Genomic DNA, 55,253 nt, shown 5'->3' on the forward strand with positions numbered 1-55,253 from the left:
GTCACAGCCCGCGAGCGGCGCGGGCTGTGACACACGGCTCAGTCCTCTGACGCGGGCTTCGCGGGCGCTGTCGTCGGCGCGACGGGAGTCCCCGTCAGCGCAGCCGTCGTGACACGACGGCGTGACCGTCCCTGTCCCGGAGCCTTGGGCTCGGGAAGCGCACTCAGAACCGAATCGAGAAGAAGGTCCTTCTCGGTCTTGGACGCGTTGGCGTTCTTTGCGGGGCCCGCGTTCTTGGCGGCGGAGTCCTGCCGCTTCTTGCGCTGCTTCTTCGGCCGCTCGACGGGAGCCTCCACGATCGGCGCCTGTTCGGCCGGCTCGTCGGGGTGATGGATCGTCGACGCCGCGATCTGCGCGAGCGCGGACTTCGCGCCTTCCGTGATGACATGCGTGCCGTTCGAACCGGCCGGCGGGTTCGAGCCGCCGCGCGAGCGACGTCCGCCCGATGCGCCGCCTGTCGTGCCGCGGTGCTTGACGACGGGGTCGTGGTGCACGATGACGCCGCGACCGGCGCACACATCGCACGCCTCGCTGAAAGTCTCCAGCAGTCCGAGGCCCAGCTTCTTGCGCGTCATCTGCACGAGGCCGAGCGACGTGACCTCGGCCACCTGGTGCTTCGTGCGGTCGCGACTCAGGCACTCGACGAGACGGCGCAGGACGAGGTCGCGGTTGGATTCGAGCACCATGTCGATGAAGTCGATCACGATGATGCCGCCGATGTCGCGCAAGCGCAGCTGACGGACGATCTCTTCGGCGGCTTCGAGGTTGTTCTTCGTGACGGTCTCTTCGAGGTTGCCGCCCGAGCCGACGAACTTTCCGGTGTTGACGTCGACGACCGTCATCGCCTCGGTGCGGTCGATGACGAGAGATCCGCCCGACGGCAGCCACACCTTGCGATCGAGAGCCTTCTCGATCTGCTCGGTGATGCGGTGCGCGTCGAACGGATCGACATCGTCTTCGTACGCCTCGACACGGTCGAGCAGGTCGGGTGCGACCGACTCGAGGTACTTCGTGATCGTCGCGTACGCCTCATCGCCCTGGATGAGCATGCGCGTGAAGTCCTCGTTGAAGACGTCGCGGACGATCTTCACCAGCAGATCGGGCTCCGAATGCAGCAGGGCCGGCGCCTGGATCGAATCGATCTGCCGTGAGACGTGCTCCCACTGGTTCGTGAGGCGCTGCACGTCGCGGGTGAGCTGCTCTTCGGTCGCTCCCTCGGCCGCCGTGCGCACGATCACGCCCGAGGACTCCGGCAGGACTTCCTTGAGGATCTTCTTCAGGCGGGCCCGCTCGGTGTCGGGCAGCTTGCGCGAGATGCCGTTCATCGCGCCGCCGGGAACGTACACGAGGTAGCGGCCGGGCAGCGAGATCTGGCTCGTGAGGCGTGCGCCCTTGTGGCCCACGGGGTCCTTCGTGACCTGCACGAGAACCTTGTCGCCGCTCTTGAGCGCGAGCTCGATACGGCGCGGCTGGTTGCCGGTCTCGACGGCATCCCAGTCGACCTCGCCCGAGTACAGCACGGCGTTGCGTCCGCGACCGATGTCGACGAATGCCGCTTCCATGCTCGGCAGCACGTTCTGCACGCGACCGAGGTAGACGTTGCCGATGAGGGATGCGTCCTGGTTGCGCGCGACATAGTGCTCGACGAGCACGTTGTCCTCGAGCACCGCGATCTGCACGCGGCCGTTCTTCGATCGCACGATCATCTCGCGGTCGACCGCCTCGCGGCGGGCGAGGAACTCGGCCTCGGTCACGACCGCGCGGCGGCGACCCGCTTCGCGGCCGTCACGACGACGCTGCTTCTTCGCTTCGAGACGGGTGGAACCCTTGATGCGCTGAGGCTCGGTGATGAGCTCGACGGCACGCTGACGGTGCGGCGCGGGGTGTTCGGCCTGCTCGTCGTCGCGCGGGTCTCCCCCGCGGCGACGCCCACGCCGACGGGAGCTCGACGACGACTGGTCGTCGTGGTGCGGACGCTCGTCCGGCAGGGCCGGCAGAGGCACGATCTCGGGCGCGTAGAAGTGCAGCGCCGTCGACACCGCGGAGACGAAGGTCTCGGGCAGCAGGCCGAGCGAGACGGCCGTGACGGGGCCGGACTGCTCCGGCTCGTCCGCGACCGCGCCGCCGGTCTCCGGCGAATCCGACCCGTCGTCGGACTCGTCCGACGCGGGTGCGCCGGCGTCGCCGGTGGGCGCCTCGCTGGCGGGGTCCGCGTCGTCACCGGCCGCAACGACGGCGGGCGGCGGCTCGGCATCGGTCGGCACGTCGATGTCGGGCCCCTCGAGTGCGACCGGAAGGCCGGTCACGTCAGGCGGAGCGGTCTCCGTCGTCGTCGGGGCGCTCGATTCGTCGCCGTCGGGGTGTTCTGAGGTGCTGTCATCAGCCATCACTGGCGTACTCCCTGCGGGGCGACACCGCGCGTCGCCCGGCGAAATCTCGTGCGGTGCCGCACCTGCGGTGCCGCGAACTCACTCGGTCTGCAGCCGGCTGTGCGCCCAGGCTGCGAAGGGCTGTCATCGCCCTGAAGTCTTCGATGATGCGGTGGCGGCGCGGCCGCGGCGCATCCGCATCATTATCGCACTTTCCCGGACCGAATGCTCACACATCGACGTGTGAAGACTTTCATGGCCCGCCCACGCCTCACCCATAGGCCATCTTTGCGATAATCCGAGGCATGCCCCCGTCTCAGACCCACACGCGCCCGACCGTCCTCGCGGTGTGGCTCATCATCGCCGGCGCGATCGGGTGGTGGGCAGCCTTTTCGCTCACCCTCGCGAAGCTCGACGGCCTCGCCAATCCCGGTGCAGCCGCCGCCTGCGACATCTCGGTGCTCGTGCAGTGCAGCGCCAACCTCGACGCGTGGCAGGGCAGGATCTTCGGCTTTCCGAACCCGTTGCTGGGGCTCGCCTGCTGGGTGGCACCGATCGCCGTCGGCGTCGCGATCCTCGCCCGCGCACGCTTCGCGCGATGGTTCTGGCTGCTGTTCTGGGCCGGCACCGCGTTCGCCTTCGGCTTCGTCATCTGGCTCATCGGCCAGAGCATCTACGCGCCGAACCTGCACACCCTGTGCCCGTGGTGCATGGTCACGTGGGCCGTCACGATCCCGACGTTCTATGTTGTGACGCTGCATGTGCTGCGCTCGGGAGTGCTCGCCGTGCCGGCCGGCGTGCGCCGGACTGCGGACAAGCTCATGGCGTGGGTGCCGCTGGCGACGATCCTCAGCTATGCGCTCGTGCTTCTGCTCGCGCAGATCGAGATGAATGCCGTCGTGAGCATTGTGAACTCGCTGTTCTGATCCGCGAAACCCCGCTCATCGAGTAGCGCGAAGCCCCCGACCGGTCATCGAGTAGCGCGGACCGCAAACCCCCGGTCATCGAGTAGCGCGAAGCGCGTATCGAGATGCGCGCTGCTACTCGATCTTGATACGAGCCGCATCAACGCTGCTGCGCAGCATTGATCCCGGGACGCGAGATCTCGATACGCTGCGCTCCGCGCTGCTACTCGATCTTGATACGAGCCGCATCAACGCTGCTGCGCAGCATTGATCCCGGGACGCGAGATCTCGATACGCTGCGCTTCGCGCTGCTACTCGATCTTGATACGAGCCGCATCAACGCTGCTGCGCAGCATTGATCCCGGGACGCGAGATCTCGATACGCTGCGCTTCGCGCTGCTACTCGATCTTGATACGAGCCGCATCAACGCTGCTGCGCAGCATTGATCCGTCTCGTATCAAAACCAGATGCTGAGTTCCCTCGCGGCGGAGTCGGGGCTGTCCGAGCCGTGCACGAGGTTCTGCTGCACCTTGAGGCCCCAGTCGCGGCCGAAGTCGCCGCGGACGGTTCCCGGGGCTGCCGTCGTCGGGTCGGTCGTGCCGGCGAGCGAGCGGAAGCCCTCGATGACGCGGTTGCCGGCGACACGGATCGCGACCGACGGACCCGACATCATGAAGTCCAGGAGCGGCTCGTAGAAGGGCTTGCCCTCGTGCTCGGCGTAGTGCCGCTCGAGACGGGCGCGGTCGGGCTCGACGAGGCGGATGTCGACGAGGGCGTAGCCCTTCGCCTCGATGCGGGCGAGGATCGCCCCGGTGAGCCCGCGGGCAACGCCGTCCGGCTTGATGAGGACGAGGGTCTCTTCCGTGGTCATGCGTGTTTCCATTCCGTTTGTCAGGCCTGGTCGGGCTGCTGCGCCTCGATCGCGGCGTTGCGCCGGTCGAGAGCCGCTCCCTTGATGGTGGCATAGCCGTACATGCCGCCGAAAATGAGCGCGACGATGATGAGCACGGGCTCGAGGAGCGCCCCGAGGGCGACGACGAGCTGCAGCAGCCAGCCGATCGCGATCCCCCACCGGTAGCGCACGAGACGACCCGTCAGGATCATGAGAACGGCCAGGGTCGTTCCCGCCACGACGCCCCACCACCGTTCGATGCCGTCGGGCAGCGTGTCCAGCCCGAAGATGACGAGCCCTCCCAGGAAGGCGATGACCGACTCGAAGGCGAGCACGATCGACGCGAGAGATTCCGCGGCGCCGCGGCGGCGGCGCGGCTGGGGTGTCTGCGTTCCCGTCATGATGTCCAACCCGACTTCCAGTCCTCGATCTCGGCGAGCGTGAGCGCTTCGCCGGCCAGCACGACCGAGCCCGTCACGACGACGGCACGACGATCGGATGCTGCGGCCCACTCTCGTGCCGCCTCCACTGCCGCGCTGAGGTCGTCATGGACCGTCACAGACAGGCCCGCCGCCTCGGCGACGTCGGCGATCGCGTCGGGTTCGGACGCACGTTCCGAGGCCGGCGCGGTCGCGAAGACATGGGTCGCGACATCCGAGAGCGCGGTGACGATTCCGCCCGCGTCCTTGTCGTCGAGCACGCCCAGCACGACGCCCCAGTCGTCGAAGTCGAACGATTCGCGCAGAGCCGTCGCGAGGGCCTGTGCACCGTGCGGATTGTGCGCCGCGTCGACCAGGACCGTCGGATGCGTGCCGGCGAGGTGCAGGCGTCCGGGTGAGGTCGTCTGGCCGAAGGCCTCGGCGAGCACGTCGCTCGAGATCGCACGGGTGGCACCGCCCAGGAGCGACTCGACAGCGGCGATCGCGAGAGATGCGTTGAAGCCCTGGTGCGAGCCGTACAGCGGCAGGTACTCGTCTTCGTAGACGCCCGCGAGGCCGCGTACCGAGATGAGCTGCCCGCCCACCGCGAGACGCTGCGAAACGAGCGCGAAGTCGTCTCCCTCGAACGAGATCGTGGCGCCCCGTGCCTCGGCCACGGCCTTGAGCACGGCTTCGACGGCGGGCTGCTGGCGTGCCGAGACGACCGCCGCGCTGTCCTTGATGATCCCGGCCTTGACGGTCGCGATCTCGGTGATGGTCTCGCCCAGACGATCGGCGTGATCGATGGCGATCGGGGTGAACACGGCGACGTCGCCGTCGGCCGTGTTGGTCGAGTCCCACGCGCCGCCCATGCCCACTTCGAGCACGAGCACGTCGATCGGCGCGTCCGAGAAGGCGACGAAGGCGAGCACGGTGAGCAGTTCGAAGAAGGTCAGCGCCGCGTCGCCGGCGGCGGCGAGTTCGGCGTCGACGATATCCACGAACGGCTCGATCTCGTCCCACGCGTCGGCGATCGCGGCATCCGAGATCGGCTCGCCGTCGATCGTGATCCGCTCGGTGAACCGCTCGAGGTGCGGACTCGTGAACAGGCCGGTGCGCAGGCCGTGCGCGCGCAGCAGGCTCTCGATGACGCGCGCCGTCGAGGTCTTTCCGTTCGTGCCGCTGATGTGCACGACGCGGTAGGTCTTCTGCGGATCGTCGAGCAGCTCGAGGACGCGAGCCGTGCGCTCGACCCGCGGCTGCACCCACTGCTCCCCCTGTCGCTGCAGCAGCGACTCGTAGACGGCGTCGGCGCGGTTACGGTCGTTCACTCGGCTGCCTCGATCCTCGTCACGGCGACCCAGAAGCCGCCTGCGTTCGCGTACTGACCGGTGCGCACGTATGCGACATGCTCCGGCGCGGCGCCGAACGCGCCCGCCTGCCATACCTCGATCGCGGCATCGGCCGGCACGTGCGCGTCCTCGCCCTCGAGCAGTAGCGCGTGGTCGAGGGCGAGCGTCTCCCCCGCGATGTCGGCGACGTCGAACGCTCCCGCGACGGCGTCTGCGTCTGCGGCGTCCTGGAAGAGCATCTGTAGACGGATGCGATCGCTGACATCGAATCCGGCGGCCTTGCGTGTGTCCTGCACGGCGCGGATGACGTCGCGCGCGAGACCCTCGGCCTCGAGCTCGGGCGTCGTCGTCGTGTCGAGCAGCACGAATCCGCCGCTCGGAAGAAGCGCAAGCGCCTCACCCTCGGGGCGTCCTGCCGTCTCGAGCACGAGGTCGTACTCACCCGGCTGCAGGGCCAAGCCCCCGGCGGTCACGGTGCCGTCCTCCTCGGACCAGTCGCCGGCCTTGGCCGCCTGGATCGCGCGCTGAACGTCTCTGCCCAGGCGCGGCCCGGCGGCCCGGGCGTTGACCGACAGACGATGGGTGATGCCGTACCCGGCTGCCGTGTCGTCGCGCTGGTCGACGAGCTCGACCGCCTTGACGTTCAGCTCGTCGCGGAGGATGTCGTCGAACTGTCCCAACGCGCCCGCGTCGGTCGCGACGACCGTCAGCATCGGCAGGGGCAGCCGAACGCGCTTGCCCTCGCGCTTACGGAGGGCGTTCGCGACGCTGGAGACTTCGCGCACCGCATCCATCGCGCTGCGGATGTCGGCGGCCTGCGGGAACAGGCCCGCATCGGGCCAGTCCTGCAGGTGGACGCTGCGTCCGCCGGTCAGCCCCTGCCACACCTGCTCGGCCACGAGCGGGATGAGCGGAGCCGCGACGCGGGTGAGCGTCTCGAGCACCGTGTAGAGCGTGTCGAACGCCTCGGTCCCTGAGCTTGCGCCCGCGGTCCCTGAGCTTGCACCCGCGGTCCCTGAGCTTGCACCCGCGGTCCCTGAGCTTGTACCCGCGGTCCCTGAGCTTGCGCCCGCGGTCCCTGAGCTTGTCGAAGGGTCGACCCCCACCCAGAAACGGTCGCGCGAGCGGCGGATGTACCAGTTCGTCAGCGCCTCGGCGAAGTCGCGCAGCTTCGCCGCCGCCGACGTCGAATCGAGACCCTCGAGATCAGCCGCGACTCCGCGCACGAGATCGCCCGTGAGAGCCAGGATGTACCGGTCGAGCACGTTCGTCGAGTCGGTGCGCCAGGTGGCTTCGTAACCGCCCGGCGCCGCCGCGTTGGCGTAGGTCGCGAAGAAGTACCACGTGCTCCACAGCGGCAGCATGAACTCCCGCACGGCGGCGCGGATGCCCTCCTCGGTGACGACGAGGTTTCCGCCGCGCAGCACCGAGCTGGACATGAGGAACCAGCGCATCGCGTCGGAGCCGTCGCGGTCGAAGACCTCGGACACGTCAGGGTAGTTCTTGAGCGACTTCGACATCTTGTACCCGTCGCTGCCCAGCACGATGCCGTGGCACGACACCCCCGTGAACGCGGGGCGATCGAACAGCGCCGTCGACAGGACGTGCATGACGTAGAACCAGCCACGCGTCTGGCCGATGTACTCGACGATGAAGTCCGCCGGGGCGTGCGAGTCGAACCACTCGCGGTTGTCGAACGGGTAGTGCACCTGCGCGTAGGGCATCGATCCGGAGTCGAACCACACGTCGAAGACGTCTTCGATGCGGCGCATCGTCGACCGCCCTGTCGGGTCGTCGGGGTTCGGGCGGGTCAGGTCGTCGATGTACGGCCGGTGCAGATCCACGTTGCCCTCGGGGTCACGAGGGAGACGTCCGAAGTCGCGCTCCATGTCGTCGAGGCTGCCGTACACGTCGACGCGCGGGTACGCCGCGTCGTCGCTCTTCCACACCGGAATGGGTGAGCCCCAGTACCGGTTGCGGCTGATCGACCAGTCGCGCGCACCCTCGAGCCACTTGCCGAACTGACCGTGCTTGACGTTCTCGGGCACCCACGTGATCTGCTCGTTGTTCGCGAGCATGCGGTCCTTGATGTCGGTCACGCGCACGAACCAGCTCGACACGGCACGGTAGATGAGAGGGTTGCGGCAGCGCCAGCAGTGCGGATACGAGTGCTCGTAGCTCGCGAGGCGCAGCAGCCGCCCGTTCTGACGCAGCAGGCGCACGAGCGGCGTGTTCGCGTCCATCCAGAGCTCGCCGGCGACATCCGTCGCATGCGGAAGGAAGCGCCCGCCGTCGTCGAGACTCATGATGAGCGGGATGCCGGCGGCCTCGGTCACCCGCTGGTCATCCTCACCGAAGGCCGGTGCCTGGTGCACGATGCCCGTGCCGTCCGAGGTCGTGACGTAGTCGTCGACGAGGATCCGCCAGGCGCGCTCGGTGCCCCAGGTGGCGGCATCCGCGTAGTAGTCGAAGAGACGGTCGTAGGCGACGTCCTCGAGCTCGGCGCCCAGGACGCTCTGCACGACGGCGTCCTGCGCCGCCTCAGCGGAATCGTAGCCGAGGTCCTTCGCGTAACCGGCGAGCAGCGGCTCGGCCAGCAGATAGCGGTGCGCCGTCGCCTCGAGCGGCTCGTCACCGGGCTGCACGTCGGCGGCGCCCGCGGGACCGCCGGGCACGACGACGTAGCGGATGTCGGGGCCGACCACGAGCGCGAGGTTCGTCGGCAGGGTCCAGGGGGTCGTCGTCCACGCGAGCGCCCGCACGCCCGTGAGGCCCAGGGCTTCGGCCTTCGCGCCGACGAGCGGGAAGGTCACGGTGACCGACGGGTCCTGGCGCATCTGGTAGACGTCGTCGTCCATGCGCAGCTCGTGCGCCGACAGCGGGGTCTCGTCGCGCCAGCAGTACGGCAGCACGCGGTGCCCCTCATAGGCGAGTCCCTTGTCGTGCAGCGTCTTGAAGGCCCAGAGCACGGACTCCATGTACGAGGGGTTGAGCGTCTTGTATCCGCGCTCGAAATCGACCCAGCGGGCCTGACGGGTGACGTAGTCCTCCCAGTCGCGCGTGTAGGCGAGCACCGATGACCGCGCCTTGTCGTTGAAGACGTCGATGCCCATGGCCTCGATCTCGGCCTTCTCGGTGATGCCGAGCTGCTTCATCGCCTCGAGCTCGGCCGGCAGGCCGTGCGTGTCCCAGCCGAAGACGCGATCGACCTTCTTGCCCCGCATCGTCTGGAAGCGCGGGAAGAGGTCCTTGGCATAGCCGGTCAGCAGGTGGCCGTAGTGCGGCAGGCCGTTGGCGAACGGCGGCCCGTCGTAGAAGACCCACTCGTCGGCGCCCTCACGGTTCTCGATCGACGCGCGGAAGGTGTCGTCGTCCTTCCAGAAGGCGAGCACGTCGCGCTCGATCTCGGGAAAGCGCGGGCTGGGCACGACCGCTGCGGGTCCGAAGGCACTCCCGCGGGTCCCTGGGCTTGTCGCGGTCCCTGAGCTCGTCGCGGTCCCTGAGCTCGTCGAAGGGTCGGAGCTTGCCGAAGGGCGGGGGTAGGTCATGGGTCTCTCGCAGGTGTCGTGGTCGCCGGTTCCTGCGAGGACGACCCTTCGGAAAGGACCGCGGTACCACCCCGCGTTGCCGTTGCCGGCCACTCTCACTGCGGCTGTCACGGGCCTGACCCGCTCGGTTCTACCGGGCTCGCGCCGTTCTTCCGAGAGCTCCCCGGTGATGGCCGGATCGATGCTGCTCAGGTGATTCTATCCGACCGCGCCGACGCCGCGACGAGCTCGATCGTGAAGGGATGCTGCGGCCGGTCGAAGACGTCGGTCGTCACCCCCCGCTCCACGACGCGGCCGTCCTTCATGACGAGGACATCGTCGGCCAGCCCTCGCACGACGGCGAGGTCGTGCGAGATGAGCACCGTCGTCAGCCTCAGCTCGCGCCGCAACCGCGCCAGCAGCTCGAGGACGCGCCGCTGCACCGAGACATCCAGCGCCGAGACGGGTTCGTCGAGCACGAGCACATCGGGCTGGGTCGCGAGGGCTCGGGCGATCGCCGCCCGCTGCCGCTGACCGCCCGAGAGCTGCCCCGGACGGCGCCCTGCCAGCTCGGGATCGAGTTCGACCAGCTGCAGCAGATCGGCCGTCCGTGCAGCGTGTCGTCCCGCGGGAACACCGCCCGCCGCGAGCGCTTCGCGCAGTGATCTGCCGATCGTCCAGCGCGGATCGAAGGCGGCGCGCGTGTCCTGATGCACGAGCTGGATGCGGGGGCGACGAGGCCTGCGGTCCTGCTCACGGGCCGGGTTCCATGGCGCGTCGTCGAAGCACACCGTGCCGCGGTCGGGCGTCTCGACGCCGAGCAGGAGCCGCGCGACGGTGGACTTGCCGGCGCCCGACTCGCCGACGATGCCGAGGGAGCGCCCGGCACGCACCGTGAAGGTCACATCGTCGACGGCGGTCGAGCCGCGAAAGGTCTTGTGCAGTCCGTCGGCCGCGAGCACGACAGCGCCCCCCGCGGGAGATTCGGCCGGCGGGATGGTCGTGCCGTCGACGAGTTCGCGGGTGTAGGGATGCTGGGGGTCGCGCAGCACCTGTGCTGCCGGACCCGTCTCGACGACCCGCCCGTTTCGCATGACGATGATCCGATCCGCGACGCGCGCGACGGCCGTGAGATCGTGACTGATCAGGAGCAGCCCGACGCCCTCGTCGACCAGCGAACGCAGCAGGCCCAGCACGCGTGCCTGCACGGTCGCGTCGAGTGCCGTCGTCGGTTCATCCGCCACGAGCACGCGGGGCGCAGCGGCGAGCGCAGAGGCGATGAGTGCACGCTGACGCAGACCGCCGGAGAGCTCATGCGGGCGCTGGCGCACACGGCGATCGGGATGCGGCATCCCGACCCGCAGCAGCAGCTCGTGCACGCGCTGCGCGCGCTGGCGACGGTCGAGGCGCGTGTGGATCTCGAGCGGCTCTGCGACCTCCGCGCCGATGCGGGCGAGCGGGTCGAGCGAGACGAGCGCGTCCTGCGAGACGAGCGCGATGCGGTCGCCGCGCACCTCGCGCCACGCGCGCTCACCCGCCCGGCGCAGGTCGACGCCGTCGATCTCGAGACGGTCGGCGCCCACACGGGCACCGGGGGGTGTCAACCCGAGCAGGGCGAGCGCCGTGAGCGACTTGCCGGCGCCGGACTCGCCGACCACCGCGACGCACTCCCCGGGCTCCACGGTCAGGTCGACGCCGTCGACCACCGTGCGCGGGCCGAACGAGATCCGCAGATTCCGCAGGTCGAGGGCGCTCATGCGGTGCGTCCTTCCGCCGCGGCGCGCAGCGTGCGTCCGACGATCGTCGCCGAGATCACCGTGAGGGTGATCGCGAGCCCCGGGAAGACGGCGATCCACCAGGCCTGAGCGAGCACGTTGCGCCCTCCCGAGAGCATGAGCCCCCACTCCGGCGTGGGCTCGAGCGGCCCGAGGCCGAGGAAGCTCAGCCCCGCCGCCGCGAGGATGCTCGTGCCGAACCCGATCGTCGCGATCACGCTGAGCGCGCCGAGCACGCCGGGCACCACGTGACGGAAGATGGCGACCGGGCGCCGCACACCGAGCAGCGCGGCGGCTTCGACGTGATCGGCCGCGAGGAGCGTACGCGTCTGTACGCGGGCCAGCCGGACGTAGACGGGGATGACGGCGATCGTGACGCCGATGGCGACGTTGACGGGACCGGGCCCGAGGACCGCGACGACGACGAGCGCGATCAGGAACTCGGGAAAGGCGAGGACGACGTCGAGCGCGCGTACGGCGACGGCATCGACGACGCGCGGTGCCGCACCGATCGCCGTGCCGACGACGAGGCCGACGATGAGCGCGACGCCCACCGCGATCGCGCCGATCGAGAGAGACGAGCGCGCGCCGTAGACGACTCTCGCGAAGATGTCCCGTCCGCTCTGGTCGGTGCCGAAGACGTGGTCCGGGCTCGGCGGCAGGAGGGCGGCGCGCACATCGGTCTGCAGCGGGTCGAACGGCGTGAACAGCGACGGCGCGATCGCCATCGCGATGAAGACGGCGAGCACAGCGCCCGCGGCGGTGAGTGCCACGACCTGACGACGGTTCACGGCATACCGCCCCTCGCGTGATCGGCGATGGCCGGTCGGCGCAGCCGAGGGTCGATGACCGCCGCCGTCAGCTCGACGACGATGTTGATCACGACGAACACGAGCGCGCTGAGCAGGATGATGCCGCCGATGACGGGCAGGTCGCGATCGGTGATCGCCACGAGGGTGACCCGGCCCAGCCCCGGCCGGCCGAACACCGTCTCGACCAGAACCGCACCGCCGAGCAGCGTGCCGACGAGATAGGCGGCGAGCGTGAGGGCCCCTGTGGCACCGTGCCGCAGCGTGTGCCGCAGCAGGAGTCTGCTCGGGCTCGCACCGCGTGCACGCACCGTGACGGCGAACGGCTGCCGCTCGGCGGCCTCGATGCCGTCGCGCAGCACCTGTCCGAGCAGGGCGGCCGTGGGCAGCGCCAGCGTGACGGCGGGCAGGACGAGGGATGCCGCGTTCCTCGACCCCGTGACGGGGAACCAGCCCAGCGTGAAGGCGAACACCGTGAGCAGGACGAGTCCGATCCAGAACACGGGAGAGGACAGGATGACCAGTTCGACACCGGCCACGACGATGCGCGCGGCGCGGCGACGCACCGTGATGGCGACCACGAGCGCGAGGACGAGTGCGATCAGGAGCGCGAGACCGGTGAGCTGCAGGGTGGGCAGCAGCTGCCTGCCGATGACATCGGCCACCGGCATCCGCAGTTGATAGGACTCCCCGAGGTCTCCGCGCAGCAGCCGGCCCATGTACTGGGCGTACTGCTGTGCGAGGGTCTGGTCCAGACCCAGCTCTCGACGGATGCCGTCCTTGACGGCATCCGAGACCTGGGCCTGCGGACCCAGCATGACGTCGACCGGATCCCCGGGGATGAGCCGCATCGCGACGAACGCCAGGGTCGCAGCTCCCCACAGGACGACGATCAGCCCCGCGAGCAGACCGCCGATCCGCGCGAGGACGCGCCCCGCCGGTCTCATTCCAGCGTGACGTCGTAGAACAGGGGCCGGCCGTAGAGGTCGTATGCGATTCCGCTGATCGCCGGCGAGACGGCCGTGATGGACGACGGCACGTACAGCGGCACGATCGCGGTGTACTCGGCGTTCCAGCGCTGCAGCTCGCGGTAGATCTCGGCGCGCTCGTCGACGTCACTCGTCGCGACGCCGCGGTCCAGGAGCGCATCGATGGCGGGATCGGACACCTGCGACGCGTTCTGGAAGCCGTCGGTGTGCAGATGGCTGCGCAGCAGATCGGGGTCGACTCCCGAGAAACCCCAGTCGGTGAGGTCGAAGGTCTTCGGGCCGTACTGCTCGTTGTACGCGCCCGGCTCCAGCACGTCGCGGACGAGCTCGAACCCGATCTCACGCAGGTCGGACTGGATCGCGTTCGCCAGCGCCGCGCGGTCGTCGGGCACGGGTGTCCAGGCGATCCAGCGGGCCGAAAGCCGCGCGTCGTCCTTCGTCCGGTAGCCGTCGGCGTCGCGTCCGGTCCAGCCGGCCGCGTCGAGCAGCTCGGCGGCCGCATCGGGATCGAACGCCCACGTCCCCTCGACGGCAGGCTCGTATCCCGGGGTCGTCGAGGCGAGGATGCTCCACGCGCGCGGATACTGCCCGAAGAAGACCTGTTCGACCGCGGGCTCGATGTCGATGCCCAGCGCGAACGCCTGGCGGACGCGCTCGTCGGCGAACACGCCGTACTGCTCGTTGAGGTAGAGCGAATACGGCAGGCCCGGCAGCTCGACGGAGTCGATCGTGAGCTCGTCGGGGAGATCGGCGATGACGCTCGGCGGCAGCTGGCTCGCGAGGTCGACCTCGCCGCTGCCGATGACACCCGCGCGCACGGCCGGCTCGGGCATGATGCTCACCCGCAGCGTCTCGATCTGCGGTGCGCCCTGCCCGTGGGGGCCCCACGTGTAGTCGGCGTTGCGCGTGTAGACGATCTCCTGATCGGGCGTGTAGTCGGTGAGCACGAAGGGGCCCGTCCCGATCGTGACGTCGGGCCCGCCGGCCGCGAGCCGCTCCGCGTCGGCAGCGAGCGCGGCCGGCGAGTAGAACCCGAGCTGTGCCGTGCTGGCGGCTTGGAGGAAGGGTGCATACGGCTGTGTGAACGAAACTCGCACGGTGTGGTCGTCGACGATCTCGGTGCCGGCGTAGAAATCCGCGCCGAGCATGGCCGCGGCTTGCGCGGACGCGGTGTCGGGGTCGACGATGCGATCGAAGTTGCCCTTGACCGCCGCCGCGTCGAAGGGCTCGCCATCGTGGAAGACGACATCGTCGCGCAGGTCGAAGGTGTACTGCAGACCGTCGTCAGAGATCTCCCAGTCCGCGGCGAGCCACGGTGAGAAGGAGCCGTCCGCGTTCTGGAAGACGAGCGAGTCGAGCACGACGCGCTGCACCATCGCCGAGACGTCGAGCTGGCTGGTCTGCGGGTCCATGTGTCCTGCGGACAGGTTCGCGCCCTCGATGGCCCAGACGACCTCACCGCCGGCGTCTTCCGTGTCTGCCTCGTCGCCCGATGCGCATGCGCTGAGAACGAGTGCAGCCGCGGCGGTGAGAGCGGCCGCACGCAGCAGGCGGGAGGCGGATGAGCGGTGGGTGAGCATGCGGAAACCTCGCTGGTGTCGGGACGTGAATACGCTAACGCACTTCTTGGACCCGGTTCACTATGCGGTGTCCGCCCGCGAGCGTGCGCTCGATAGAATCATCGGGCATCCCATACTCAGGCACGCTCACACGGTGCCGCACATACGGCGAGGAGACCTTCACATGTCCACGATCCCCGACAAGCCCGCTCTCGAAGGTCTCGAGTCGAAATGGGATGCCGCGTGGCAGGAGCGGGGCACGTACCTGTTCGACCGTGCCCGTGCCGCTGAGCGGGGCCGCGACGGTGTGTACTCGGTCGACACCCCTCCCCCGACGGCATCCGGATCGCTGCACATCGGGCACGTCTTCAGCTACACCCACACCGACGTCAAGGTGCGCTTCGAGCGCATGCGCGGCAAGACGGTGTTCTACCCGATGGGGTGGGACGACAACGGCCTGCCGACCGAGCGTCGCGTGCAGAACTATTACGGCGTGCGCTGCGACCCGTCGCTGCCTTACGACCACGAGTTCACGCCTCCGTTCCAGGGCGGCACCAACAAGAGCACGAAGGCCGCCGACCAGGTGCCGATCAGCCGCCGCAACTTCATCGAGCTGTGCGAGAGCCTCACGCTCGAAGATGAGAAGCAGTTCGAGGCGCTGTTCCGCCAGCTCGGCCTCAGCGTCGACTGGACGCAGACCTACCGCACGATCTCGGATGACACGATCCGCACGAGCCAGCTCGCCTTCCTGCGCAACATCGAGCGCGGCGAGGCGTACCAGGCTCTCGCCCCGACGCTGTGGGACATCGACTTCCGCTCCGCGATCGCACAGGCCGAGCTCGAAGACCGCGACCAGCCCGCGGCCTACCACCGAGTGGCGTTCCACAAGACCGACGGCTCGGGCGACGTGCACATCGAGACGACCCGTCCCGAGCTGCTCGCCGCCTGCGTCGCGCTCGTCGCGCACCCCGACGACGAGCGGTACCAGCCGCTGTTCGGCTCGACCGTGCGCACGCCCCTGTTCGACGTCGAAGTGCCGGTCCTCGCGCACCCGCTCGCCCAGAAGGACAAGGGCTCGGGCATCGCCATGATCTGCACCTTCGGCGATGTCACCGACATCATCTGGTGGCGCGAACTGGATCTGCCCAACCGCACGATCCTCGGCAAAGACGGCCGCGTCATCGCCGACGCACCCGATGTCATCGTGACGGATGCCGCCAAGGCGGCCTACGCCGAGATCGCGGGCAAGACCGTGTTCAGCGCCAAGAAGGCGATCGTCGACCTGCTGCGGGCCTCCGGCGACCTCGACGGCGAACCCAAGCCGTTCACGCACGCCGTGAAGTTCTTCGAGAAGGGCGACCGCCCGCTCGAGATCGTCTCGACGCGCCAGTGGTACGTCCGAAACGGTGCCCGCGACGAGGCGCTGCGCGAGAAGCTCATCGCTCTCGGTACCGGCATGGCGTGGCATCCCGATTTCATGCGCGTCCGCTACGAGAACTGGGTCGGCGGGCTCACGGGCGACTGGCTCGTCTCGCGTCAGCGCTTCTTCGGCGTGCCGATCCCGGTCTGGTACGCCCTCGATGAGAACGGCGAACGGGACTACGACCGCGTGCTGACCCCCGATCTCGCCTCGCTGCCGGTCGATCCGACGATCGACGTGCCGCCGGGGTACAGCGAGGACCAGCGCGGCGTCGCGGGCGGCTTCGACGCCGAGAAGGACATCTTCGACACGTGGGCGACCTCGTCGCTCACACCGCAGCTCGCGGGCGGCTGGCAGCGCGACGAGGAGCTGTGGAACCTCGTCGCCCCGTTCGATCTGCGCCCGCAGGGCCAGGACATCATCCGCACCTGGCTGTTCTCGACGATGCTGCGCAGTGCGCTGGAAGACGGTCGGTCCCCCTGGACGGATGCCGCGATCTCGGGCTTCATCGTCGACCCCGACCGCAAGAAGATGTCGAAGTCGAAGGGCAACGTCGTCACGCCCGCCGACATCCTCGACTCGCATGGCACCGACGCGGTGCGCTACTGGTCGGCGTCGAGCCGGCTCGGCGCCGATGCCGCCTTCGATCCGCAGAACCCGACGCAGGTCAAGATCGGGCGTCGCCTGGCGATCAAGGTGCTGAACGCGTCGAAGTTCGTGCTGTCGTTCCCCGTGCCCGAGGGCGCTGAGATCACGCACGCGGTCGACGCGTCGATGCTCGCGACTCTGGACGACGTCGTCCGCGAGGCCACGAAGGCGTTCGAGGGCTACGACCACGCGCGGGCGCTCGAACTCACCGAGTCGTTCTTCTGGACGTTCTGCGACGACTACCTCGAGCTCGTGAAGGAGCGCGCCTACAACCAGACCGACGTGGGCCAGCCGTCCGCCGCCCTCGCCTTGCGGATCGCGCTGTCGACGCTGCTGCGCCTGTTCGCCCCGGTCCTCGCGTTCGCCGCCGAGGAATCGTGGTCGTGGTTCAACGAAGGGTCCGTGCACAACGCGGAGTGGCCGCAGCCGCTCGGGATCGACGGCGACCCGGCCGTGCTCGCGGCCGTGAGTGCCGCACTGATCGGCGTTCGCCGCGCGAAGACCGAGGCGAAGGCCTCGCAGAAGACGGCGGTCGAGCAGCTGACGATCGCCGCTCCCGCGGCATCCCTCGATGCGATCCGATCGGCCGAAGGCGACCTCAAGGCCGTCGGGCGCATCGGCGAGATCGCCTACGCGGACGGCGATGAGCTCGTCGTGGGCGACGTCGTGCTCGTTCCTGCCGAGGAGGCCTGATGCAGCTCGGAACACGCTGGACCTCGGGTGACGAACCGCCTCGTTCGGTGCCCGACGCGCTCGTGCGCGGCATCCGCTCGGTCGACGAGGCGATCCCTGCCGACGACCTCGGCCAGCCGCGACCCCGCTGGACCCTCACGTGGGTCGAGGGGCGCCCCATCGCCGAACTCGACACGGGTGTCTTCGTGACGCTGGACGCGGCGGGTGAGCCCGTCGTCAGGTCCGATCCCGACGACGAGTTCGCCTGACGATCACGCCCGACGGTCAGGAGCGATCGGACGGCGTCATCGCGGCAGCATCCCGATGCCGCTGGCCGCTTGTGCGTCGGTGCGCCGGTCACTCGCGGCGATCTGCAGCGCGAGCGCGGCTCGACGAGCGGCAATCTGCGCGGGGAGCGCGGCTCCACGAGCGGCGCGTCGTGTCGCGCGCGTGCTCGCGACGCCTTCGAGTCTCGCAGCGAGGCCGAGCAGGAGACGCTCGAAGCGCGTCGGAGCGAGGTGGGAGCAGGGTGTGGGCATCGTGGTCATGACGGATCTGCCTCGTCGATGGGAAAGATGTCGGTGCGGATACTGAACAGCCGCACGCCGGGTCCGGTCTGGTCGCGGTACTTCTCGACGGTCTCATCGATGAGCTGCCGCACGCTGTCGGCGAGTTCGGTGAACTGCGCTTCGGTGAGGTTCGCGGTCGTCGACGTGAGCAGTGACTTCCACGTCTCGGGGTCGGCACGAAGACTCGCGTGCAGGTACGCCCGCAGCTGCTCTTCGCGCTGACGATAGAACTCGCCCACCACGACTTCGGTCGCCGCACGCCCGGCGGGCGTCTTCACGGTGCTCGGGTTCGTCATCGTGATCGAGCCCTGGGGTCGCTCCCACCACCGCTCGCGACCCGTGCCGTGTCCTTCGATCTCACGGATGAGGTCGTGCTTGGCGAGGGCGCGTAGGTGATAGCTCGTGGCACCGCTGGACTCCCCCAGTCGATCGGCCAAAGAGCTCGCCGTCTGCGGGCCGAACTGGCTGAGGATGTCGTAGATGCGCACGCGCAGCGGGTGAGCGAGGGCACGCAACGCACCGACGTCGAGCACGCGGTCGACGCGCTCGTGCGGTGCGGCATCCTTCATCTTCTCGACCATGTTTCGAGAGTAATGATGCAAAGAGGTCTTTGCAAGTGTCTCTTTGCAAAGACTCGCGGGCATTCTCGGCGTCCGGGCTATCGTTGAGCGCATGGCCTCTGACAATCCGCTGCTCTCGCCGTCTTCGCTCCCCTTCGGCCTGCCCGACTACGGGGCGATCAGACCCGAGCACTACCTCCCGGCCTTCGAGGAAGCCTTCGCGACGCATCGTGCCGAAATCGACGCGATCACACGCGTGCGCTCGATGCCGACCTTCGAGAACACGTTGGTGGCGCTCGAATCCAGTGGCGCACTGCTCGCCGACGTCGCCCACGCGTTCTACACGGTCTCCTCGGCCGACGCCACCGACGAGATCCAGCAGATCGAAGAGACGCTCGCTCCGCTCATGGCAGCCCACCAGGACGCGATCCAGCTCGACGCCCAGCTCTTCTGGCGCATCAGCACACTGCACGACGACCTGGACGATCTCGACCTCACGCCCGAGCAGCGCTATCTCGTCGAGCGGCGCTACCGCGAGATGTCGCGCGCCGGAGCGGGGCTCGACAACGAAGCGAAGGCTCGGCTCACCGAGATCAACACGCGGCTGTCGGTGCTCACGACGATCTTCGAGAAGAATCTCCTCGCCGATACCAACGACCTCGCCGTCGTCTTCGACAACGCAGAAGAGCTCGCGGGCCTGAGCGAAGGAGAGCTGTCGGCCGCGGCGCGGACCGCGCGCGATCGGGGGCTCGAGGGTGCGTACGTCGTGACGCTGCCCCTGTTCACGGGTCACCCCTACCTCGCTTCGCTCACCGACCGCGAGTCCCGGCGCCGGATCATGGAGGCCTCCCGTGCACGCGGATGCCGCGGCAACGAGCACGACAACAGTGATGTGCTCCGGGAGATCGTCGCCCTGCGCGCCGAGCGTGCCCGGCTGCTCGGCTTCGAGACGCACGCCGAGTATGTGACCTCGGACGAGACCGCCGGCTCCCCCGCCGCCGTGCACGACCTGCTGCGAAGCCTCGCGATGCCCGCCGCACGCAACGCGAGGCGGGAGCGCGCCGACCTGCAGGCGATCATCGCCGACGGGCCCGAGCCGTTCGCTCTGGAAGCGCACGACTGGGCGTTCTATACCGAGCGTGTGCGAGCCGCACGGTACGACCTCGACACGGCGGCTCTGCGCCCGTGGTTCGAAGCGGAGCGCGTGCTGCACGAGGGCGTCTTCCGCGCGGCCACCGAGCTGTACGGCGTCACGTTCGTGGAGCGCCACGACGTGCGGGCCTACCACCCCGAGGCGCGGGTGTTCGAGGTGCACGACACCGACGGCTCGGTGCTCGGGCTGTACGTCCTCGACCTCTATACGCGCGACACCAAGCGCGGCGGTGCGTGGATGAACTCGATCGTGCTCCAGTCCCGCTTGCGCGGCACGGCGCCCATCGTCGTGAACAACCTCAATGTCTCGCAGCCGTCGCCCGGCGAGCCCACGCTGCTCACCCTCGACGAGGTGACGACCCTCTTCCACGAGTTCGGTCACGCACTGCACGGGCTGTTCGCGACGGTGACCTATCCGCACTTCGCGGGAACGAACGTCTTCCGCGACTTCGTCGAGTTCCCCAGCCAGGTCAACGAGATGTGGATCTACTGGCCCCAGATCCTGGCGTCCTACGCGCGGCACATCGACACCGACGAGCCGTTGCCCGCCGATGCGGTCGACAAGCTCACGACCTCGGGCACGTTCAACCAGGGCTTCGCGACGAGCGAATACCTCGCGGCAGCCTGGATCGATCAGGCCTGGCACTCGCTCACGCCCGAGCAGGCCGCCGAGATCGGTGACATCTCCGCCTTCGAGCAGGCCGCTCTCGCCGACATCGGACTCGGCCTGCCGGAGATCCCCCCGCGGTACTCCTCCGCGTACTTCGCGCACATCTTCGCGGGCGGATACAGCGCCGGGTACTACTCGTACATCTGGAGCGAAGTGCTCGACGCCGACACCGTCGAATGGTTCCGCGAGAACGGCGGCCTCACCCGCGCCAACGGCGACCGGTTCCGTGAGCGCCTGCTGGGCGTCGGCGGTTCGAAGGACCCGCTCGAGGCGTACCGCGACTTCCGTGGCCGCGACGCGCGGATCGAGCCGTTGCTCGAACGGCGCGGTCTCACCACTTGACGTGGCGACACCCGTGGGTCAGGCGCTCTTGCGCTTCTCTCGCAGCACGAGCGTGGGGGTCGCTCCGTCTTCGACGGCGGCGCGCGTGATGACGACCTTGTCGATGTCGTCGGTCGAGGGGATCTCGAACATGATCGGACCGAGCACGTCCTCGAGGATCGCACGGAGTCCGCGTGCGCCCGTCTTGCGTGCTACGGCGAGGTCGGCGATCGCCTCGAGCGCCTCGACATCGAACTCGAGGGTCGCGTCGTCGAGTTCGAACATGCGCTGATACTGCTTGACGAGCGCGTTCTTGGGCTCGGTGAGGATCTCCATGAGCGCCGCTCGATCCAACGGGGTGACGGATGCCACGACGGGGAGCCGCCCGATGAACTCGGGAATGAGCCCGAACTTGTGCAGATCCTCGGGCTGGACCTCGCTGAACAGCGTGAGGTCGTCGCCCTTGTTGTGCAGCGGGGCGCCGAAGCCGACACCGTGCTTGCCGACGCGCGCCGAGATGATCTCTTCGAGCCCGGCGAATGCGCCCGCGACGATGAAGAGCACGTTCGTCGTGTCGATCTGGATGAACTCCTGGTGCGGGTGCTTGCGCCCGCCCTGCGGCGGCACGGACGCGACGGTGCCCTCGAGGATCTTCAGCAGCGCCTGCTGGACGCCCTCCCCCGACACATCGCGCGTGATCGAGGGGTTCTCGGCCTTGCGCGCGATCTTGTCGACCTCGTCGATGTAGATGATGCCCGTCTCGGCGCGCTTCGTATCGAAGTCGGCCGCCTGCAGCAGCTTGAGCAGGATGTTCTCGACGTCTTCACCGACATAGCCGGCCTCGGTGAGAGCCGTCGCATCGGCGACCGCGAACGGAACATTCAGGCGCTTCGCGAGCGTCTGCGCGAGGTAGGTCTTGCCGCAGCCGGTCGGACCGAGGAGCAGGATGTTGCTCTTGGCGATCTCGATCTCTTCGGCGCGCTGCTCTGCGGACTGCAGCGTGCCGTGGGCCCGCACGCGCTTGTAGTGGTTGTAGACCGCGACGGACAGAGCGCGCTTGGCGTCTTCCTGCCCGACGACGTACTCCTCGAGGAAGTCGAAGATCTCGCGGGGCTTCGGCAGATCGAAGTCGGACACGACGCCCGACGAGGACTCCGCCATGCGCTCTTCGATGATCTCGTTGCACAGCTCGACGCACTCGTCGCAGATGTAGACGCCGGGGCCCGCGATGAGCTGCTGCACCTGTTTCTGGCTCTTTCCGCAGAAAGAGCACTTGAACAGGTCGGCGCTCTCACCGATGCGTGCCATGACGCTCCTCCTCTGTCGGACCGATTCCGGCCGTTCTCCGAGCCTAACCGCAAGGTAGGACATGACGCGGGATTGCTACGCGGCAAATGGAAGCCCGCACCGACGACGCAGCCCCGCCGCCCGAATCTTCCGGACGGCGGGGCTGCGTGGCATCCCCTAGCTCGTGATGGCGGCCTGACCGCGCTTGCGAGTCGTGAGCACCTGGTCGACGAGGCCGTACGTGAGAGCCTCTTCGGCCGAAAGGATCTTGTCGCGATCGATGTCCTTGTGCACCTCTTCGACGGGCTTGTTCGAGTGGTGCGCGAGCGTCGCCTCGAGCCACGTCCGCATGCGCATGATCTCCTGCGCCTGGATCTCGATGTCCGAGGCCTGGCCGTGCCCCGCCTCACCCATCGCAGGCTGGTGGATCAGGATGCGCGCGTTCGGCAGCGCGAGCCGCTTGCCGGGTGCACCCGCGGCGAGCAGCACGGCCGCGGCGGAGGCGGCCTGACCCAGCACGACGGTCTGGATCTGCGGCGAGACGTACTGCATCGTGTCGTAGATCGCCGTCATGGCCGTGAACGACCCACCGGGCGAGTTGATGTACATGATGATGTCGCGGTCAGGATCCTGCGACTCGAGCACGAGCAGCTGCGCCATGACATCGTCGGCCGACGCATCGTCGACCTGCACGCCGAGGAAGATGACGCGGTCCTCGAAGAGCTTGTTGTACGGGTCTTGACGCTTGTAGCCGTAGGCCGTGCGCTCTTCGAACTGAGGCAGGACGTAGCGGCTGCTGGGCATGTGAAGTCCCTGCGGGATGCCGACAGTCGGGGTGTGCATTCGGTTTCTCTCTTTCGCCGTCAGCCGGGTCAGTTCGCGGTTCCGCCGCCGCCGATGACGTCGGTGGCCGATTCGCGGATGTGGTCGACGAAGCCGTACTCGAGCGCTTCGTCGGCACGGAACCAGCGGTCGCGGTCGCCGTCGGCGTTGATCTGCTCGACCGTCTTGCCGGTCTGGGCCGCCGTGATCTCGGCGAGTCGCTTCTTCATGTCGAGGATCAGCTGCGCCTGCGTCTGGATGTCGCTCGCCGTTCCGCCGAAGCCGCCGTGCGGCTGGTGCAGCAGGACGCGGGCGTTGGGCGTGATGTAGCGCTTGCCCTTCGTGCCGGCGGTCAGCAGCAGCTGGCCCATCGACGCCGCCATGCCGATGCCCACCGTCACGATGTCGTTGGGCACGAATTGCATCGTGTCGTAGATCGCCATACCGGCGGTGATCGAGCCGCCCGGCGAGTTGATGTAGAGGTAGATGTCCTTCTCGGAGTCCTCGGCGGCGAGCAGCAGGATCTTCGCACAGATCTCGTTGGCGTTCTCATCGCGCACCTCCGACCCCAGCCAGATGATGCGGTCCTTCAGCAGCCTGTCGAAGACGCTCGTCGCGACAAGTGGTTCGGCCATGTGACACTCCTGATTCCGTGGTCGTCGCATCGAATCTACCGGCGCGCCGCCGGCGACCCGCGCGTGTTCGCCCTGGGCAAAGACGAAGGGTGGATGCCGCAGCATCCACCCTTCGTGTCGCGAACGCGACTTACTCCTTGTCAGCGGCCTTCTTCTTGGCCGGTGCCTTCTTGGCCGCCGCCTTCTTCGCGGGCTTCTCGGCCTCTTCGGCCTCGATCACCTCGTCAGCGTCGGCTGCGGCATCCGCGATCTCCTGCGCCTCTTCGACGACGTCTTCCTCAGCAGCCGGCTCGTCCTCGACGGCGACGAAACCGGTCAGGTCGACGGGCTTGCCGTTCGTGTCGACGACGGTGACCTTGCCGAGAGCGACAGCGAGCGCCTTGTTGCGGGCGACCTCGCCGACCATGGCGGGCAGCTGGTTGCCCTCCTGCAGGGCGTTGACGAACTCCTGCGGCGCCATGCCGTACTGCGAAGCCGACTGGATGAGGTACTGCGTGAGCTCTTCCTGCGAGACCTGCACGTCGGACTCTTCGGCGAGCTTGTCCAGCAGCATCTGCGTCTTGAACTGCTTCTCGCTCGCCTCGGCGACCTCGGCGCGGTGCACGTCGTCGTCGAGACGATTCTCGCCCTCGAGGTGGTTGTGCACCTCGTCCTCGATGAGCTGAGCGGGAACGGGGATGTCGATCTCGGTGATCAGCTTCTCGATGAACTTGTCGCGAGCGGCCGCGCCCTGCGCGAAGACCGACTGCTGACCGACGCGCTCGGCGAGGCTCTCGCGCAGCTCGGCGATCGTGTCGAACTCGCTCGCCATCTGGGCGAAGTCGTCGTCCGCGTCGGGCAGCTCGCGCTCCTTGACCGCCGTGACCGTGACCGAGACCTCGGCCTCTTCACCGGCGTGGTCTCCTCCGACGAGCTTCGAGCGGAAGGTCGTGTCCTCACCGGCGGTGAGGGAGTCGACGGCCTCGTCGATGCCCTCGAGCAGCTCGCCCGATCCGACCTCGTACGACACGCCCTCGGCGCGGTCGATCTCGGTGTCGCCGATCGTGGCGACCAGGTCCAGCTCGACGAAGTCACCGGTCGCGGCGGGGCGGTCGACCGCGATGAGGGTGCCGAACCGGCCCCGCAGACGGTCGAGCTCCTCGTCGATGGCTGCCTCGTCGGTCTCGACGGCGTCGACCTCGACGGTGATGGTGTCGAAGGCGGGCAGCTCGAATTCGGGGCGCACGTCGACCTCGATCGTGACCTCGAGGTCACCCGAGAAGTCCTTCTCGTTCGGCCACTCGGTGACCTCGGCGTTCGGGCGTCCGATGACGCGCAGCTCGTTCGCGGCGACGGCGTCACGGAAGAAGCCGTCGAGCCCGTCGCTCACCGCGTGCTCGAGCACCGCAACGCGTCCGATGCGCTGGTCGATGATCGGCGCGGGGACCTTGCCCTTGCGGAATCCCGGGATCTGGACGTCCTTCGCGATGTGCTCATACGCGTGCGCGATGCTCGGCTTGAGCTCGTCCGGGCTGACCGTGATGTTGAGCTTGACCCGGGTGGGGCTGAGCTTCTCGACGGTGCTGTTGACCATGCCTGTTCGTTCTCCTCGTTTGGACCGCACTCGGCCGCGGCGGATGAAGGTCTGGGGTCTCGGATCCCCGAGCGGGGTCGTGACGTCGGGGCGACAGGATTTGAACCTGCGACCTCCCGCTCCCAAAGCGGGCGCTCTACCAAGCTGAGCTACGCCCCGGGCAGGTCGCGCACGTATGCGGACACGAAACGGCCCTGAGAAGTCTAGCCGACCCTCGCGGTTCGCTCCTTCCGCGTGTCATGAGCGGCCGATCGATTCCGTTAGACTGGTCGACGTCGCGGCTTGCCGTCGCGACAGCTGGCGGGATTCCGCCGGCAGCGGGGCTGTAGCTTAGTGGTAAAGCCTTAGTCTTCCAAACTAATGATGCGGGTTCGATTCCCGTCAGCCCCTCCGAAGCTCCGACGTGCCGCCGTAGGCGGTGCGGCGGAGCTTTTGCGTGGGTGCCGTAGGAAGCGGGTCGCTTGCGGGTGGGCCCCCGCCGCGGAGGGCGGTGGGGACGATTCCCATCAGCCACTCCATTCCATCTCCCTCGGAAACTCGTGGGAGTTTGCGCCTCTCCACTGCCTCTGGCAGCTCCGGTCGCGCCACCCGCGTGCCAACAGGTGCGCCGAAAAGCGTCGCCCGAGGGGGTATCCATCGCACTCGCGAGCACCGCGTTCGGCTCCTCCGCGATGTGTGGAACGCGCGGCTCGTGCCGCTTCGTCGCCGCGAGTTCCCAACGGGTCGCTTGCGGCTAGTTGCGTGCGACCCGGGCGGCCGTATCAGCGCGCACTAGGTCTTTCACGCGACGAATCACTCGGGCGTCACCGGCTCGCCTCGTGAGGAAGCTCGATTCTGGGGAGCAGTTCGGGACCAGATGATCGCCTGGGCGCCCATGATGATCGCGAGCAGGGCGAAGATGACGATGCCGAAGATGTCCGATCCGTCTGCCGAGCCGGACTCCGCCAGCTTGATGGCGAGCATCATGACGTAAATCGCGCTGCCAATGCATGTAATGGCTGAACCGACGGCCAGGGCGATCGCGAATCCGGAGCGTTCAGGGAGCGGGCGACTCATGCCGCGACTCTAGAGCTAGACGATCACCTACAGGTAGAGCCACCAGACAGTCGCTGCCGTCGAGATAGCGTCCCCCAGCGCCGCTACCACCGTGTTGCCGGTGTTCGACCTCCCGACGTGACCGAGCGTCAGCATCAGAGACTGGTGATCAGGAGCGCCCCACGAGAGGCGGACTGAGTCTGGGATGCGCTGCCGCGTACAGCTCGCGCGCCAGCTCGACGTGCCGTAGCCGCTAGCATCCAGCAGTGACTTTGACCTTCGTGGCTGCGTGGCTCTGGCTCATCGGCAGCGCCTATCAGGTGTTCACCCTCGGTGCGGCGTGGCGCTCGTGGGATTCTGAGATCGACGCGGCCGGAAGAAAGTACCGCGACGAGTTGGCCCCCGCCGAACAGGCTCTGCGCGAACCACTCGTGGGCGAAACGGCACACGAGCGCCGCGCGTCGCATGACGAGCGGTTCATCCACTACAAGGCCGAAGCCGACCGTCTCGCCACAGAGTTCGATAAGCGCGTCAAGCGGGGTCGGCGACAGGTCGTCCACACCTTCTTCGCCTGGATCGTGATCCTCGCCGCCGCGATCGTCGGGGTCGCCGGCACCTGGCCTGCGAGCGTCTGAAGCGCCGACCGAAGGCCTCAGGCGGGAGCAGCGCCTTCGTGCTCGGCGGTGTGTGCGCGGTAGGCGTCGGCGTTTCGCAGGATGCCGTCGCGCTCCTCGGCGGTGAGCTCGCGTCGTACTTTCGCGGGCACTCCTGCCACGAGCGATCCGGGTGGCACGATCATCCCTTCCAGCACGACGGCTCCCCCAGCGACGAGCGAGCCCGCCCCGATCACGGCGCCCGACAGCACAACCGAGCCCATCCCGATGAGCGAGCCGTCTTCGATCGTGCAGCCGTGAACGACGGCGTTGTGGCCGACCGACACGTTCTCGCCGATCACGACGGGCGAGCCATGATCGACGTGCACCGAGACGTTGTCCTGCAGGTTGCTGCCCTGCCCGACCGTGATCGTGTCGCCGTCTGCGCGCAGCACGGCGTTGTACCAGACGCTCGCGCCCGGGCCGAGGGTCACGGCGCCGATCACGCGGGCGCCGGCGGCGACGAAGGCCGACGGGTCGAGCTGCGGCGCGGAGCCGCCGACGGACAGGATGGAGGCACCTTCGGCAACGGTCATGATCCGACCCTATTGCGCTCGTGCCGCGAGTGCGTCCTCGATCGCCGCCGTGTACGCCGGCGCGAGCGTGTCGGCGAACGTCACCGTGAGGTGGTCCTGATCGCGGTAGATGTTGGCACCTCCGACGACGGGCCAGCACCTCGCGTCATCGCAGAACACGTCGGTGAAGTCGAGCAGCGTGACCCCTTCGATCCCGGATGCCGCCTCGCGCAGCGGATCCTCGGCGACGAGCAGCTCCGACCGGGGTCCGTCGCAATCCGCTTGCGCCCGCGTGCGCAGGCATTTGTTGGGGTCCGTCTCCCACACGGGGTTGTCGACGACGGTGATGACGGGGATGCCGCGATCGAGCACCTCTCCCCACGCGCCCCGATACCCCGCGACGGCCGCGTCGAACGACGAGTCGTAGCCGGCCGAGGCGTAGGGCGTCGTCGCGATCGCGGCGGTGAAGACGGCGTCGATATCGCGGTCACCCAGCGCCGCCCGCACACCATCGCGCCATTCGGTGCACGCCTCGCCGAACGCTCCGGGAGTCGACAGCGGCGTCGTGCTCCACGGGCACGCGCCCTTGAACCAGGTCGTGAGGTGCCAGCCGTTGTCGTCGGCCATCCTCTGGAACGTCGACAGCAGCTGATAGGCGTGACTGTCGCCGACGAGAGCGATCCGCGGGGCATCCGGGTCGTCCGACCCGAACTCGCACGACACGGGCCGGGCGTCGTTCAGCTGGATGAAGCACTGGGGATCCCCCGGACGATCGATGCCCGCGAAGCCCGGCGCGGGCAGGATCGTGTCCCCCGCATCCGTCTCGCCGCACGCGTCGTCGAGCACGACCGCCGCTCCGAAGCACTCCGGGGGGTTCTCGCGCAGCTCGGCGATCTCGCGCACGCCTGAATCGTAGGCCGGGGCGTTGATCGCCCACGCGCCGACAGCCGTGCCGGCCACGAGCAGCATCGCGGCGAGCGACGACCACAGCGTCACGCGCGCGGGACGCGAGGTGAGCACCTTCCAGCTGCGCGCCGGGTCCTCGACGAAGATCTTCGTCAGCCACGCGAGCACGAAGCACAGCACGAGCAGGGCGACCCGGTGATAGATCGTGAGTCCCCAGAACGGCACGGACGGCGCGATGACGATGAGCGGCCAGTGCCACAGGTACAGCGAGTACGAGATGTCGCCGACGAACTGGGCGGGGCGCAGAGACAGGATGCGCGTCGGATACCACCAGCGATCGGTATTGGATGCCGCGATGATGGCTGCGGCGCCGAGCGTCGGCAGCACCGCCATATAGCCCGGGAACGGCGTCTGCGCGTCGAACTCGAAGGCCACGTACAGCAGCAGGAGCACGCCGCCCCAGCCCAGGACGAAACTGCCCAGCGCATGGCGCACCCGCAGCATCGGGATGAGCGCGACGAGTGCTCCGACGCCGAACTGCCACATGCGCCCGAAAGTCACGAAGTACGCCGGCGCGGGGTCGGTGATCGTGAAGACGACGCAGAAGATGAACGAGATGACCGTCACGACGCCGAGGGTCACGAGCACGGCGCGTCGCCGCGCGCCGTGGAAGAGCTTCACGCCCATCCATGCGCCGAGCAGCATGATGAGCGGCCACATGACGTAGAACTGCTCTTCGAGCGACAGCGTCCAGTAGTGCTGGACCGTCGTCGGATCGCCCGCGTGGTTGAGGTAGTCCGCCGAGGTGAGCGCGAGGAACCAGTTCTCGACGTAGAACGTCGAGGCGAGGATCTCCTGAATTTCATTCGGCAGAGCCGACGTCGGCGTCAGATACGGGGTCGCGGCCGCGAGAGCGCACACGAGCAGCACGAGCAGGGATGCCGGCAGCAGACGTCGCGCACGGCGGGCCCAGAACTGCCCGAGACGCACTGTGCCCGTCGCGGTGAGCTCCCGCATGATGTGCCCCGTGATGAGGAAGCCCGAGATGACGAAGAAGATGTCGACGCCGACGTAGCCACCCGAGAGCCTCGCCGGCCAGAAGTGGTAGAGCACGACGAACAGCACGGCGATGGCGCGCAGGCCCTGCACGTGCGGCAGGAACCGGGACGGTTCGGCGTGCTCCGGCGAGCGGTCGTCCGGCTGACGCAGCACCACGCGTGAGGGCTTGCGCAGGTTTTGGGGACCGAGATCATGATCGGCAGAAGGCACGCCTCGACGTTAGTCGAGACAGCCGCGCTTGCCGCGCAGGCTCCGCGCGGTTAGCGGAGCCTTCTCTTGCTTGCGGAATGATGCCGGTTGAGTAGCGTTGGATTCGTTGGAACACCTGCGCGGGCGCGCAGCATCCGACCTGTATGGAGGCGAGAGACATGACCAAGACGAACACGACCCCCGCGACCGCTGCCGACCCCACCGTCGCCGCTGCGACCGCTCAGTTCCTCACCCCCGTGGTCCTCGGGCTTCAGGGCCTCGCTGTGAACGGCAAGCAGGCGCACTGGAACGTGCGCGGCACGAACTTCATCGCGATCCACGAGCTTCTCGATTCGGTCGTCGCCAACGCGCAGGCCGGCGCCGACCAGGCCGCGGAGCGCATCGTCGCTCTCGGCCTGCCGGTCGATGCGCGTGTCGCGACGATCGCGGAGAAGACCGCCACGACCGCCGTCCCGGCGGGATTCACCCAGTGGGAAGCGCTCATCCGCAACGTCATCACCGACATGGACCGGGTGATCGCCGACACGCAGTCGGCCATCGACGGCCTCGACGAGATCGATCTGACGAGCCAGGACGTCGCGATCGCCATCAAGGAGACGCTCGAGAAGGACCGCTGGTTCCTCTTCGCGCACCTGGCCGAGTAGGCGCGACATCTCGATACGCGCCTGCGGCGCTACTCGATGACCGGGTGCACACGCCGGCGGCGCTACTCGATGACCGGGTGCACGCGCCGGCGGCGCTACTCGATGACGGGGTCGGGGCCTTCGGGCCTCGGCCCCGTTCGCGTGCCGGCCCCTATCGCTGAAGGAACGCCAGTACGGCGAGCACGCGGCGATGGTCGGACCCGGAATCCTCGAGGCCGAGCTTCTGGAAGATCGCCCGCACGTTCTTCTCGACGGCGCCCACGCCGATGAACAGCCGTTGCGCGATCGTGCCGTTGCTGCGACCCTCCGCCATGAGCTCGAGCACGTCGCGTTCACGGCGCGTGAGCGATGAGACAGGATCGGGCCGCGCGGCGATGAGCTGGCGAACGACGTCCTGGTCGAGCACCGTACCTCCGGCGCGCACGCGCTCGACAGCATCCGTGAACTCCTCGAGTGAGGTGACACGGTCCTTCAGCAGGTAGCCGACACTCCCGTCGCCGCCCGCGAGCAGTTCGCGCGCGTACACGCCTTCGACGTACTGACTGAGGACGAGGATGCCGACACGGGGCAGAGCCGCGCGCAGCGCCAGGGCGGCGCGGATCCCCTCGTCTCGAAAACCGGGTGGGAGCCGCACATCGAGGATCGCGACGTCGGCATCGGCGGCAGCGACACGAGCGACGATGTCCTCGGCATCACCGAACGCGCCGGCCGTGACGTAACCGGCCTCGTCGAAGAGACGCACGAGCCCTTCGCGGAGCAGAACGGAGTCCTCGACGAGGACGACCCGGGCGGGGCGGTCGGGGGCGGAACTCATCCGTTCAGGATAGGCACGGATCACGGCCCGGCGATCGGGATGTGCACGCCGACCGACGTGGGACCGCCGACCGGGCTGTCCACCACGAAGTGACCGCGCAGCCCCGCCGTCCGCTCACGCAGGCCCTCGAGACCGTGGCCGGAGGTGATCCGTGCGCCCCCGGCACCGTTGTCGACGACCCACACGTCGAGCATCGCGAGCGTGTCCGGTGTCGCGGGTCGCACGACGGCGCGCAGCGTCACAGCGGTGGCTCGTGCGTGCTTGATCGCGTTCGTGATGAGCTCGGACACCGTGAAGTACACGGTGCGGGCGACCTCGGGGGTCACAGCCGTGTCCAGATCCGGCGCGAGATCGACGTGCACGGTGAGGGGCGTCGCCGCTGCGACGGCGGCGAGCGCTGCGGACAGGCCGCGGTCCTGCAGGAGCGGCGGCGCGACTCCGCTGGACAGAGCCCGCAGTTCGTCCAAAGCGGCCTTGGCGTGCGTGCGAGCCTCACGGGCGAGATCGGCGGCAGCATCCGCGTCGCCCGCTTCGGCCCGGCGCTCGAGGGCGGCGAGGTCCATCTGCAGACGCACGAGCCGCTGCTGGGGTCCGTCGTGGATGTCGCGCTCGAGTCGGCGTAGGGCGACATCCTCCGCGTGCACGGCGGCTCCGCGCGCTGCCGCTTCGGCGCGCACCTCGTCGGCGAGGTCGTCCGAACGCCACCGGCCGAGCATGCCCGCCGCGATGGCGTGGTGCACGACCGCGAGTCCTCGCATCACCCACGGCAGGGTGATCGTGAACAGCGCTCCGGCCAGGAGGTAGAGCACGGACTCCACGACGCGCCCGTCCCACCCGCCGAACAGCCACGGCAGCGCGTCGGCGACGTACTCGCCCCACGGCGCGCCCTCGCGAGGCACGAACACACTCCAGAACCAATAGGTGAGCCCGCCCAGGCTCACGCTCAGCCACGCGATCGTGACCGAGAACGTCGCTGCGCTCACGACGGGATTCACGATCGTGCCGTGGACGAGCGAGAGCCAGTACCGCACATTCCGGATCGGCCGGGTCACCGTCATCCAGAACCCGTTCTGATCCGGCCGATCACGGCTCCAGACGGGCTCCTCGATGGCAGGCAGCCCCGTCAATCGCAGGATGAAGCGATCGGCGACGCCGAATCCGCGGGCGACGACGAGCGACAGGACGATGATCGGCAGACCGACGACGAGGACGATGAGACCGGCGCCCGCCGCGAACAGCGGCACGAGGACGCTGATCGATGCCATCGCGACCGCGAAGACGGCGATCAGATAGACGGCGCTTCCCGGAACGTGCTTCCACAGCGAGCCGTAGCCGGCCCAGAACCCTCGTCGGGCCGGGCGGACGTCAGTGGTCGTGGTGGTCATCGCTGTCTCCTTCGGGACGCTTCAGGGCCGGTGTCTGGCCCGGTTCGACGACCAGGAACTGTCCCATCATGCCCTGGTCCTCGTGCCACAGCAGGTGGCAGTGGTACATGTACGGCGTCGTGGGGTCGGCATGGTCGCTGAATCGCACGAGCAGGCGGTATTCGCGTCTCCACTCGAGAGCGATCGTGTCCTTCCACCCCGCGAGACGGGCGGGCGGCGGTGCGCCGTCGACGTCGACGATGCGGAACTGCGTGTCGTGGACGTGGAACGAGTGCGGGAGCGGATTGATGTTGCGCACCGTCCACAGCTCGTTCGTGTCGACGATGGAGACGTGGTCGACGCGGCCCATGTCCATCTGCCGGTCGTTGATGTTGTGCCCGGACAGCTCGAACGTCCGCTCTGCGGCGATGTCCTCGGCCGCGACGGCGGGCAGTATCACGAGTCTGTCGGGCACATCCGGCGACGGCGCGAGGGATGCCGCGGCGCGCAGCTCCAGGACGTCGAACGAGTCCGCGCCCGCGTGCAGCTGCGGATCGGGCGACGTCGACCCGAGCACGATCCGCTCCCCGGCCGTGACGTGGACGACGATCTCGGCACGCTCTCCGGGAGACAGCGGGATGCCGGTGGCATCGACCGGTGCATCCAGAAGTCCGCCGTCCGTCCCGATCAGCTGGAAGACGCGGTCGTCGGCGAAGGCGAAGTGGTACATGCGGGCGCTCGACCCGTTGACGATCCGCAGCCGCACACGCTGTGTCGTGACCTCGAGGTACGGCGATGCCGTGCCGTTGACGAGGATCGTGTCCCCGAGCGCACCGTCGAAGGTCGTCCCGACCCGTCCGTCGAAGGAGCCGTCGCTGTGGAAGCGGCGATCCTGCACGATGAGCGGCACGTCGTCGATGCCGTAGGTGCGCGGCAGATCGAGCCCGGCTTCCTCGTCATCGCGCAGCAGGAACAGACCCGCCAGGCCTGCGTCGACCTGCTCACGCGTCCGCCCGTGCAGGTGCGGGTGGTACCAGAGGGTCGCTGCCGGCTGGTCGACGGTCCACTCGGCGCGCCACGAACCGCCCGACGCGATGGTGTTGTGCGGTCCCCCGTCCATCGCTGCGGGCACGTGCATGCCGTGCCAATGCACGGTCGTGGGGTCGCCGAGCTCATTCGTGACATCGACCCGCACCGATTCGCCGCGCTGCGCGGCGAGCGTCGGACCCAGATGTGCGCCGTTGTAGCCGAGCGTCCGCGTCGTCCCCTGCGAGACGATGTCGCTCGCCCCCTCCTGCGCGACGAGGTCGAACACGCGCACGCCGTCTTCCATACGGCCTTCGTCCAGCGGCGGGATCGCGAGTTCGGTGTCGAACGTCGTCGTGCCGGCGGCGGGGGGCGCCGTGCGACCGACCTCGGTCAGCGCCCACAGGCAGCCCGTCGCGACCGCCGCCACGAGGGGCACCGCGACGAGCACGGCGAGCAGACGCCTACGGCGCCGGTGCGGTGACGGCGCGGGTGAGACGGGTGGCGTGGGCGAAGCTGTGGACACTCATCCAGCGTCGCGAGAACGTGCGTCCCGCGGCATCCGAGCAGCATCCGAAGGTATCGGGGGGACAGCCCCCGCCCTCCGCCGCCTACCCCGCGTGCGTCACGCGTCCGGCGAGCAGCGTCGCCGCCACGCGCATGCCACGCAGCTGCGCCTCGGTCGCCTCGAGCGGATCGTGCTCGGTCAGCGCGAGGTCCGCGACGGCGCCCACCTCGATGCGTGCGCCCTTCGCCGAGCCGCCGTGTGTCGATGCCGCCAATGCCGTCGCGCGATCGACACCCTCCTCGGGACGCCACGGCTCACGGCCGTCGCGGTTGCGGAAGACGGCGGCGGCCATCGCCGCCCACGGGTCGAGCGGCGCGACGGGAGCATCCGACCCGAACAGCAGGTTCGCGCCCGTGTCGGCGAGCGCGCGCAGCGGGTAGGGCAGCGCCGTCTGGCCGGCCCAGATCGCGTCGGTCATGTCACGGTCGTCGATCGCATGCTCGGGCTGCACGCTCGCCCCGACGCCGAGGCGACCGAACCGCGGGATGTCGGCGTGCGCGACGAGCTGGGCATGCTCGATCGTGCCCCACGCTCCCGTCGCCGCGAACGCGTCGAGCGCGTGCGAGTTCGCGACGTCACCGATCGCGTGGATCGCGCAGGCGATGCCCGCCCCGGTCGCACGCGTCATGAGGCTCCGCAGTGTGCCGGGGTCGACCGTGAGCAGACCGCGGTGGGACGGGTCCTCGGGGTAGGCATGCGAACAGGCGGCGGTGCGCGTGCCGAGCGAGCCGTCGGTGATGACCTTGAGCGGGCCGACGCGAACGAGATCGGATGCCGCCCCGCGGGCGACGTCGCCGGTGCGCAGCCCGTCGGCGATCGCGCGGTCGAGGAACTGCGGGTAGATGCCGTACTCGACACGCAGCGTGTCGAACCCCGATGCCAGACGACGTACCCACGCGTCCTCGTTCCACGACATGTCGAGATCGACGACGCCGACGACACCGCGGGAGGCGGCATCCCGCGCCATCGCGGCGACGAGGTCGTCGGCCACGGCCGCGTCGACGGCGTTGAGCCGGCGGGAGATCTCGAAGGCGGGCTCCTCGCGGAGCATGCCGTCGCCGTCCGGCGGGTGGCCCTCACGGCGCAGGGCGGCGGAGTTGAGCCACACGCTGTGCACGTCGGCGTTGATGAGGTAGGTGGGGATGTCGCCGGTCGTGGCGTCGAGCATCTCGCGCGTCGGTGCGTCCGGCCAGAGGGCGTCGCGGAAACCGACGCCCACGCGTCGTCCGTCGGCGAGGACCGGCGCACTCCCCATGATTCGTGCCGCCTCGCGCGCGCTCGCGGCGGCGCCGAGTGCTTCTCGCTGCGCGACGAGTGCCCACTGCACGACGTGCACATGGTGGTCCCACAGCCCGGGCACGAGCCAGGACCCGTCGGCGTGAAGCGTCTCGCCTCGGTGCGCCAGAGCACCCGCCGGGGCGATGTCGGCGATGCGCCCGTCTGAGACGAAGACGTCGACGGGCCCCTCATCGGGAAGCAACTCGCGCCCGGCACCGGCGATGCGGGCGTTCGCGATCGTCGCGATCCGCGCGCCCTTCATGCTCCCGCTCCGCGGGCCGCGGCCATCGCGTCGTGCGCGCGACGCATCTCGGCGGCGAGTGACGGATTCGCCCACGGCGCGTCTCCCGCCAGCTCGGCGATGATCGTCTCGACCACGTCGGTCGACTTGTTCTGACTCAGCTTGCGCTTGGCGACGACCTTCGACGGCGTCAGCCGGAAGCCGACGGTCCCCTTCGCCAGACGTTCGACCGCGGCGGGATCGTTCGGCGGCTCCCACATCAGCCGGGGCTGCGGCATCCCCCGTTCGAACCGCTCGACGAGCCCGTCGAGCACGCTCAGATTCTCGTCGTGCGAGAGGATCTCGGGGATGCCGGTGAGGTGTGCCGAGACGAAGTTCCAGGTCGGCACCTGGGTGCCGCCGTCGTACCACCCGGGCGATATGTATCCGTGCGGACCTTGGACGACCACGAGCAGCTCCCGCTCGCCGAGGCCGTGGATCAGATCGTCGGGACGACCGACGTGGCCCACGATCGTGAGGTCGTCGCGCGTGTCGTCCAGCAGTACGGCGTAGTGGGACGCCACGAGGCCGTCATCGGTCTTGCTCACGAGGGTGACCCACGGATTCTCGTCGATGAGTCGTCGCAGCTCGGCGAGGTCGGTCATCGCGAAGCTCGGGTTCTGACGCATCCCCTCAGCTTAGGTTTCACCGCTGACAATTCGGGCACCAGTAGAGCTTGCGACCGGCCGCCTCTTCGACGACGACGGACGTGCCGCAGATGCGACACGGAAGCCCCGCCCGGTGGTAGACCCAGTGGCGGTCGTCGCGGCTGGCCATGGCGGCGCGCCATTCGTCGGCACTCAGGTCGTCCATCGTCATCATCTGACCGGTCTCGACCCCGATCGACAGCAGCCTGACCCAATCGCGCCAGAGCTCGCGCACGGTCTCTTCGGGCACGTCACGACCCGGAGTGTGCGGGTTCTGGCGGGCGCGGAACAGCATCTCGGCGCGGTAGACGTTGCCGATGCCGCTCACGACCGCCTGGTCCATGAGGAGCAGCCCGATCGGGGTGGGCTTGCGGCGCACGACGGCGACGAATCGCTCTTCCCCCTCGGCGACGTCGTCGACGAGCGGGTCGGGGCCGAGCTTCGCGATGGTCGCCGCCATCTCGTCGGGCGTCTGCAGCGCGCACGCCGTCGGCCCGCGCAGATCGGCGCACGTCGTGTCGGTCAGCAGCCGCAGCCGCACCTGCCCGACGACCGGCGGCGGCCACTCGTCGTCTTCGCCGGACAGGCCCGTCGTCTGCTCGGACATGCGCACGTGCACGCGCGCACGGCGGGGAGCGCCGATCGATGTCAGCGAGTTCTCGCCCGCGGCATCCATGATCGGCTCGGCGTCGGTGGTGCCGCGCTGATTCGTCTGCCCCATGCGTCCGTTGGCGGCCGCGATCGTGGCATCCGCGACGATCTCGCCCGCGAAGTCCCATGCGCCGTACATGCCCAGATGCACGCGCAGCCAGATGCCGTCGTCGAACTCGAGGAACATCTGCTTGCCGACGGCACGGACGGCGGTCACCGTGCGACCGTCGATCACCGCTGCTCCGTCGGCGAAGCGACCCTGAGGGCTCGAGGCGGCGACGATGCGCCCCACGAAATTGCGGTCGAACTGACGGGCGATGCGGTGGACGGAATGCCCCTCGGGCATCAGCCCGCCTCGGGGTCCATCGCGTCGGCGGACTCGCCGCCGACGGCGATCGCGGCACGGGGGTCGGGTTCGAGCGATCCGTCGATCTCGAACGCGGCGATCTGCCCGATCCGGCGCACGTGACGCTCATCTCCCGGGAACGGGGTCGCGATGAAGCGGTCGATGAAGGTCGTCGCCTCGTCGAACGTGTGCTGGCGGGCGCCGATCGCGATGACGTTCGCGTCGTTGTGCTCACGGGCGAGTTCTGCCGTCGCGATGCTCCACACGAGCGCCGCGCGGATGCCGCGCACCTTGTTGGCCGCGATCTGCTCGCCGTTGCCCGAACCTCCGAAGACGACGCCGAGCGTCTCGACGCCGTCGGCCTGGTCCCGCGCGACGGCCTGCGCCGCCCGGATGCAGAACGAGGGGTAGTCATCGACGGCGTCGTACTCGATCGGGCCGTGGTCGACGACCTCGTGGCCCTTCTCTGCGAGGTGGTGCTGGAGCTGCGTGGAGAACTCGAGGCCGGCGTGATCGGTCGCGATGTGGATGCGCATGGCACCCATCCTAGGGACGGGCACCGGCGTCAGGGCGCGACTCCCGCGGCGGCCGGCTTGAACCCCGCGCGGATGTTCTCGCAGCACGCGGGGCGGCACACGTCGAGCCACGGCCCGAGGTCGGTCAGGTGGGGGCGATCAGCGGCGGGAGTCCCCCGCAGCCGCTCTTCGACGAGGTCGATCAGGCCCGAGACGAAGACGGGGTCGATGCCGGGGGTCGGCGTGCGGACGGCGCGCACACCCGCTTCCTCGGCGGACTCCATCGCCTCGGTGTCGAGGTCCCACAGCACTTCCATGTGGTCGCTCATGAACCCGAGCGGGACGATCGCGACGGCGGCGACACCGTCGGCGGGCAGCTTCTCGATGACGTCGTTGATGTCCGGCTCGAGCCAGGGCTGCGTGGGCGGACCCGAGCGGGACTGGTACACCAGCTCCCACCCGACCGTCGCCGCGGCGGGGATCTCGGCGGCGACCGCGGCCATGACGACCTCGGCGACGGCGAGATGCTGCGCGGGGTAGGCGCCCAGCGGTCCGAGATCACCGTCGCGCGGTCCCGACCGCTCGGCGTCGTCCGTCGGGATGCTGTGGGTCGAGAACAGCACGCGCACGGCTGCGGCGTCGATGCCGTCGGCGAGGAAACCCGAGACCGCGTCGCGCACGCCGTCGATGAAGGGCGTGACGAACCCCGGGTGGTCGAAGAACTGGCGCACCTTGTCGATCGTGACGGATGCCGCGAGGTCGGTCGCCGTCAGCACGCGTGCGAAGTCCTCGCGGTACTGGCGGCAGCTCGAGAACGACGAGTAGGCGCTCGTGGCGAGCGCGAGCAGCGTCGTGTCGCCGGCGGCCGCAGCCTCGGTGACCGCCTCTTCGAGGTACGGCGCCCAGTTGCGGTTGCCCCAGTACACCGGCAGGTCGATGCCGCGCCGGGCGAGTTCGGCCTCGAGGGCCGCCTTGAGCGCCCGGTTCTGCGCATTGATGGGGCTGATCCCGCCGAAGTGGCGGTAGTGGTGCGCGACCTCTTCGAGGCGTTCGTCGGGGATCCCACGACCGCGGGTGACATTGCGCAGGAACGGGATGACGTCGTCCTGTCCCTCCGGACCGCCGAAGCCTGCCAGAAGCAGACCGTCATAGGCCAGGGGCGTCTCGACATGGGGGGCTCCGGACGCCGCGGCATCCGACGCGAACGGAACGTGCTGGCCTTCGCGAATCGTCATGCGTCCATCCTGACAGCGTGCGAGGCGTTCTCGGCCCGCGGAGCGCGGACCCGCTGACGTAGGCTGTTCGGGTTGCCGCCGTCGCCACCCGCGTCCGGCATCGACCCGATCCACAGACCACGGGAGCATCGCAGTGCCTGGAGAGAACCTCACTCGGATCGAGGCGCAGGAACGCCGCGCCGTCATCCGCCCCTCGACGACCGCGCTGAACGCGATCACGTACGACGTCGCACTCGACCTCACGAAGGGCGACGAGGTCTTCGGATCGCGCACGACCGTCCGTTTCGGCGCGCTCGAGGGTGCCGAAACCTTCATCGACCTGATCGCGCGCGAGGTGCACTCGATCACGCTCAACGGGCGCGACGTGCCGGTCTCGGCGTTCGCCGACTCGCGCATCGCGCTGACGGAGCTCGCCGCTCAGAACGAGCTCGTCATCGACGCCGACTGCCTCTACACCAACACGGGCGAAGGCCTGCACCGCTTCGTCGACCCCGTCGACGGCGAGGTCTACCTGTATTCGCAGTTCGAGGTGCCCGATTCGCGGCGCATGTACGCCGTCTTCGAGCAGCCGGACATCAAGGCGACGTTCCAGTTCACCGTGACCGCTCCCGAACCGTGGAAGGTCGTCTCGAACTCCCCCACTCCCGAGCCGAAGCGTCACGGCGACGGCACGGCCACGTGGACGTTCGAGTCGACGCCGCCGATCTCGTCGTACATCACGGCGCTCGTGGCGGGCCCCTACGAGGCGACGTTCTCCGAGCTGACGAGCACGTCGGGTCGTGTCATCCCGCTCGGCGTGTACGCCCGCAAGAGCCTCTGGCAGCACCTCGACGCCGACTACATCTTCGACAAGACGCGTGAGGGCTTCGCGTACTTCGAGGAGAAGTTCGACTACCCGTACCCCTTCGCGAAGTACGACCAGCTCTTCGTGCCCGAGTTCAACGCCGGTGCGATGGAGAACGCCGGTGCCGTCACGTTCACCGAGACGTACGTCTTCCGCTCGAAGGTGACCGACGCCGTCAAGGAGCGCCGGGTCGTCACGATCCTGCACGAGCTCGCCCACATGTGGTTCGGCGATCTCGTCACCATGAAGTGGTGGAACGACCTCTGGCTCAACGAGTCGTTCGCGGAGTGGGCCTCCACGATCGCGACCGCCGAGGCCACGGAGTGGACCGAGGCGTGGACGACGTTCAACGCGATGGAGAAGACCTGGGCCTACCGCCAGGATCAGCTGCCTTCGACGCATCCCGTCGTCGCCGAGATCACCGATCTCGAAGACGTGCAGGTCAACTTCGACGGCATCACATACGCCAAGGGCGGCTCGGTCCTCAAGCAGCTCGCCGCCTGGGTCGGCATCGAGCAGTTCTTCGCGGGCGTCGCGGCATACTTCAAGAAGCACGAGTGGTCGAACACCGAGTTCGGCGATCTGCTCGCCGAACTCGAGGAGACCAGCGGCCGCGACCTGACGACATGGGCGCGCAAATGGCTCGAGACGTCGGGGGTCAACACCCTCTCCCCCGAGATCGTGACCGACGTCGACGGGTTGATCACGCGGTTCGCGATCGTCCAGACCGCGCCCGCCGACTACCCCACGATCCGGCCGCACCGCCTCGGCGTGGGCATCTACCGGCTCCAGGACGACGCACTCGTCCGCGTGCACGATCTCGAGCTCGACGTCGACGGAGATCTGACCGAGGTGCCCGAGTTGAAGGGCGTCTCACGCGGCGATCTCGTGCTGCTCAACGACGGCGACCTCGCGTACGCGAAGATCCGTCTCGACGAGCGTTCCCTGCAGACGGCGATCGACCACCTCGGCAAGATCCACGACCCTCTCGCGCGTTCGCTCGTGTGGGGCGCTGCCTGGGATCAGACGCGCGACGCCGAAGCCTCGGCCTCGGACTACGTCGACCTGGTGCTGCGCAACATCGCGTCCGAGACCGAATCGACGACGGTCCGCACGACGCTGGCGCAGCTGCTGCTCGCGGCGAACTCGTACGTCGCACCCGAGACGCGCGACGCCACCCGGAAGAAGGTCGCCGACGCGCTCTGGCAGCTCGCCGCGACCGCCGAGGCCGGCAGCGATAGCCAGCTGCAGTTCGCGACGTCGTTCGCCGCCGCCGCGTCGACGACCGCGCAGTGGGAGCAGGTGCGTCGGCTGCGGGACGGCGAGGACGTGCTCACGGGGCTCGAGATCGACACCGACCTGTCCTGGCAGCTGCTCGTCTCGCTCGCCGCGGGGGGTCTCGTCACGGCGGAGGACATCGACGCCGCACTCGCCGGCGACAACACGGCGAAGGGCGGGGAATTCGCCGCACAGGCGAAGGCCGCGCTGCCCACGGGCGAAGCCAAGCGCGCAGCGTGGGATGCCCTCGTCGGCAACGACGATCTGCCCAACACGCTCGTGCGCGCGGCGGCTCTGGGATTCGGCAACCCGGCGAGCCGGGATCTGCTGCGCGACTTCGTGCCGGCGTACTTCGACATGCTGCTGCCGGTCTGGGAATCGCGCACGTACAAGATCGCGGAGTACCTGATCTTCGGGCTCTACCCGGCCGCGCTCGCGGACATCGAGCTGCGCGACGCGACGCGCGCATGGCTCGCGTCGCACCTGGACGCGCCGCCGGCGCTGCGCCGTCTCGTCGCCGAGAACCTCGCGGGCGTCGAGCGCGCTCTCGACGTGCAGGATCGCGACGCCGAGTAGACGCGTGATCATGGATGCCTCGGCTCTCGCACTCAGGCGAAGCCGAGGCATCCGTCGTTAGGATCGGGGCGATGATGTGGACCCTCGCCGACACGACCGCGCCCGACCCGGATGCGCCGGTCATCACCGATCCTCATTTCTGGGAACAGGTGCTGGCGTTCCTCGTCGAATCCGGCTGGAACATTCTGCGGGTCGCGGGCATCATCGTCGTGGCGTTCCTGATCGCGTGGGCGCTGCGACTGGTCATCCGTCGCGTCGTGCATCGCATCGTCAACGGCGCCAAGACGAAGGCCGACGTGACCGACACGATGGCGCTCGAGCGGTCGCCTCTCGCATCGGTCCGCCTCGTGCAGCGCACCCGGACGCTCGGGTCGATCCTGCAGAACATCGTCAACGTCTCGATCGTCATCGTCGCGCTGCTGCTCATCGTCAACGTGCTCGCGCCCAACGCCCTCGCCTCACTCACGCTTCTCACCGCCGCGATCGGCGCGGGCCTCGGCTTCGGCGCGCAGAACATCGTCAAGGACGTGCTCAACGGCATCTTCATCGTCGCCGAGGACCAGGTCGGCATCGGTGACGTCGTCGATCTGGGGCTGGCCACCGGAATCGTCGAATACGTCAGCGTCCGCATCACGCACGTGCGCGACGTCAACGGCACGCTCTGGTATGTGCGCAACGGCGAGATCCTGCGGATCGGCAACCTCTCGCAGGGCTGGTCGCGCGTCATCATCGACCTCGCCGTTCCCGCCGACAGCGATATCGACGCGGTCGAGCAGACCATGCTCGACACCGCCGGCGAACTGGCGAAGGATCCCAAGTGGCGCACGCGCATCCTCGAGAACCCCGAGGTGTGGGGACTCGAATCGGTGACCGGTGACGCGCTCGTGATCCGTCTGGTCATGAAGACGCGCGCGAACGCGAAGGACGACGTCGCCCGTGAGCTGCGGGTGCGTATCAAGCGCTCGATGGACGATCTGGGTGTCTCGGTCCCGCAGCTCAGCACGGTCATGCTGAGCGGTCTCGAGAGTGCCGGCCGCGTGCGCGGCTCGAATCCGCCCCGGACCAAGCCGCAGGCCACGATCAGCCCTGCGTCGGCTGCCCGGCCGGTGTGGAAGCCGAAGCGGACGCCGAAGACGCCGCCCGCAACACCCGACACACCTCCGGAGGACTCATGACGGATGCCGCATCCCCGACCTTCTTCGACGAGATCGGCGGCCACGCGACGTTCACGCGTCTCGTCGAGGTCTTCTATCGCGGGGTCGCCGACGACGACGTGCTGAAGCCGATGTATCCCGAGGAGGATCTGGGGCCCGCCGAACGCCGCCTGCTGCTGTTCCTGGAGCAGTATTGGGGCGGGCCGACGACCTACAGCCAGGAACGCGGCCACCCTCGCCTGCGAGCCCGCCACTCGCCCTTCCACGTCAACCCCGACGCGCGGGACCGCTGGCTCGCCCACATGCGGGTCGCCGTCGACGAGCTCTCCCTCTCGCCCCTGCACGAGGCGACGCTGTGGGACTATCTCGAGCGCGCTGCGCACGCCATGGTCAACACGTTCGAGCCCACCGAAATCGGCCCGTCTCCGGACGGCCGCGATTCGGCATCGATCGTGCTCACCCCGGAGTCTCCGGCCGCCGACTGAGAGACGTCCACCGACGAAGGAGTCGCCATGCCCACCACGACCCGCAGCACCGACGTGCTCATCATCGGATGGGGTCTTGCGGGGCTCGTCGCAGCGGGCGAAGCCGCCGCCGCCGGCAAGCAGGTCGTGATCATCGATCAGGAGCCGCGGGTCAACCTGGGCGGGCAGGCCTGGTGGTCGTTCGGCGGACTGTTCTTCGTCGACTCACCGGAACAACGCCGCATGGGCATCGCGGACTCGCTCGACCTCGCCCGCCAGGACTGGCTCGGCACCGCCGGCTTCGACCGCGACGAAGACGCCTGGCCACGCCGCTGGGCCGAGGCCTACCTCGACTTCGCTCATGCCGAGAAGCGCTCCTGGCTGCGCGAGAAGGGCGTCGGCTTCTTCCCGATCGTCGGGTGGGCCGAGCGCGGCGGCTATTCCGCGACGGGCCCCGGCAACTCGGTTCCCCGATTCCACGTCACGTGGGGCACGGGGCCCGGCGTCGTGGCGCCTTTTCGCGCCGCCGTGGAACAGGCCGAGGCGGTCGGCCGCATCACCATCCTGCCGCGCCACCGGGTCAGCTCGCTGTCGTTCACCGACGGCGTCGTCACCGGCGCGATCGGCGATGTGCTCGCTCCCTCGGGGGCGGCCCGGGGGCATGCGTCCTCGCGGGACGTGGTCGGCTCGTTCGAGATCGCAGCGAGCGCGACGCTCATCGCGGCGGGAGGCATCGGCGGCAACCATGACCTCGTCCGGCGACACTGGCCGCCGCGTCTGGGCACGCCACCGATGACGATGGTGACCGGTGTCCCCGCGTACGTCGACGGGTCCATGGTCGGACCCGCGCAGAGTGCGGGTGCCCGGTTCATCAACGAGGACCGCATGTGGCATTACGTCGAGGGTCTGCAGAACTGGGACCCGGTTTGGCCGGATCACGGCATCCGGATCCTCCCGGGACCGTCCTCGATCTGGCTGGACGCCACGGGACATCGTCTGCCCGTGCCGCTCTTCCCCGGATTCGACACGCTCGGAACCCTCGCCCACCTGCGCGGGACGGGACACGATCACTCGTGGTTCGTGCTGTCGCAGAAGATCATCGAGAAAGAGTTCACGCTGTCGGGCAGCGAGCAGAATCCGGACCTGACCGGGAAGGACCTCGCGCTGCTCGCCCGCTCCCGACTCGGGAAGGGCGCCGCAGGACCCGTGCAGGCGTTCATGGACCGCGGCGCGGACTTCGTCGTGCGCGACTCGCTCGACGACCTCATCCGGGGCATGCAGGCTCTGCCGGGCGGCGACCTGATCGATGCGGCTCGTGTCCGATTCGAGGTCGAAGCCCGCGATCGGGCGGTCGACAACGACTTCACGAAGGATGCGCAGATCGCGATGCTGCGCTCGGCGCGCGCCTACCGCGGTGACCGCCTCATCCGAACGGCAGCACCGCATCGGATCCTCGACCCCGCGGCCGGTCCCCTCATCGCCGTCAAGCTGCACGTCCTGACGCGCAAGTCGCTCGGCGGCATCGAGACCGACCTCGCCGCTCGCGCGCTGTCGTCACAGGGCGACCCCGTGCCCGGCCTCTACGCGGCCGGGGAGGCGAGCGGGTTCGGGGGCGGCGGCATGCACGGCTATCGGGCTCTCGAGGGGACGTTCCTCGGGGGATGCCTGTTCTCCGGACGGATCGCGGGTCGCGCGATGGCGGCCTCCGTCTGACCGGATCAGGACCGCCCCGTGGGGCGGACCTCCGTCAGCCCGCTGCGGACCGGACCGCGTACGAGGACGTGGCCGCGCGCGAGCGTGAGTCTCGTCCAGGCACCCGCCGTGCGGATGACCGCGTGCTCCTCGCCTCCGATGAAGCCGAGCCCGAAGGCGGCGAACGCCACCCCCAGCGGCAGCCCGTCGAGCGCCTCGTCGGGGCTCCCCCACACCGATGCGCGCACGGCGCGCACGGCGTCTTCGCCCGCGTCGCGCGGCACCGCCTCGGCGACCGCGGCGATGCCCCATTGCGCCCGCGACGCGAGTGTGGCCGCGGCGATCGCTTCGCCCTGCTGCCAGCCGCCGCGCGGCGGCGAGACACCCGTCCATGCCGGCGAGAGACCGGTCTCCGGCAGCACGACGGCCGTGGCATCGTCATCGGCCGCGCGCAGCTCGCTCGCCTCGACGACGATGTCGCACACCAGTTCGGGGTCGACCGTGAGCACCCGCATCCCGAGCACCGTGGGCGTGGAATCCATCAGCCCGCGCGGCGCGAGGGGCGCGCTGGTCATCGCGAGCACGCCGTCCGCGCCGCGCAGCCGCACGGCGCCGTCCCCGAGAACGGCCGCGCGGCCGGCGAAGGTGAGCGCATCGGCAGCCGAAGCCGCGTCGCCGAAGACAAGACGTGGGGACATCCGACCTAAACTACCAAGCGGCAGCGGGGCGAGACTCCGGCCGACCAGAGATGGAGACCCCAGTGACGGATGCCCCCGAGCCCACGCACGCGAGAACGCAGGCGGATCCTGTCGCTTCGATGCTGGCCGTGCTCGACCTCGCCGATTCCGAAGCGCGCACGACCGAAGACATCTTCACGGGCGTGTCGCAGTCGATGCCGCTCGGACGCGTCTACGGCGGGCAGGTGCTCGCGCAGTCGATCGTCGCGGCGTCACGGACGCTTCCCGACGACCGCACGGTGCATTCCATGCACGGGTACTTCCTGCGCCCCGGTGACGCCGACGCGCACATCACGTTCGCGGTGGACCGCATCCACGACGGTCGTTCGTTCTCGACTCGTCGCACGCAGGCGTTCCAGGAGGGCGTGCCGATCTTCTCGATGATCGCCTCCTTCCAGGACGAGGACACGGGGCTCGAGCATCAGGCTCCGATGCCCACCGGAGTGCCCGACCCCGAGGACCTGCCCGACGTCGAATCACAGCTCGACGGGCTGCATCCCATGACGAAGCGGATGTACACGGATCGGCCGCTGGATCTGCGCCACGTCGCATCGCCGATCTACACGAAGGTGACCGGCGAGCATCGCCCCGAGCAGGCGGTGTGGATGCGGGTGCGCAGCGCGGTGCCCGACGATCCGGCCCTCCACCGCGCAGCCCTGGCGTACCTCAGCGATCTCACCATCCAGGAGGCGATCCTGCGCGCGCACGGCATTCCGTGGGCGACGCCGGGACTCAAGGTCGCGAGTCTCGATCACGCGATGTGGTGGCACCGTCCGGGGCGCGTGGACGACTGGATGCTCTACGTCCAGGAGTCCCCCAGCGCGCGCGGCGGTCGCGGGCTCGCGAACGGGCGCATCTACTCGCGCGAGGGCGTACTCATCGCGAGCGTCGCTCAGGAGGTCATGGTGCGGGTGCCGGGCGAGGGCTGAGCGGATCAGCGACGATAGCGGATCGGGTCGCCGAGGAACGGCGACAATGTCGATCGCTCGTGCGCGGTCAGGCGCGTCGGCGATCCGGCGGCGACGTCCACGAGCACCACGACGGCCGACGACCGGGCGTAGAGCACTTGCGGATCATCGCCCAGCGGGCTGAACACCTCGAAGCAGACCTCGATGCTCGAACCGCCGATCTTGCTGATCCACAGCTGCACGTCGAGCGGCCGGTGCCCGTAGGGCACGGGACGCAGGTACTCGATCTCCTGTCGGGCGACGAGGGTCGCGCGCTCGCCGCCGCCTTCGAGCACCGTCATGTCGAAGATCGCGGTCGGGGCGGCTTCGGCATCGCCTTCGGGCAGCCAGAAGGCGCGCAGACGAGCCTCTTCGAGCAGCTTGAGCATCGATGTGTTGTTGACGTGGCCGAGCGCGTCGAGGTCTCCCCACCGCAGATGGATCGGGATGTGCACTCGGCCGAGACCGGCGGCGTCAGTCACGCGTGAGCTTGCGGTATGCCGAGCGGTTCGGCTTGGCCGCGTCGGGCCCGAGGCGCTCGATCTTGTTCTGCTCGTACGCGTCGAAGTTACCCTCGAACCAGTACCAGTTGTCCGGGTTCTCTTCGGTTCCCTCGTACGCGAGGATGTGGGTCGCGATGCGGTCGAGGAACCAGCGATCGTGCGTGATCACGACGGCGCAGCCGGGGAACTCCAGCAGCGCGTTCTCGAGCGACTGCAGCGTTTCGACATCGAGGTCGTTCGTCGGCTCGTCCAGCAGCAGGAGGTTGCCGCCCTCTTTGAGCGTGAGAGCGAGGTTGAGTCGGTTTCGCTCGCCACCCGAGAGCACGCCGGCCTTCTTCTGCTGGTCAGGGCCCTTGAACCCGAACTTCGAGACGTACGCGCGCGACGGGATCTCGATCTTTCCGACCGTGATGATGTCCAGTCCGTCGGACACGACCTCCCACAGGGTCTTGTTCGGGTCGATGTTCCCCCGCGACTGGTCGACGTAGCTGATCTTGACGGTCTCGCCGATCTTGAGCTGGCCGCCGTCGAGCGGCTCGAGGCCGACGATCGTCTTGAACAGCGTCGTCTTCCCGACGCCGTTGGGCCCGATGACGCCCACGATTCCGTTGGGCGGCAGGCTGAAGCTCAGGTTGTCGATGAGCGAGCGGCCGTCGAACCCCTTCTGCAGGTTCTTCGCCTCGATCACGACGCCGCCGAGTCGCGGGCCCGGCGGGATCTGGATCTCCTCGAAATCGAGCTTGCGCGTGCGCTCGGCCTCGGAGGCCATCTCCTCGTAACGGGCCAGGCGCGCCTTGGACTTGGCTTGGCGGCCCTTCTGGTTGGAGCGGACCCACTCCAGCTCGTCGGCGAGTCGCTTGGCGAGCTTGGCGTCCTTCTTGCCCTGCACTTCGAGCCGATCGCGCTTCTTCTCGAGGTACGTCGAGTAGTTGCCCTCGTAGCCGATGAGGCGACCGCGGTCGACCTCGGCGATCCATTCCGCCACGTTGTCGAGGAAGTAGCGATCGTGCGTGATGGCGATGACGGCGCCGGTGTACTTCTGCAGGTGCTGTTCGAGCCACAGCACGCTCTCGGCGTCGAGGTGGTTCGTCGGTTCGTCCAGCAGCAGCAGGTCGGGCTTCTGCAGCAGCAGCTTGGTCAGCGCGACCCGACGCTTCTCACCGCCGGACAGGTTCGAGACCGACGCATCGCCGGGGGGCGTGCGCAGCGCGTCCATCGCCTGCTCGAGCTGCGAGTCGAGGTCCCAGGCGTCAGCGGCGTCGATCTCCTCCTGCAGCGTGCCCATCTCGGCCAGCAGCGCGTCGAAGTCGGCATCGGGGTCGCTCATCAGCGCGGAGATCTCGTTGAACCGGTCGAGCTTCGCTTTGATCGCGATGCCGTCCTGGATGTTCTCCAGCACCGTCTTGGACTCGTCGAGTTCGGGCTCCTGCATGAGGATGCCGACCGTGAACCCGGGGCTGAGCTTCGCCTCGCCGTTGGACGGCGTGTCCAGGCCCGCCATGATCTTGAGGATCGTGGACTTTCCGGCCCCGTTGGGGCCGACCATGCCGATCTTCGCTCCGGGGAGGAACGCCATCGTCACGTCATCGAGGATCAGCTTCTCGCCGACCGCCTTGCGGGCGCGGACCATCGAGTAGATGTACTCAGCCATGCGAATCCTGCTCTCCTTGGACTGCGGACGTCAGCCCCCCAGCCTACCGGCCGTGAGCAGGTCACCAGTCGATCGGCCGCGTGCGCCCGATGAGGCATCCGCCTTCGGCCAGTGCGTCGACGACCGTGGCGACGGGATCGCCGGTCGCGGGACCGACCTGCCCGATGAGACATTCGGATCCCCACAGCACCGAGAACTGCAGGCTCTCGGCGCGGTGCCCGACGGTCGAGAGGTCCTCCGTGACCTCCATCGCCGCCCTGTCGAATCCGGCCGCGGTGAGCGCGTCGATGTAGGCGCGGCCCGCGTCGTTGTGCTCCCCCGCCCACACGGCCTCGACGACCTGGCGGAAGATCGGCAGATTGTCCGAGGCTGTGCCGTCGGGAAGGAACACGACCGCGTCGGGCGTCGGCGTCTCGGTCGGTGTCGGGGGCGCACTCCCCGTCGCCGACTCAACCGGGGCGGGGGCGGTGTCGGTGCATCCGCTCAGCACCAGCAGACCGGCGCATACCGCGGCCGCTGTCGCCGTCGCACGGCGGACTCGAACAGAGTCCTTCTGAGTGGATCGGGGCACCGGAACAGTCTAGAGGCGCCGTCCCCGGCGGCCGTCGGCGGCTCAGTAGGGCACCTCTTCGTGGGATTCCGCGGTGTCTCCCGCCGGGACGGTGACCAGCGGCCAGCCCGCGTCGACGGCGTCGTCCGTGCGCGGAACGGATGGATTCTCCCATTCGCGCGATGGCGACGACGGTGCGCCGCCGGCGTGGGCCGTCTTCTCGAACGTCGTCGTCCCCCAGCGCAGATCGTGACCGATCGCCTCGGCGTCGATCTCGGCCTCTGTCCCGTGGTTCTGCGCAGTCTCCCAGTTTCGGATGCGCAGCCTTCCCGACACGAGGACGCGCTGCCCCTTCCGCAGGGACCGCGCGGCGTTCTCGCCGAGTGATCGGAAGACCGAGACGGTGTACCAGTTGGTACCCGCGTCAGCCCATTCGCCGGTCGTCTTGTCACGACGACGTTCCCCGCACGCGATTCGGAATCGCGTGTAGGGGACGCCGCCCGCTGTGCTTCGCTGCTCCGGATCCGTCGCGATGTTCCCCGCGACCGTGATGGTCGTTCCGTTCATTTCTTCTCCTCTGCTCGGAGCCTTGGTCGGTTGGCTCGCAGTGGTGCCGGCGTGCCCGGCCGGCACCACTGCTGTCCCACCTTGGTCCGCGCGAACCGCGTCCTCCGCGGGGCCGCCGGATCTGGGGAGAGAACGGCGAGCGTCCCCACCTGGGGAGGAATCGGACCGCCACGGCGATGTCCGAGGTCGCATCTATGTTCGACGGAGGAAGGGAGAGCACATGTCCATCCAGCTCCACCCACCGGTCGCGGTCGCTCCGCGTCCGCGTCGGCCCACCCCGCTCCGACTCGCATCCGCCGCGCCCGCGCTCTGGCGCGTCCTCGATCCGACGGGCCGCGTCATCGGTCACGTCCAGGCACGGAACAGTACGGGGGGCACTCGCTACCGTGCGCGTCGGTTCCACGTCGGCTCGCGCGCCTTCCGCGACCTCGGCGACTTCTGGTCGATAGACGACGCCCTGGACTGCCTGCGCTACACGCGCTGACCGCTCCGGGCGCACGAATATGGGGTTGGATGGTGCTTGTGCCACGCCGCGTCATCCAACTGCTCATCGGGCTGCTGCTCTACGGTGCCGGGTGCGCGCTCACCGTTCAGGCGGGCTTGGGTGTCGACCCGTGGACCGTCCTGGCCGAAGGCATCTCGATCCACACCGGCGTCGGCATCGGCTGGATCACGAATCTGCTCGGTTTTCTCGTGCTGCTGCTGTGGATCCCGCTGCGTCAGAAGCCGGGGGTCGGCACGATCGCGAACATCCTCGTCGTCGGCACCAGCATGCAGGCGGTCCTCACCGTCGTCCCGCCGATCGAGGGGCTGCTCGCGCAGATCGCCGTCCTGCTCGCCGGCATCCTGCTCGTGGCGCTCGCGTCGGGGCTGTACATCGGCGCCCACTTCGGACCGGGTCCGCGCGACGGTCTGATGACCGGCATGCACACGCGGCTGCGCTGGCCCATCTGGGTGTGCCGCGCCGCCGTCGAACTCACGGTGCTGTTCGTGGGGTGGCTGCTGGGCGGCACGGTCGGGCTTGGGACGGTCCTGTTCGCCGTTCTCATCGGCCCCCTCGTGCATGTCGCCCTTCCGCTGCTGGACACCCGTCGCCCGGCCCGCGGCACGCGGGCGACCACCACGCTCACGGCAGACGAGGCGCTTCCTCCTTCGCCCTGAGCGCCGCTCAGTGCTCGAGGAACTTCGGCCAGTCACTCCCCGGTGCCATCCGGGCGTGCAGCGCCTGCTTCGCCACATCCATCGAAGGGTATGTTCCGGCGGCAGCGGGCGCTCCGGCCATCGTGACGGTGTACCCCTCGTCGGATTTGCGGATGCTGCCGACCACTCCGCCGGCACCGTATGCGACCCACAATGCGTGTGATGTCTCGGTCGTGCTCATCATCGAACTCCTTCCGATGCACCAGACGCTACGCCGCCCGCGGGGAAAGAACCAGCGCATCCGCCGATTCCCGGCCGCTGTGAGCGGCCGCTACCCTTGATGACGTTGACCCCCAGTAGCTCAGTGGATAGAGCAGCGGCCTTCTAATCCGCCGGTCAGGTGTTCGAATCACCTCTGGGGGGCCGAAATCGAGTGTCCGTCCCGTCATTAGGATGGGTCCCATGGTGGGTGCCTCTGAGAATGACCGGCTTGTCTGGATCGATTGCGAAATGACCGGTCTCGATCTCGAGGTCGATGAACTCGTCGAGATCGCGATCGTCGTGACGGACTTCGAGTTGCGACCCCTCGACGAGGGCTTCCACATCGTCATCAAGCCCGATGCCTCGGCGCTCGAGCACATGAACGACTTCGTCACCGCGATGCACGAGAAGTCGGGCCTGCTCTCCGAGATCCCCGGCGGCGTCTCCGTCGCCGACGCGGAGTTCCAGGCTCTCGAATACATCCAGCGGTTCGTGCCGCAGCAGGGCAAAGCGCCCCTCGCCGGCAATACGATCGGCACCGACCGCATGTTCCTCGCGAAGTACATGCCCCGAGTCGATCGATGGCTGCACTACCGCAACGTCGACGTCTCGAGCATCAAGGAGCTCTCACGACGGTGGCATCCGCGCGCATACATCCACGCGCCGGCCAAGGACGGCGGTCACCGCGCCCTGGCCGACATCCTCGAATCGATTCGCGAGCTCGTCTACTATCGGCGGGCGGTGTTCGTTCCCGAGCCCGGCCCGACGAGCGACGACGCGCGTGCCGCTGCGGCCGCGGCCGTTTCGTCATTCTCGTCGGAGGTATGAGAGAATCTTCTGGTTGCTCGCGAAAGCGGGAGACATGGTGGGTATAGCTCAGTTGGTAGAGCGCGGCCTTGTGGTGGCCGATGTCGCGGGTTCGAGCCCCGTTACTCACCCCAAGAGAAGCGAGGCCATGGGGCATCGTATGGAGATGGATGCCGCGGCATTCGAGGAACTCGTCGTGGACGAGCTCGACAGGCTGCCCGATGAGATGGTCGACGGCCTCGACAATGTCGTCTTCGTCGTCGAAGATCGGCCCGAGGACGGCAGTCTCGATCTGCTCGGTCTGTACGACGGATGGGCGTTGACGGAGCGCGGCCAGTACGGCGGCGGTGAGCTCCCCGATCGGATCATCGTCTACCGCGAGCCGCATCTGATCACGTGCGAGACGCTCGACGAACTGCGCGATGAGATCCACACGACCCTCGTCCACGAGATCGCCCACTTCTACGGCATCGACGACGATCGGCTGCACGAACTGGGGTGGGCGTGAAGACCCCGACGGTTCTGCCCGACACCGACCGCTCCCCCACGTCACAGCAGTTGGTCGACCGTCCGCGCCCGTGGCAGACGGTCGTGTGGAACGATCCGGTCAATCTGATGAGCTACGTCACGCACGTCTTCCGTGAGTACTTCGGCTATGCGCGGAGCGAGGCGGAACGGCTCATGCTCGCGGTGCACCACGACGGTCATGCGGTCGTGGCCGAGGGGGCGCGCGAGCAGATGGAGCTGCATACGCAGGCCATGCACGACTACGGCCTGTGGGCCACGATCCGGGAGGCACCATGACCGAACGGACGATCGTTCTCGAACTCGCCCGCATCGAAGGGGCGCACCTCGCCGACCTCGTGAACCAGTTCGACCGGCTGCTCGCCGAGAGCGACGTCGTCGGAGACCCCGCGCTTCGCCGCCTCGTCCCCGATGCGTACTCCGACCCGGAGGCAGCGAGAGAGTTCCGCTCGCTCACCGAACGCGAACTGCTCGCCCGGCGCTCCGAGGACGCGACGGTCGTCCTCGCCTCTCTCGCCGCGATCGGCGAGCTGCCCGAGGATCCGGAGGATCCTCGCCTCGTCGAAGCCGTCGAGCTCCGCCTCGATCCCGACGAGGCGCGCGCATGGCTGCGTACGCTGTCGGCGGTGCGCCTCGTGCTCGCGACGCGCCTCGACATCAGCGACGAAGACGACCACCACCCCGAGGATCCGCGATTCGGTATCTACGACTGGCTCGGCTACCGACTCGACGGGCTCGTCCGCGCCGTCGACGGGGGCTGAGCGGTCAGGGAATCTCGACGCGGACTGTCGCGAGCGCGGCCGGGTCGTTGCGTTCGATGTGGGCTTGCTCTTGCTCCGCCCATCGCTCCCAGTGCGGCCGGTAGCTGTCACCGTCGCGCTCGAGCGCCCGTCGACGGCGTGATACCGAGGGCGATTCGCACCACACGCGGACATCGGCAAGGAGCGCCGTTCCGGGCGTGAGGATGCCGGCGCCCTCGATGATGAGCGGAAGGGCCGGGTCGACGGCATGGGCTTCGGCCTCACGCTCTTCGTGCCAGTCCCACCGGTTCCAGGTCCCGATCGTGCCCCGCGCGTGCGGGCGCAGGATGTCGACACGTGCGCGTTCGACGCCGAGCTCGAGTCCGTCCCAACCGGGATACAGCGAATCCAGCGCGACGAGCTGCACACGGCCCGCGCCCGGCCACTCCGCGGCGGTGCGCAGCGCGAGCGACGACTTGCCGGCGCCGCTGCGTCCGTCGATGAGGATGACGGGGTTGGGCGCCTCGATCGCCTCGACGGCCTGCAGGATCCGTGATGTCGCAGCGGTCAGCGCCCGGCCGACGACGTCGGTGCTACTTCTTGAGGGCGCGGATGACACGGCTGAGCGCACGCCCGGCGACGCACACGAACGGGATCGCGACCGCCAGCAGCGAAACCAGGTTCGGCTCGAAGCGCAGGTCGTCGCCCTTGCGGACATAGGCGCCCACGGGGACCGAATAGCCGCCGCCTCCGCCGCCGCCGTTCCCCTCGTCATCGGAGCCGCCGCCGAACCCGGACCACGTCAGAGCGACCGGAATGAACGTGACACCGTTGACGTCCTGGGGTTCGCCATAGGCGCTCTTCACGCCGAGCGAGACGGATTGCTTGGAGAGTTCGAGAGCGATGTTGGGCATGCCTCCACGCTACCCGCCCGCGTCGATCGTGCCCAGAGCCGGATCACGACGCCGACGGCGGTCGAGGGTGCGAGGGCTGGGAGCCGCCGTCTCGGCGCGCACCGAGCAGAGTCGCCCGCGTGATCGCGTTCCGGCCGAATTTCGTCGCGGCTCCGTCGAGTGCGCCTTCGATCCGCCGCCATCCGTCGTCGTCATCCCACAGGGCGGGTGCGCCCGAGCCCGAGGGGCTGAGCTTCTCTGCGCGCACGCCCACGAGCCGCACCGGAAGGCCCCGGTGGACACCGGCGAACAGGTCGTGAGCGGCGCTGCCGATCCGCTGCCCGACGGCCGTGGGCTCGGCGAGCGTCTGAGACCTCGTCACCGTCGTGAAGTCGGCGAAGCGCACCTTGATCGACACGGTCGACGCCTCCCATCCGTGCTGCCGCAGACGCGCACCCACGCGATCGGCGAGGCGACGCAGCTCGGCTCTCAGAATCGTCTCGTCGGCGATGTCGTCGCGGAAGGTCTCTTCGTGCCCGATGCTCTTCTCCACCCGTGTCGTGTCGATCGGGCGCGGGTCGATCCCTCGTGCGAGATGCCACAGGCGATCGCCGAGCGCCGGGCCGAGAGCGCGATCGAGCACCTCCCGCGGCTCTTCGAGCACATCGGCGACGGTGCGGATGCCGCGGCGTTCGAGCGCGTCGCCCGCCTTGGGGCCGATGCCCCACAGCGCTCGTACGGGGCGCGGCGCCAGGAACGCCGCGGTATCGGCAGGGGTCACGATGAGCAGGCCGTCGGGCTTGGACAGGGTCGACGCCATCTTCGCGATGTGCTTCGTGGCGGCGACGCCGATCGAGCACGTCAGGCCGGTCTCGGCGCGCACCTGGGCGCGCAGCATCCGAGCGATCGTTCCGGGACTGCCCCACAGCCTTCGCGCACCGCGCACGTCGAGGAAGGCCTCGTCGATCGACAGCGGCTCGACGAGCGGTGTGACATCGCGGAAGACGCCCATGACCTGCGCGGAAAGCGCGAGGTAGCGGTCGAAGCGCGGCGGCACGACGATCGCCGTGGGACACAGCCGGAGCGCCTGCCCGACCGGCATCGCCGAGCGCACCCCGAAGCGGCGTGCTTCGTAGGACGCGCTCGAGACGACCGAGCGGCTCTCGGGTGCGCCGATGATGATCGGCTTGCCGGCGAGCGTCGGATCATCGAGCACGGCGACGGCCGCGTAGAAGGCGTCCATGTCGACATG

General features: G+C 68.7%; 52 protein-coding genes and 4 tRNA genes (1 of these 56 running past the window's edge). 20 read left to right on the forward strand and 36 right to left on the reverse strand.

The annotated features are described in order from the left end of the window. Positions 1 to 38: 38 nt before the first annotated feature. On the reverse strand, positions 39 to 2,387 hold the full coding sequence (locus ACFC3F_RS05595) for an Rne/Rng family ribonuclease (protein WP_376127474.1): 2,349 nt from the start codon (positions 2,385 to 2,387) through the stop codon (positions 39 to 41). A gap of 287 nt (positions 2,388 to 2,674) precedes the next feature. On the opposite strand from ACFC3F_RS05595, the gene ACFC3F_RS05600 reads away from it, so the two are divergent. Beyond that, positions 2,675 to 3,295 (forward strand): vitamin K epoxide reductase family protein, encoded by a 621-nt coding sequence (locus ACFC3F_RS05600; RefSeq protein ID WP_376127476.1) that lies wholly within the window; start codon positions 2,675 to 2,677, stop codon positions 3,293 to 3,295. Positions 3,296 to 3,732: 437 nt separating this feature from the next. Here ACFC3F_RS05600 and ndk read toward each other — a convergent pair whose 3' ends face one another. The 8 genes from ndk to ACFC3F_RS05640 form a co-directional block, all read right to left on the reverse strand. Next, complete coding sequence (gene ndk, locus ACFC3F_RS05605; RefSeq protein ID WP_376127478.1) at positions 3,733 to 4,146, reverse strand: nucleoside-diphosphate kinase; 414 nt, start codon at positions 4,144 to 4,146, stop codon at positions 3,733 to 3,735. Between the two features lie 20 nt (positions 4,147 to 4,166). Next, positions 4,167 to 4,568 carry a DUF4233 domain-containing protein gene (locus ACFC3F_RS05610; RefSeq protein ID WP_376127479.1) on the reverse strand — a complete coding sequence of 134 codons (402 nt, stop codon included), beginning with the start codon at positions 4,566 to 4,568 and terminating at the stop codon, positions 4,167 to 4,169. Beyond that, positions 4,565 to 5,917 (reverse strand): bifunctional folylpolyglutamate synthase/dihydrofolate synthase, encoded by a 1,353-nt coding sequence (locus tag ACFC3F_RS05615; RefSeq protein WP_376127481.1) that lies wholly within the window; start codon positions 5,915 to 5,917, stop codon positions 4,565 to 4,567. The genes ACFC3F_RS05610 and ACFC3F_RS05615 overlap by 4 nt, the downstream gene beginning before the upstream one ends. Next, positions 5,914 to 9,486, reverse strand: a complete 3,573-nt coding sequence (ileS, locus tag ACFC3F_RS05620) for an isoleucine--tRNA ligase (RefSeq protein WP_376127483.1) — start codon at positions 9,484 to 9,486, stop codon at positions 5,914 to 5,916. Before ileS ends, ACFC3F_RS05615 begins: the two co-directional genes overlap by 4 nt. Positions 9,487 to 9,674: 188 nt before the next feature. After that, positions 9,675 to 11,222 carry a dipeptide ABC transporter ATP-binding protein gene (locus ACFC3F_RS05625; RefSeq protein ID WP_376127485.1) on the reverse strand — a complete coding sequence of 516 codons (1,548 nt, stop codon included), beginning with the start codon at positions 11,220 to 11,222 and terminating at the stop codon, positions 9,675 to 9,677. Next, entirely contained in the window at positions 11,219 to 12,031 is an 813-nt protein-coding gene (locus ACFC3F_RS05630; protein ID WP_376127487.1) for an ABC transporter permease, read from the reverse strand. The genes ACFC3F_RS05625 and ACFC3F_RS05630 overlap by 4 nt, the downstream gene beginning before the upstream one ends. Beyond that, on the reverse strand, positions 12,028 to 12,996 hold the full coding sequence (locus tag ACFC3F_RS05635) for an ABC transporter permease (protein ID WP_376127489.1): 969 nt from the start codon (positions 12,994 to 12,996) through the stop codon (positions 12,028 to 12,030). Before ACFC3F_RS05635 ends, ACFC3F_RS05630 begins: the two co-directional genes overlap by 4 nt. Further along, complete coding sequence (locus ACFC3F_RS05640; protein WP_376127491.1) at positions 12,993 to 14,618, reverse strand: ABC transporter substrate-binding protein; 1,626 nt, start codon at positions 14,616 to 14,618, stop codon at positions 12,993 to 12,995. The genes ACFC3F_RS05635 and ACFC3F_RS05640 overlap by 4 nt, the downstream gene beginning before the upstream one ends. 163 nt (positions 14,619 to 14,781) lie before the next feature. On the opposite strand from ACFC3F_RS05640, the gene valS reads away from it, so the two are divergent. Further along, on the forward strand, positions 14,782 to 17,358 hold the full coding sequence (valS, locus tag ACFC3F_RS05645) for a valine--tRNA ligase (protein ID WP_376127493.1): 2,577 nt from the start codon (positions 14,782 to 14,784) through the stop codon (positions 17,356 to 17,358). Next, positions 17,358 to 17,606 carry a hypothetical protein gene (locus ACFC3F_RS05650; protein ID WP_376127495.1) on the forward strand — a complete coding sequence of 83 codons (249 nt, stop codon included), beginning with the start codon at positions 17,358 to 17,360 and terminating at the stop codon, positions 17,604 to 17,606. The genes valS and ACFC3F_RS05650 overlap by 1 nt, the downstream gene beginning before the upstream one ends. Before the next feature lie 36 nt (positions 17,607 to 17,642). Here the strand turns inward: ACFC3F_RS05650 and ACFC3F_RS05655 are convergent, their stop codons facing one another. Together ACFC3F_RS05655 and ACFC3F_RS05660 are read right to left on the reverse strand one after the other, a co-directional pair. Continuing rightward, positions 17,643 to 17,885 carry a hypothetical protein gene (locus ACFC3F_RS05655; protein WP_376127497.1) on the reverse strand — a complete coding sequence of 81 codons (243 nt, stop codon included), beginning with the start codon at positions 17,883 to 17,885 and terminating at the stop codon, positions 17,643 to 17,645. Next, positions 17,882 to 18,487: an ArsR/SmtB family transcription factor gene (locus ACFC3F_RS05660; RefSeq protein ID WP_376127499.1), complete on the reverse strand. Its 606-nt coding sequence runs from the start codon at positions 18,485 to 18,487 to the stop codon at positions 17,882 to 17,884. The genes ACFC3F_RS05655 and ACFC3F_RS05660 overlap by 4 nt, the downstream gene beginning before the upstream one ends. Before the next feature lie 91 nt (positions 18,488 to 18,578). Between ACFC3F_RS05660 and ACFC3F_RS05665 the strand changes: the two genes are divergently transcribed. Next, positions 18,579 to 20,630, forward strand: coding sequence for a M3 family metallopeptidase (locus tag ACFC3F_RS05665; RefSeq protein ID WP_376127501.1), 2,052 nt, complete (start codon positions 18,579 to 18,581; stop codon positions 20,628 to 20,630). A gap of 18 nt (positions 20,631 to 20,648) precedes the next feature. On the opposite strand, the gene clpX is transcribed toward ACFC3F_RS05665, so the two are convergent. The 5 genes from clpX to ACFC3F_RS05690 all read right to left on the reverse strand — a co-directional run bounded on the left by clpX (position 20,649) and on the right by ACFC3F_RS05690 (position 25,085). Then, positions 20,649 to 21,917 (reverse strand): ATP-dependent Clp protease ATP-binding subunit ClpX, encoded by a 1,269-nt coding sequence (clpX, locus tag ACFC3F_RS05670; RefSeq protein ID WP_376127503.1) that lies wholly within the window; start codon positions 21,915 to 21,917, stop codon positions 20,649 to 20,651. Between the two features lie 156 nt (positions 21,918 to 22,073). Then, positions 22,074 to 22,739, reverse strand: coding sequence for an ATP-dependent Clp protease proteolytic subunit (locus ACFC3F_RS05675; RefSeq protein ID WP_376127504.1), 666 nt, complete (start codon positions 22,737 to 22,739; stop codon positions 22,074 to 22,076). Positions 22,740 to 22,768: 29 nt separating this feature from the next. Next, positions 22,769 to 23,353 (reverse strand): ATP-dependent Clp protease proteolytic subunit, encoded by a 585-nt coding sequence (locus ACFC3F_RS05680; RefSeq protein WP_376127506.1) that lies wholly within the window; start codon positions 23,351 to 23,353, stop codon positions 22,769 to 22,771. 130 nt (positions 23,354 to 23,483) lie between these two features. Further along, entirely contained in the window at positions 23,484 to 24,926 is a 1,443-nt protein-coding gene (gene tig, locus ACFC3F_RS05685) for a trigger factor (protein ID WP_376127508.1), read from the reverse strand. Between the two features lie 85 nt (positions 24,927 to 25,011). Then, positions 25,012 to 25,085: transfer RNA gene (locus tag ACFC3F_RS05690), tRNA-Pro, on the reverse strand. A 160-nt stretch (positions 25,086 to 25,245) separates the two neighbouring features. On the opposite strand from ACFC3F_RS05690, the gene ACFC3F_RS05695 reads away from it, so the two are divergent. Continuing rightward, positions 25,246 to 25,316 (forward strand) — tRNA-Gly (locus tag ACFC3F_RS05695). A 402-nt stretch (positions 25,317 to 25,718) separates the two neighbouring features. Here the strand turns inward: ACFC3F_RS05695 and ACFC3F_RS05700 are convergent. Beyond that, positions 25,719 to 25,982, reverse strand: coding sequence for a hypothetical protein (locus ACFC3F_RS05700; RefSeq protein ID WP_376127510.1), 264 nt, complete (start codon positions 25,980 to 25,982; stop codon positions 25,719 to 25,721). Between the two features lie 245 nt (positions 25,983 to 26,227). Between ACFC3F_RS05700 and ACFC3F_RS05705 the strand changes: the two genes are divergently transcribed. Further along, positions 26,228 to 26,596, forward strand: a complete 369-nt coding sequence (locus tag ACFC3F_RS05705; protein ID WP_376127512.1) for a hypothetical protein — start codon at positions 26,228 to 26,230, stop codon at positions 26,594 to 26,596. A 17-nt stretch (positions 26,597 to 26,613) separates the two neighbouring features. Here ACFC3F_RS05705 and ACFC3F_RS05710 read toward each other — a convergent pair whose 3' ends face one another. Then, positions 26,614 to 27,150 (reverse strand): gamma carbonic anhydrase family protein, encoded by a 537-nt coding sequence (locus tag ACFC3F_RS05710; RefSeq protein WP_376127514.1) that lies wholly within the window; start codon positions 27,148 to 27,150, stop codon positions 26,614 to 26,616. Positions 27,151 to 27,159: 9 nt separating this feature from the next. Next, positions 27,160 to 29,304 (reverse strand): acyltransferase family protein, encoded by a 2,145-nt coding sequence (locus ACFC3F_RS05715; protein WP_376127515.1) that lies wholly within the window; start codon positions 29,302 to 29,304, stop codon positions 27,160 to 27,162. 158 nt (positions 29,305 to 29,462) lie between these two features. Here ACFC3F_RS05715 and ACFC3F_RS05720 point away from each other — a divergent pair, with 158 nt between their 5' ends. After that, a complete protein-coding gene (locus ACFC3F_RS05720) occupies positions 29,463 to 29,948 on the forward strand; it encodes a Dps family protein (RefSeq protein WP_376127517.1) in 486 nt (161 codons plus the stop codon). A 151-nt stretch (positions 29,949 to 30,099) separates the two neighbouring features. Here ACFC3F_RS05720 and ACFC3F_RS05725 read toward each other — a convergent pair whose 3' ends face one another. From ACFC3F_RS05725 to ACFC3F_RS05760, 8 genes are all read right to left on the reverse strand, one after another. Beyond that, positions 30,100 to 30,762 carry a response regulator transcription factor gene (locus ACFC3F_RS05725; RefSeq protein ID WP_376127519.1) on the reverse strand — a complete coding sequence of 221 codons (663 nt, stop codon included), beginning with the start codon at positions 30,760 to 30,762 and terminating at the stop codon, positions 30,100 to 30,102. A 20-nt stretch (positions 30,763 to 30,782) separates the two neighbouring features. Beyond that, a complete protein-coding gene (locus tag ACFC3F_RS05730; RefSeq protein WP_376127521.1) occupies positions 30,783 to 32,147 on the reverse strand; it encodes a sensor histidine kinase in 1,365 nt (454 codons plus the stop codon). After that, a complete protein-coding gene (locus ACFC3F_RS05735; RefSeq protein WP_376127522.1) occupies positions 32,128 to 33,678 on the reverse strand; it encodes a multicopper oxidase family protein in 1,551 nt (516 codons plus the stop codon). Before ACFC3F_RS05735 ends, ACFC3F_RS05730 begins: the two co-directional genes overlap by 20 nt. Positions 33,679 to 33,763: 85 nt before the next feature. Next, on the reverse strand, positions 33,764 to 35,260 hold the full coding sequence (locus ACFC3F_RS05740) for an amidohydrolase (RefSeq protein ID WP_376127524.1): 1,497 nt from the start codon (positions 35,258 to 35,260) through the stop codon (positions 33,764 to 33,766). After that, on the reverse strand, positions 35,257 to 35,907 hold the full coding sequence (locus ACFC3F_RS05745; RefSeq protein WP_376127526.1) for an FMN-binding negative transcriptional regulator: 651 nt from the start codon (positions 35,905 to 35,907) through the stop codon (positions 35,257 to 35,259). Before ACFC3F_RS05745 ends, ACFC3F_RS05740 begins: the two co-directional genes overlap by 4 nt. 16 nt (positions 35,908 to 35,923) lie before the next feature. Further along, entirely contained in the window at positions 35,924 to 36,922 is a 999-nt protein-coding gene (locus ACFC3F_RS05750) for an Fpg/Nei family DNA glycosylase (RefSeq protein ID WP_376127528.1), read from the reverse strand. Then, positions 36,922 to 37,458, reverse strand: coding sequence for a ribose-5-phosphate isomerase (locus ACFC3F_RS05755; protein WP_376127530.1), 537 nt, complete (start codon positions 37,456 to 37,458; stop codon positions 36,922 to 36,924). The genes ACFC3F_RS05750 and ACFC3F_RS05755 overlap by 1 nt, the downstream gene beginning before the upstream one ends. A gap of 29 nt (positions 37,459 to 37,487) precedes the next feature. Further along, positions 37,488 to 38,672, reverse strand: coding sequence for a ferrochelatase (locus ACFC3F_RS05760; RefSeq protein ID WP_376127532.1), 1,185 nt, complete (start codon positions 38,670 to 38,672; stop codon positions 37,488 to 37,490). A 133-nt stretch (positions 38,673 to 38,805) separates the two neighbouring features. Here ACFC3F_RS05760 and pepN point away from each other — a divergent pair, with 133 nt between their 5' ends. The 4 genes from pepN to ACFC3F_RS05780 all read left to right on the forward strand — a co-directional run bounded on the left by pepN (position 38,806) and on the right by ACFC3F_RS05780 (position 44,701). Next, positions 38,806 to 41,370, forward strand: a complete 2,565-nt coding sequence (gene pepN, locus ACFC3F_RS05765; RefSeq protein ID WP_376127533.1) for an aminopeptidase N — start codon at positions 38,806 to 38,808, stop codon at positions 41,368 to 41,370. A 74-nt stretch (positions 41,371 to 41,444) separates the two neighbouring features. Beyond that, a complete protein-coding gene (locus ACFC3F_RS05770; RefSeq protein WP_376127642.1) occupies positions 41,445 to 42,545 on the forward strand; it encodes a mechanosensitive ion channel family protein in 1,101 nt (366 codons plus the stop codon). Next, the gene (locus tag ACFC3F_RS05775) at positions 42,542 to 43,009 is read left to right on the forward strand and encodes a globin (RefSeq protein WP_376127535.1); all 468 of its coding nucleotides are present in this window, start codon (positions 42,542 to 42,544) and stop codon (positions 43,007 to 43,009) included. The genes ACFC3F_RS05770 and ACFC3F_RS05775 overlap by 4 nt, the downstream gene beginning before the upstream one ends. Before the next feature lie 27 nt (positions 43,010 to 43,036). Beyond that, a complete protein-coding gene (locus ACFC3F_RS05780; RefSeq protein WP_376127537.1) occupies positions 43,037 to 44,701 on the forward strand; it encodes an FAD-binding dehydrogenase in 1,665 nt (554 codons plus the stop codon). A gap of 5 nt (positions 44,702 to 44,706) precedes the next feature. Here ACFC3F_RS05780 and ACFC3F_RS05785 read toward each other — a convergent pair whose 3' ends face one another. Then, positions 44,707 to 45,378 carry a hypothetical protein gene (locus ACFC3F_RS05785; protein ID WP_376127538.1) on the reverse strand — a complete coding sequence of 224 codons (672 nt, stop codon included), beginning with the start codon at positions 45,376 to 45,378 and terminating at the stop codon, positions 44,707 to 44,709. A gap of 119 nt (positions 45,379 to 45,497) precedes the next feature. Between ACFC3F_RS05785 and ACFC3F_RS05790 the strand changes: the two genes are divergently transcribed. Beyond that, positions 45,498 to 46,346 (forward strand): acyl-CoA thioesterase, encoded by an 849-nt coding sequence (locus ACFC3F_RS05790; RefSeq protein ID WP_376127644.1) that lies wholly within the window; start codon positions 45,498 to 45,500, stop codon positions 46,344 to 46,346. 5 nt (positions 46,347 to 46,351) lie between these two features. Here ACFC3F_RS05790 and ACFC3F_RS05795 read toward each other — a convergent pair whose 3' ends face one another. The 4 genes from ACFC3F_RS05795 to ACFC3F_RS05810 all read right to left on the reverse strand — a co-directional run bounded on the left by ACFC3F_RS05795 (position 46,352) and on the right by ACFC3F_RS05810 (position 49,635). Next, on the reverse strand, positions 46,352 to 46,846 hold the full coding sequence (locus tag ACFC3F_RS05795) for an acyl-CoA thioesterase (RefSeq protein WP_376127539.1): 495 nt from the start codon (positions 46,844 to 46,846) through the stop codon (positions 46,352 to 46,354). Beyond that, positions 46,839 to 48,518 (reverse strand): energy-dependent translational throttle protein EttA, encoded by a 1,680-nt coding sequence (ettA, locus tag ACFC3F_RS05800; protein ID WP_376127540.1) that lies wholly within the window; start codon positions 48,516 to 48,518, stop codon positions 46,839 to 46,841. The genes ACFC3F_RS05795 and ettA overlap by 8 nt, the downstream gene beginning before the upstream one ends. A gap of 61 nt (positions 48,519 to 48,579) precedes the next feature. Further along, positions 48,580 to 49,089: a DUF6993 domain-containing protein gene (locus tag ACFC3F_RS05805; RefSeq protein ID WP_376127542.1), complete on the reverse strand. Its 510-nt coding sequence runs from the start codon at positions 49,087 to 49,089 to the stop codon at positions 48,580 to 48,582. A 42-nt stretch (positions 49,090 to 49,131) separates the two neighbouring features. Then, positions 49,132 to 49,635 (reverse strand): single-stranded DNA-binding protein, encoded by a 504-nt coding sequence (locus ACFC3F_RS05810; RefSeq protein WP_376127544.1) that lies wholly within the window; start codon positions 49,633 to 49,635, stop codon positions 49,132 to 49,134. A 220-nt stretch (positions 49,636 to 49,855) separates the two neighbouring features. Between ACFC3F_RS05810 and ACFC3F_RS05815 the strand changes: the two genes are divergently transcribed. After that, positions 49,856 to 50,119, forward strand: a complete 264-nt coding sequence (locus tag ACFC3F_RS05815) for a hypothetical protein (RefSeq protein ID WP_376127546.1) — start codon at positions 49,856 to 49,858, stop codon at positions 50,117 to 50,119. A gap of 38 nt (positions 50,120 to 50,157) precedes the next feature. Next, positions 50,158 to 50,796, forward strand: a complete 639-nt coding sequence (locus ACFC3F_RS05820; RefSeq protein ID WP_376127646.1) for a YitT family protein — start codon at positions 50,158 to 50,160, stop codon at positions 50,794 to 50,796. A gap of 7 nt (positions 50,797 to 50,803) precedes the next feature. Here ACFC3F_RS05820 and ACFC3F_RS05825 read toward each other — a convergent pair whose 3' ends face one another. Continuing rightward, positions 50,804 to 51,016: a methyltransferase gene (locus tag ACFC3F_RS05825; protein ID WP_376127548.1), complete on the reverse strand. Its 213-nt coding sequence runs from the start codon at positions 51,014 to 51,016 to the stop codon at positions 50,804 to 50,806. A 109-nt stretch (positions 51,017 to 51,125) separates the two neighbouring features. On the opposite strand from ACFC3F_RS05825, the gene ACFC3F_RS05830 reads away from it, so the two are divergent. The 6 genes from ACFC3F_RS05830 to ACFC3F_RS05855 all read left to right on the forward strand — a co-directional run bounded on the left by ACFC3F_RS05830 (position 51,126) and on the right by ACFC3F_RS05855 (position 53,129). Continuing rightward, positions 51,126 to 51,198, forward strand: a tRNA-Arg gene (locus ACFC3F_RS05830). Between the two features lie 39 nt (positions 51,199 to 51,237). Beyond that, the gene (gene orn / locus ACFC3F_RS05835) at positions 51,238 to 51,864 is read left to right on the forward strand and encodes an oligoribonuclease (protein WP_376127550.1); all 627 of its coding nucleotides are present in this window, start codon (positions 51,238 to 51,240) and stop codon (positions 51,862 to 51,864) included. A gap of 37 nt (positions 51,865 to 51,901) precedes the next feature. Continuing rightward, positions 51,902 to 51,977 (forward strand) — tRNA-His (locus tag ACFC3F_RS05840). A 26-nt stretch (positions 51,978 to 52,003) separates the two neighbouring features. Then, the gene (locus ACFC3F_RS05845; protein WP_376127648.1) at positions 52,004 to 52,351 is read left to right on the forward strand and encodes a metallopeptidase family protein; all 348 of its coding nucleotides are present in this window, start codon (positions 52,004 to 52,006) and stop codon (positions 52,349 to 52,351) included. Between the two features lie 14 nt (positions 52,352 to 52,365). Further along, on the forward strand, positions 52,366 to 52,647 hold the full coding sequence (gene clpS / locus ACFC3F_RS05850; protein ID WP_376127650.1) for an ATP-dependent Clp protease adapter ClpS: 282 nt from the start codon (positions 52,366 to 52,368) through the stop codon (positions 52,645 to 52,647). Continuing rightward, positions 52,644 to 53,129, forward strand: coding sequence for a DUF2017 family protein (locus tag ACFC3F_RS05855; RefSeq protein WP_376127551.1), 486 nt, complete (start codon positions 52,644 to 52,646; stop codon positions 53,127 to 53,129). Before clpS ends, ACFC3F_RS05855 begins: the two co-directional genes overlap by 4 nt. A gap of 4 nt (positions 53,130 to 53,133) precedes the next feature. Here ACFC3F_RS05855 and ACFC3F_RS05860 read toward each other — a convergent pair whose 3' ends face one another. The 3 genes in view from ACFC3F_RS05860 to dinB are tightly spaced (at most 43 nt apart) and all read right to left on the reverse strand, a layout consistent with a single transcriptional unit that may run on beyond the window. Continuing rightward, positions 53,134 to 53,727, reverse strand: coding sequence for a hypothetical protein (locus ACFC3F_RS05860; protein ID WP_376127553.1), 594 nt, complete (start codon positions 53,725 to 53,727; stop codon positions 53,134 to 53,136). Next, entirely contained in the window at positions 53,702 to 54,022 is a 321-nt protein-coding gene (locus tag ACFC3F_RS05865) for a hypothetical protein (RefSeq protein WP_376127554.1), read from the reverse strand. Before ACFC3F_RS05865 ends, ACFC3F_RS05860 begins: the two co-directional genes overlap by 26 nt. A gap of 43 nt (positions 54,023 to 54,065) precedes the next feature. After that, positions 54,066 to 55,253, reverse strand: the 3' portion of a protein-coding gene (gene dinB, locus ACFC3F_RS05870) for a DNA polymerase IV (RefSeq protein WP_376127556.1). The gene runs 72 nt beyond the window's last position; only the last 1,188 of its 1,260 coding nucleotides appear in the window; its start codon lies off the right edge, out of view — the gene reads right to left on this strand; the stop codon is at positions 54,066 to 54,068.

The sequence above is a fragment of the Microbacterium sp. NPDC055910 genome (assembly GCF_042271185.1).
Taxonomy (GTDB): domain Bacteria; phylum Actinomycetota; class Actinomycetes; order Actinomycetales; family Microbacteriaceae; genus Microbacterium.

Excerpts from the sequence above, each read along its gene's own strand:
- ettA (WP_376127540.1), bottom strand. The coding sequence starts at position 48,518 with ATGGCTGAGTACATCTACTCGATGGTCCGCGCCCGCAAGGCGGTCGGC.
- ACFC3F_RS05760 (WP_376127532.1), bottom strand. The coding sequence starts at position 38,672 with ATGACGATTCGCGAAGGCCAGCACGTTCCGTTCGCGTCGGATGCCGCG.
- ACFC3F_RS05730 (WP_376127521.1), bottom strand. The coding sequence starts at position 32,147 with ATGACCACCACGACCACTGACGTCCGCCCGGCCCGACGAGGGTTCTGG.
- ACFC3F_RS05655 (WP_376127497.1), bottom strand. The coding sequence starts at position 17,885 with ATGACCACGATGCCCACACCCTGCTCCCACCTCGCTCCGACGCGCTTC.
- ACFC3F_RS05635 (WP_376127489.1), bottom strand. The coding sequence starts at position 12,996 with ATGAGACCGGCGGGGCGCGTCCTCGCGCGGATCGGCGGTCTGCTCGCG.
- ACFC3F_RS05625 (WP_376127485.1), bottom strand. The coding sequence starts at position 11,222 with ATGAGCGCCCTCGACCTGCGGAATCTGCGGATCTCGTTCGGCCCGCGC.
- ACFC3F_RS05725 (WP_376127519.1), bottom strand. The coding sequence starts at position 30,762 with ATGAGTTCCGCCCCCGACCGCCCCGCCCGGGTCGTCCTCGTCGAGGAC.
- ACFC3F_RS05710 (WP_376127514.1), bottom strand. The coding sequence starts at position 27,150 with ATGACCGTTGCCGAAGGTGCCTCCATCCTGTCCGTCGGCGGCTCCGCG.
- ACFC3F_RS05660 (WP_376127499.1), bottom strand. The coding sequence starts at position 18,487 with ATGGTCGAGAAGATGAAGGATGCCGCACCGCACGAGCGCGTCGACCGC.
- ACFC3F_RS05855 (WP_376127551.1), top strand. The coding sequence starts at position 52,644 with ATGACCGAACGGACGATCGTTCTCGAACTCGCCCGCATCGAAGGGGCG.
- ACFC3F_RS05825 (WP_376127548.1), bottom strand. The coding sequence starts at position 51,016 with ATGAGCACGACCGAGACATCACACGCATTGTGGGTCGCATACGGTGCC.
- ACFC3F_RS05810 (WP_376127544.1), bottom strand. The coding sequence starts at position 49,635 with ATGAACGGAACGACCATCACGGTCGCGGGGAACATCGCGACGGATCCG.
- ACFC3F_RS05865 (WP_376127554.1), bottom strand. The coding sequence starts at position 54,022 with ATGCCCAACATCGCTCTCGAACTCTCCAAGCAATCCGTCTCGCTCGGC.
- ACFC3F_RS05770 (WP_376127642.1), top strand. The coding sequence starts at position 41,445 with ATGTGGACCCTCGCCGACACGACCGCGCCCGACCCGGATGCGCCGGTC.
- orn (WP_376127550.1), top strand. The coding sequence starts at position 51,238 with ATGGTGGGTGCCTCTGAGAATGACCGGCTTGTCTGGATCGATTGCGAA.
- ACFC3F_RS05755 (WP_376127530.1), bottom strand. The coding sequence starts at position 37,458 with ATGCGCATCCACATCGCGACCGATCACGCCGGCCTCGAGTTCTCCACG.
- ACFC3F_RS05790 (WP_376127644.1), top strand. The coding sequence starts at position 45,498 with ATGCTGGCCGTGCTCGACCTCGCCGATTCCGAAGCGCGCACGACCGAA.
- ACFC3F_RS05650 (WP_376127495.1), top strand. The coding sequence starts at position 17,358 with ATGCAGCTCGGAACACGCTGGACCTCGGGTGACGAACCGCCTCGTTCG.
- ACFC3F_RS05665 (WP_376127501.1), top strand. The coding sequence starts at position 18,579 with ATGGCCTCTGACAATCCGCTGCTCTCGCCGTCTTCGCTCCCCTTCGGC.
- clpX (WP_376127503.1), bottom strand. The coding sequence starts at position 21,917 with ATGGCACGCATCGGTGAGAGCGCCGACCTGTTCAAGTGCTCTTTCTGC.
- ACFC3F_RS05740 (WP_376127524.1), bottom strand. The coding sequence starts at position 35,260 with ATGAAGGGCGCGCGGATCGCGACGATCGCGAACGCCCGCATCGCCGGT.
- ACFC3F_RS05720 (WP_376127517.1), top strand. The coding sequence starts at position 29,463 with ATGACCAAGACGAACACGACCCCCGCGACCGCTGCCGACCCCACCGTC.
- ileS (WP_376127483.1), bottom strand. The coding sequence starts at position 9,486 with ATGACCTACCCCCGCCCTTCGGCAAGCTCCGACCCTTCGACGAGCTCA.
- ACFC3F_RS05600 (WP_376127476.1), top strand. The coding sequence starts at position 2,675 with ATGCCCCCGTCTCAGACCCACACGCGCCCGACCGTCCTCGCGGTGTGG.
- ACFC3F_RS05785 (WP_376127538.1), bottom strand. The coding sequence starts at position 45,378 with ATGTCCCCACGTCTTGTCTTCGGCGACGCGGCTTCGGCTGCCGATGCG.
- valS (WP_376127493.1), top strand. The coding sequence starts at position 14,782 with ATGTCCACGATCCCCGACAAGCCCGCTCTCGAAGGTCTCGAGTCGAAA.
- ACFC3F_RS05745 (WP_376127526.1), bottom strand. The coding sequence starts at position 35,907 with ATGCGTCAGAACCCGAGCTTCGCGATGACCGACCTCGCCGAGCTGCGA.
- ACFC3F_RS05680 (WP_376127506.1), bottom strand. The coding sequence starts at position 23,353 with ATGGCCGAACCACTTGTCGCGACGAGCGTCTTCGACAGGCTGCTGAAG.
- ACFC3F_RS05775 (WP_376127535.1), top strand. The coding sequence starts at position 42,542 with ATGACGGATGCCGCATCCCCGACCTTCTTCGACGAGATCGGCGGCCAC.
- ACFC3F_RS05640 (WP_376127491.1), bottom strand. The coding sequence starts at position 14,618 with ATGCTCACCCACCGCTCATCCGCCTCCCGCCTGCTGCGTGCGGCCGCT.
- ndk (WP_376127478.1), bottom strand. The coding sequence starts at position 4,146 with ATGACCACGGAAGAGACCCTCGTCCTCATCAAGCCGGACGGCGTTGCC.
- ACFC3F_RS05845 (WP_376127648.1), top strand. The coding sequence starts at position 52,004 with ATGGAGATGGATGCCGCGGCATTCGAGGAACTCGTCGTGGACGAGCTC.
- tig (WP_376127508.1), bottom strand. The coding sequence starts at position 24,926 with ATGGTCAACAGCACCGTCGAGAAGCTCAGCCCCACCCGGGTCAAGCTC.
- ACFC3F_RS05595 (WP_376127474.1), bottom strand. The coding sequence starts at position 2,387 with ATGGCTGATGACAGCACCTCAGAACACCCCGACGGCGACGAATCGAGC.
- ACFC3F_RS05780 (WP_376127537.1), top strand. The coding sequence starts at position 43,037 with ATGCCCACCACGACCCGCAGCACCGACGTGCTCATCATCGGATGGGGT.
- ACFC3F_RS05815 (WP_376127546.1), top strand. The coding sequence starts at position 49,856 with ATGTCCATCCAGCTCCACCCACCGGTCGCGGTCGCTCCGCGTCCGCGT.
- ACFC3F_RS05675 (WP_376127504.1), bottom strand. The coding sequence starts at position 22,739 with ATGCACACCCCGACTGTCGGCATCCCGCAGGGACTTCACATGCCCAGC.
- ACFC3F_RS05750 (WP_376127528.1), bottom strand. The coding sequence starts at position 36,922 with ATGCCCGAGGGGCATTCCGTCCACCGCATCGCCCGTCAGTTCGACCGC.
- ACFC3F_RS05610 (WP_376127479.1), bottom strand. The coding sequence starts at position 4,568 with ATGACGGGAACGCAGACACCCCAGCCGCGCCGCCGCCGCGGCGCCGCG.
- ACFC3F_RS05700 (WP_376127510.1), bottom strand. The coding sequence starts at position 25,982 with ATGAGTCGCCCGCTCCCTGAACGCTCCGGATTCGCGATCGCCCTGGCC.